53 protein-coding genes, 1 tRNA gene and 1 pseudogene (1 of these 55 running past the window's edge) are annotated in these 57671 nt (G+C 60.5%); 32 read left to right on the plus strand and 23 right to left on the minus strand.

All coding sequences use genetic code 11. The annotated features are described in order from the left end of the window. Positions 1-110 precede the first annotated feature (110 nt). Complete coding sequence (locus A7K61_RS11385) at positions 111-326, minus strand: FliM/FliN family flagellar motor switch protein (RefSeq protein WP_003193267.1); 216 nt, start codon at positions 324-326, stop codon at positions 111-113. 15 nt (positions 327-341) lie between these two features. Then, entirely contained in the window at positions 342-1073 is a 732-nt protein-coding gene (locus A7K61_RS11390; RefSeq protein ID WP_069557558.1) for a secretin N-terminal domain-containing protein, read from the minus strand. 246 nt (positions 1074-1319) lie between these two features. Here A7K61_RS11390 and A7K61_RS11395 point away from each other — a divergent pair, with 246 nt between their 5' ends. From A7K61_RS11395 to cobA, 8 genes are all read left to right on the plus strand, one after another. Beyond that, complete coding sequence (locus A7K61_RS11395) at positions 1320-2519, plus strand: CmpA/NrtA family ABC transporter substrate-binding protein (protein WP_069557559.1); 1200 nt, start codon at positions 1320-1322, stop codon at positions 2517-2519. Between the two features lie 13 nt (positions 2520-2532). Beyond that, the gene (locus tag A7K61_RS11400; RefSeq protein WP_003193274.1) at positions 2533-3108 is read left to right on the plus strand and encodes an ANTAR domain-containing response regulator; all 576 of its coding nucleotides are present in this window, start codon (positions 2533-2535) and stop codon (positions 3106-3108) included. 147 nt (positions 3109-3255) lie between these two features. Continuing rightward, positions 3256-4467 carry a NarK/NasA family nitrate transporter gene (locus A7K61_RS11405; RefSeq protein ID WP_069557560.1) on the plus strand — a complete coding sequence of 404 codons (1212 nt, stop codon included), beginning with the start codon at positions 3256-3258 and terminating at the stop codon, positions 4465-4467. Further along, a complete protein-coding gene (locus A7K61_RS11410; RefSeq protein WP_069557561.1) occupies positions 4467-6134 on the plus strand; it encodes a bifunctional protein-serine/threonine kinase/phosphatase in 1668 nt (555 codons plus the stop codon). The genes A7K61_RS11405 and A7K61_RS11410 overlap by 1 nt, the downstream gene beginning before the upstream one ends. Before the next feature lie 233 nt (positions 6135-6367). Beyond that, positions 6368-8821, plus strand: coding sequence for a nitrite reductase large subunit NirB (nirB, locus tag A7K61_RS11415; RefSeq protein ID WP_044275100.1), 2454 nt, complete (start codon positions 6368-6370; stop codon positions 8819-8821). Continuing rightward, the gene (gene nirD / locus A7K61_RS11420) at positions 8818-9135 is read left to right on the plus strand and encodes a nitrite reductase small subunit NirD (RefSeq protein ID WP_003193279.1); all 318 of its coding nucleotides are present in this window, start codon (positions 8818-8820) and stop codon (positions 9133-9135) included. The genes nirB and nirD overlap by 4 nt, the downstream gene beginning before the upstream one ends. Then, on the plus strand, positions 9135-11843 hold the full coding sequence (locus A7K61_RS11425) for a nitrate reductase (RefSeq protein ID WP_069557562.1): 2709 nt from the start codon (positions 9135-9137) through the stop codon (positions 11841-11843). Before nirD ends, A7K61_RS11425 begins: the two co-directional genes overlap by 1 nt. A gap of 10 nt (positions 11844-11853) precedes the next feature. Further along, complete coding sequence (gene cobA / locus A7K61_RS11430; RefSeq protein WP_032895801.1) at positions 11854-12597, plus strand: uroporphyrinogen-III C-methyltransferase; 744 nt, start codon at positions 11854-11856, stop codon at positions 12595-12597. Between the two features lie 57 nt (positions 12598-12654). Here cobA and A7K61_RS11435 read toward each other — a convergent pair whose 3' ends face one another. The 8 genes from A7K61_RS11435 to ppsA all read right to left on the minus strand — a co-directional run bounded on the left by A7K61_RS11435 (position 12655) and on the right by ppsA (position 20793). Beyond that, positions 12655-13635 carry an OmpA family protein gene (locus A7K61_RS11435; RefSeq protein WP_044275104.1) on the minus strand — a complete coding sequence of 327 codons (981 nt, stop codon included), beginning with the start codon at positions 13633-13635 and terminating at the stop codon, positions 12655-12657. Positions 13636-13742: 107 nt separating this feature from the next. Beyond that, the gene (gene sigX, locus A7K61_RS11440; protein WP_003193286.1) at positions 13743-14333 is read right to left on the minus strand and encodes an RNA polymerase sigma factor SigX; all 591 of its coding nucleotides are present in this window, start codon (positions 14331-14333) and stop codon (positions 13743-13745) included. Between the two features lie 87 nt (positions 14334-14420). Further along, complete coding sequence (locus tag A7K61_RS11445) at positions 14421-15245, minus strand: mechanosensitive ion channel domain-containing protein (RefSeq protein ID WP_003193288.1); 825 nt, start codon at positions 15243-15245, stop codon at positions 14421-14423. A gap of 2 nt (positions 15246-15247) precedes the next feature. Beyond that, a complete protein-coding gene (locus A7K61_RS11450; protein WP_003193290.1) occupies positions 15248-15493 on the minus strand; it encodes a hypothetical protein in 246 nt (81 codons plus the stop codon). Positions 15494-15579: 86 nt separating this feature from the next. Further along, positions 15580-16575 (minus strand): zinc transporter ZntB, encoded by a 996-nt coding sequence (locus A7K61_RS11455; protein WP_014719487.1) that lies wholly within the window; start codon positions 16573-16575, stop codon positions 15580-15582. Between the two features lie 25 nt (positions 16576-16600). Continuing rightward, positions 16601-17092, minus strand: a complete 492-nt coding sequence (rraA, locus tag A7K61_RS11460; protein WP_003193293.1) for a ribonuclease E activity regulator RraA — start codon at positions 17090-17092, stop codon at positions 16601-16603. A gap of 229 nt (positions 17093-17321) precedes the next feature. Beyond that, positions 17322-18311 carry an alpha/beta fold hydrolase gene (locus tag A7K61_RS11465; RefSeq protein ID WP_069557563.1) on the minus strand — a complete coding sequence of 330 codons (990 nt, stop codon included), beginning with the start codon at positions 18309-18311 and terminating at the stop codon, positions 17322-17324. Between the two features lie 106 nt (positions 18312-18417). Next, a complete protein-coding gene (gene ppsA / locus A7K61_RS11470) occupies positions 18418-20793 on the minus strand; it encodes a phosphoenolpyruvate synthase (RefSeq protein ID WP_069557564.1) in 2376 nt (791 codons plus the stop codon). 178 nt (positions 20794-20971) lie between these two features. Between ppsA and A7K61_RS11475 the strand changes: the two genes are divergently transcribed. Continuing rightward, on the plus strand, positions 20972-21790 hold the full coding sequence (locus A7K61_RS11475; RefSeq protein WP_003193298.1) for a pyruvate, water dikinase regulatory protein: 819 nt from the start codon (positions 20972-20974) through the stop codon (positions 21788-21790). Positions 21791-21911: 121 nt separating this feature from the next. On the opposite strand, the gene A7K61_RS11480 is transcribed toward A7K61_RS11475, so the two are convergent. Further along, positions 21912-23336 (minus strand): PLP-dependent aminotransferase family protein, encoded by a 1425-nt coding sequence (locus A7K61_RS11480; protein ID WP_003193301.1) that lies wholly within the window; start codon positions 23334-23336, stop codon positions 21912-21914. Between the two features lie 109 nt (positions 23337-23445). On the opposite strand from A7K61_RS11480, the gene A7K61_RS11485 reads away from it, so the two are divergent. Genes A7K61_RS11485 through A7K61_RS11505 form a run of 5 tightly spaced genes read left to right on the plus strand, consistent with a single transcriptional unit; the run spans position 23446 to position 28986 of the window. Then, positions 23446-24390 carry a DMT family transporter gene (locus A7K61_RS11485; RefSeq protein ID WP_032897827.1) on the plus strand — a complete coding sequence of 315 codons (945 nt, stop codon included), beginning with the start codon at positions 23446-23448 and terminating at the stop codon, positions 24388-24390. A gap of 23 nt (positions 24391-24413) precedes the next feature. After that, complete coding sequence (gene moeB, locus A7K61_RS11490) at positions 24414-26276, plus strand: molybdopterin-synthase adenylyltransferase MoeB (RefSeq protein ID WP_069557565.1); 1863 nt, start codon at positions 24414-24416, stop codon at positions 26274-26276. A 16-nt stretch (positions 26277-26292) separates the two neighbouring features. Then, positions 26293-27207, plus strand: a complete 915-nt coding sequence (locus A7K61_RS11495; protein ID WP_032895794.1) for a PLP-dependent cysteine synthase family protein — start codon at positions 26293-26295, stop codon at positions 27205-27207. Positions 27208-27244: 37 nt separating this feature from the next. Next, entirely contained in the window at positions 27245-28237 is a 993-nt protein-coding gene (locus A7K61_RS11500) for a serine O-acetyltransferase (protein WP_047711573.1), read from the plus strand. A gap of 2 nt (positions 28238-28239) precedes the next feature. After that, positions 28240-28986 (plus strand): alanyl-tRNA editing protein, encoded by a 747-nt coding sequence (locus A7K61_RS11505; RefSeq protein WP_032895793.1) that lies wholly within the window; start codon positions 28240-28242, stop codon positions 28984-28986. Between the two features lie 137 nt (positions 28987-29123). Here the strand turns inward: A7K61_RS11505 and prpD are convergent, their stop codons facing one another. The 6 genes from prpD to A7K61_RS11535 form a co-directional block, all read right to left on the minus strand. Next, on the minus strand, positions 29124-30608 hold the full coding sequence (gene prpD / locus A7K61_RS11510) for a 2-methylcitrate dehydratase (protein ID WP_069557566.1): 1485 nt from the start codon (positions 30606-30608) through the stop codon (positions 29124-29126). A 200-nt stretch (positions 30609-30808) separates the two neighbouring features. Next, complete coding sequence (prpF, locus tag A7K61_RS11515; RefSeq protein WP_047711575.1) at positions 30809-31999, minus strand: 2-methylaconitate cis-trans isomerase PrpF; 1191 nt, start codon at positions 31997-31999, stop codon at positions 30809-30811. A gap of 11 nt (positions 32000-32010) precedes the next feature. Then, on the minus strand, positions 32011-34605 hold the full coding sequence (acnD, locus tag A7K61_RS11520; protein WP_069557567.1) for a Fe/S-dependent 2-methylisocitrate dehydratase AcnD: 2595 nt from the start codon (positions 34603-34605) through the stop codon (positions 32011-32013). Positions 34606-34793: 188 nt separating this feature from the next. Next, complete coding sequence (gene prpC / locus A7K61_RS11525) at positions 34794-35921, minus strand: 2-methylcitrate synthase (RefSeq protein ID WP_003193317.1); 1128 nt, start codon at positions 35919-35921, stop codon at positions 34794-34796. Positions 35922-35963: 42 nt separating this feature from the next. Then, positions 35964-36857 carry a methylisocitrate lyase gene (gene prpB, locus A7K61_RS11530; RefSeq protein ID WP_003193320.1) on the minus strand — a complete coding sequence of 298 codons (894 nt, stop codon included), beginning with the start codon at positions 36855-36857 and terminating at the stop codon, positions 35964-35966. Beyond that, positions 36854-37567, minus strand: a complete 714-nt coding sequence (locus A7K61_RS11535; RefSeq protein WP_003193321.1) for a GntR family transcriptional regulator — start codon at positions 37565-37567, stop codon at positions 36854-36856. The genes prpB and A7K61_RS11535 overlap by 4 nt, the downstream gene beginning before the upstream one ends. Positions 37568-37837: 270 nt before the next feature. Between A7K61_RS11535 and A7K61_RS11540 the strand changes: the two genes are divergently transcribed. The 6 genes from A7K61_RS11540 (at position 37838) to A7K61_RS11565 (ending at position 43229) form a co-directional block, all read left to right on the plus strand. Further along, a complete protein-coding gene (locus A7K61_RS11540) occupies positions 37838-38362 on the plus strand; it encodes an ATP-dependent zinc protease (RefSeq protein ID WP_014719501.1) in 525 nt (174 codons plus the stop codon). Positions 38363-38380: 18 nt separating this feature from the next. Further along, a complete protein-coding gene (locus tag A7K61_RS11545; RefSeq protein ID WP_003193324.1) occupies positions 38381-39913 on the plus strand; it encodes an inactive transglutaminase family protein in 1533 nt (510 codons plus the stop codon). Beyond that, on the plus strand, positions 39913-40899 hold the full coding sequence (locus tag A7K61_RS11550; RefSeq protein WP_069557568.1) for an alpha-L-glutamate ligase-like protein: 987 nt from the start codon (positions 39913-39915) through the stop codon (positions 40897-40899). The genes A7K61_RS11545 and A7K61_RS11550 overlap by 1 nt, the downstream gene beginning before the upstream one ends. A 99-nt stretch (positions 40900-40998) precedes the next feature. Beyond that, positions 40999-42342, plus strand: coding sequence for an aminodeoxychorismate synthase component I (gene pabB, locus A7K61_RS11555; protein ID WP_069557569.1), 1344 nt, complete (start codon positions 40999-41001; stop codon positions 42340-42342). Positions 42343-42570: 228 nt separating this feature from the next. Continuing rightward, a complete protein-coding gene (locus A7K61_RS11560) occupies positions 42571-42873 on the plus strand; it encodes a type II toxin-antitoxin system HigB family toxin (protein WP_047711577.1) in 303 nt (100 codons plus the stop codon). Further along, positions 42873-43229: a type II toxin-antitoxin system HigA family antitoxin gene (locus A7K61_RS11565; protein WP_047711578.1), complete on the plus strand. Its 357-nt coding sequence runs from the start codon at positions 42873-42875 to the stop codon at positions 43227-43229. The genes A7K61_RS11560 and A7K61_RS11565 overlap by 1 nt, the downstream gene beginning before the upstream one ends. A gap of 123 nt (positions 43230-43352) precedes the next feature. On the opposite strand, the gene thrH is transcribed toward A7K61_RS11565, so the two are convergent. After that, positions 43353-43970 carry a bifunctional phosphoserine phosphatase/homoserine phosphotransferase ThrH gene (gene thrH / locus A7K61_RS11570; protein WP_069557570.1) on the minus strand — a complete coding sequence of 206 codons (618 nt, stop codon included), beginning with the start codon at positions 43968-43970 and terminating at the stop codon, positions 43353-43355. Positions 43971-44121: 151 nt separating this feature from the next. Here thrH and A7K61_RS11575 point away from each other — a divergent pair, with 151 nt between their 5' ends. The 3 genes from A7K61_RS11575 (at position 44122) to A7K61_RS11585 (ending at position 47621) form a co-directional block, all read left to right on the plus strand. Next, positions 44122-44856 (plus strand): phosphoadenylyl-sulfate reductase, encoded by a 735-nt coding sequence (locus A7K61_RS11575; RefSeq protein ID WP_014719506.1) that lies wholly within the window; start codon positions 44122-44124, stop codon positions 44854-44856. A 493-nt stretch (positions 44857-45349) separates the two neighbouring features. Beyond that, a complete protein-coding gene (locus tag A7K61_RS11580; protein WP_069557571.1) occupies positions 45350-46879 on the plus strand; it encodes an NCS1 family nucleobase:cation symporter-1 in 1530 nt (509 codons plus the stop codon). Between the two features lie 13 nt (positions 46880-46892). Then, the gene (locus A7K61_RS11585; RefSeq protein WP_069557572.1) at positions 46893-47621 is read left to right on the plus strand and encodes an aspartate/glutamate racemase family protein; all 729 of its coding nucleotides are present in this window, start codon (positions 46893-46895) and stop codon (positions 47619-47621) included. 105 nt (positions 47622-47726) lie between these two features. On the opposite strand, the gene A7K61_RS11590 is transcribed toward A7K61_RS11585, so the two are convergent. Then, positions 47727-48650: a LysR family transcriptional regulator gene (locus A7K61_RS11590; protein ID WP_069557573.1), complete on the minus strand. Its 924-nt coding sequence runs from the start codon at positions 48648-48650 to the stop codon at positions 47727-47729. A gap of 107 nt (positions 48651-48757) precedes the next feature. Between A7K61_RS11590 and A7K61_RS11595 the strand changes: the two genes are divergently transcribed. Continuing rightward, entirely contained in the window at positions 48758-49504 is a 747-nt protein-coding gene (locus A7K61_RS11595) for a 3-oxoacyl-ACP reductase family protein (RefSeq protein WP_047711580.1), read from the plus strand. 131 nt (positions 49505-49635) lie between these two features. Here A7K61_RS11595 and A7K61_RS11600 read toward each other — a convergent pair whose 3' ends face one another. Continuing rightward, the gene (locus tag A7K61_RS11600; protein ID WP_047711581.1) at positions 49636-50322 is read right to left on the minus strand and encodes an HAD-IA family hydrolase; all 687 of its coding nucleotides are present in this window, start codon (positions 50320-50322) and stop codon (positions 49636-49638) included. A gap of 230 nt (positions 50323-50552) precedes the next feature. On the opposite strand from A7K61_RS11600, the pseudogene A7K61_RS34205 reads away from it, so the two are divergent. The 5 genes and pseudogenes from A7K61_RS34205 to A7K61_RS11620 all read left to right on the plus strand — a co-directional run. After that, a pseudogene (locus A7K61_RS34205) lies at positions 50553-50622 on the plus strand (type II toxin-antitoxin system RelE/ParE family toxin); the annotation flags it as partial. Further along, entirely contained in the window at positions 50606-50932 is a 327-nt protein-coding gene (locus tag A7K61_RS11605) for a helix-turn-helix domain-containing protein (protein ID WP_003193344.1), read from the plus strand. The pseudogene A7K61_RS34205 and the gene A7K61_RS11605, both read left to right, overlap by 17 nt. Before the next feature lie 50 nt (positions 50933-50982). Further along, complete coding sequence (locus A7K61_RS11610) at positions 50983-51348, plus strand: DUF2784 domain-containing protein (protein ID WP_069557574.1); 366 nt, start codon at positions 50983-50985, stop codon at positions 51346-51348. A 225-nt stretch (positions 51349-51573) separates the two neighbouring features. Continuing rightward, a complete protein-coding gene (locus A7K61_RS11615; protein WP_032895768.1) occupies positions 51574-51909 on the plus strand; it encodes a hypothetical protein in 336 nt (111 codons plus the stop codon). A gap of 68 nt (positions 51910-51977) precedes the next feature. Continuing rightward, positions 51978-53018 carry a DMT family transporter gene (locus A7K61_RS11620; RefSeq protein WP_044275130.1) on the plus strand — a complete coding sequence of 347 codons (1041 nt, stop codon included), beginning with the start codon at positions 51978-51980 and terminating at the stop codon, positions 53016-53018. Positions 53019-53165: 147 nt separating this feature from the next. Here the strand turns inward: A7K61_RS11620 and A7K61_RS11625 are convergent. Next, a tRNA-Ser gene (locus A7K61_RS11625) sits at positions 53166-53255 on the minus strand. A 321-nt stretch (positions 53256-53576) separates the two neighbouring features. Between A7K61_RS11625 and A7K61_RS11630 the strand changes: the two genes are divergently transcribed. The 3 genes from A7K61_RS11630 (at position 53577) to A7K61_RS11640 (ending at position 56355) form a co-directional block, all read left to right on the plus strand. Further along, positions 53577-54269 (plus strand): crotonase/enoyl-CoA hydratase family protein, encoded by a 693-nt coding sequence (locus A7K61_RS11630; RefSeq protein WP_069557575.1) that lies wholly within the window; start codon positions 53577-53579, stop codon positions 54267-54269. Between the two features lie 212 nt (positions 54270-54481). Then, on the plus strand, positions 54482-55225 hold the full coding sequence (locus tag A7K61_RS11635; RefSeq protein ID WP_069557576.1) for a 1-acylglycerol-3-phosphate O-acyltransferase: 744 nt from the start codon (positions 54482-54484) through the stop codon (positions 55223-55225). 158 nt (positions 55226-55383) lie between these two features. After that, positions 55384-56355 carry a magnesium and cobalt transport protein CorA gene (locus tag A7K61_RS11640; RefSeq protein ID WP_003193449.1) on the plus strand — a complete coding sequence of 324 codons (972 nt, stop codon included), beginning with the start codon at positions 55384-55386 and terminating at the stop codon, positions 56353-56355. Here A7K61_RS11640 and A7K61_RS11645 read toward each other — a convergent pair. Both A7K61_RS11645 and A7K61_RS11650 read right to left on the minus strand, forming a co-directional pair. Further along, positions 56352-57077, minus strand: coding sequence for an amidotransferase (locus tag A7K61_RS11645; protein ID WP_032895712.1), 726 nt, complete (start codon positions 57075-57077; stop codon positions 56352-56354). The genes A7K61_RS11640 and A7K61_RS11645 overlap by 4 nt on opposite strands. Positions 57078-57282: 205 nt before the next feature. After that, positions 57283-57671, minus strand: the 3' portion of a protein-coding gene (locus A7K61_RS11650; protein ID WP_069557577.1) for a 3-hydroxyacyl-CoA dehydrogenase NAD-binding domain-containing protein. 1756 nt of this gene lie beyond the right edge of the window; the window shows 389 of its 2145 coding nt (coding positions 1757-2145); its start codon lies beyond the right edge, outside the window; it ends in the stop codon at positions 57283-57285.

Consider the following 57671-nt stretch of genomic DNA (forward strand, 5'->3'; position numbering starts at 1 on the left):
CGGGGCGCCTAAGATCAAAAGCAGATCAAGAGCAAGATCAAGAGCGACTCGCTTCGCATCGTGGTTACCGTCTGCTGTTACAACACACAAAGTTGTGTAGATACCTATGCTTATCGCGGCAACCACTCCTGAAACGTCTCCTGCAATTCAACCCCTAGCCGATCCTCCAACTGCACCAACTCTCCCACTGCCATCAGTTGTCCATTGACCCGCACCTCCACACAGCGGGTGACGCCTGGGTCCAAGGGCAGCACCTTCCCCGGTGCGAATGCGGCCAAACGCTTGCGGCTGATCAGTTGCTCCTGCAGCAATATTTCCAGGTGCATGGACAAACGCCTTTTTCAGGGGGAAAACTCAGGGTCCGCTCCCAGGAACGCACGTCGCACACGCTCGTGTTGCGCGGCGCTCAACTGAGGTGGGCCAATCCAGGGCAGTACGTCGCCATCTAGGCCAGCCTGCCCTGGCGATGCATCATCCAGCGGCTGGGCGACATCCAGCTCGGCCACCAGTTTTTCGATAACCTTCACCTGGGCGGGTGGGCCCTTGACCAACAGACTGTTGGTATCCGGATAGGCCATCACCGCAAGGCGGCCATCGGCCAGTTGATCCTTCTGCGCCTGGGATAGCCGAGCTTCGAGCATGGAGGCCATGCCCGGTACCTGGACCTTGTTGGCGCCCGCACCTTGCAGGTGATCGTCCACGAGGACATTGATCACTTTCACCACGCCGAATACCGGGGCGCGCTCTGGCACCTTGCGAGGGGGTCGGTCCATCCGTTGGGCAAGACGCAACACCTGATCGACATAACTGGAAGGGCCGGTTACATAGAACGTACGCCCGCCGTGTTCACGCAGTGGGTAACGCGGCTCATCCAGCCCCGCACGGCGCATGATGCCGCGCAGCTTACTGACGGAAATATGCCGCAGCACCACCGCCGAGCTTCTCGTGTCGTCGGCAGCGTAGAGCTGCAACACCTCGCCACAGGCCGGGCGACTGCCCAGCAACAGCGCGGCGCACAGCAGCGCGCTGAACAGCCAGCGGCAATTGAGGGTTGCGAGTAAATCAGCGTGCACCGTGGGTATGCCTGGCGGTCTGGCCTGAAGAAGCGGCCATACTGCGAGGCACACGAGGTTCAATCATGATCGAAAGCTGACGGCCAGTTGCACCGCCCCACCCATGGCATGTGCCTTGCTTTGCACTCTGTATCAGGCTCGCACCAACGGCGGCACGGGCCTACGGACAAAGGCGTCGTTCCCCTGCAATGGCCTATACGCCAACCTGGGAAACGGCGCTTTTTTTTCAGAAAAAGGCAGGTATTGATGAACGATCCGCTGGCTTGGGTAAACGGCAGCGATGCCCCGGAAAAGAGCAGCCTGGACCTGGGGTTCATGGCCCTGACCGATTGCGCCTCGCTGGTGGTCGCCGCCACCCAGGGCTTCGCCCAACCCTACGGCCTCACCCTCAACCTCAAGCGCCAGGCGTCCTGGGCCAACCTGCGCGACAAGCTGGTCAGCGGTGAACTGGACGCCGCCCACAGTCTCTACGGGCTGCTCTATGCCGTACACCTGGGCATCGGCGGCGTCGCCCCCAGCCCCATGGCGGTGCTGATGGGGCTGAACCAGAATGGCCAGGGCATCAACCTGTCCCATGGCCTACAACAGCAAGGGGTGATCACTCCTGAAGCATTGAAACGCCACGTGCACCAAAGCCGGACAAAACTGACCTTCGCCCAGACGTTTCCCACCGGCACCCACGCCATGTGGTTGTATTACTGGCTGGCGAGCCAAGGCATTCATCCCTTGCAGGATGTGAACAGCGTAGTAGTGCCGCCGCCGCAAATGGTGGCGCACCTGCAAGCCGGCCGCATCGACGGCCTTTGCGTGGGTGAACCCTGGTGCGCCAGCGCAGTGCAACAGAACCAGGGCTTTACCCTGGCGACCAGCCAGGCGATCTGGCCGGACCATCCGGAAAAAGTCCTGGGCTGCACCCAAGCCTTCGTTGACGCCTACCCCAATACCGCACGCGTGCTGGTCATGGCGATCCTGGAGGCCAGCCGGTTTATCGAGCAGAGCCTTGAAAACCGCCGCTCTACCGCCCAGTTGCTCAGTGCCCCTGAATACCTCGATGCGCCTGTGGCTTGCATCGAACCACGCCTGCTGGGGCACTATGACGACGGCCTGGGCAACCAGTGGCAGGATCCCCATGCGCTGCGCTTTTTCGCCGACGGCGAGGTGAACCTGCCCTACCTCAGCGATGGCATGTGGTTCATGACCCAGTTCCGGCGCTGGGGCTTGCTGCGTGAAGACCCGGACTACCTGGGCGTCGCCCGGCAGGTGCAGCAACTGGCGCTGTACCGCCAGGCGGCTGAGGCGCTGGGCATTGCCGAAGGCAACTCGGACATGCGCCGTAGCCAGTTGCTCGACGGCAAGACCTGGGACGGCAGCGACCCCGCCGGCTATGCGCGCAGCTTCCACCTCCACGCCTTGGCCGATAACGCCAACCGCCAAGCGCTGCGCTGACAGGAGCCCGACGATGCTGCGAATCCTGTTGATCAACGACACCCCGCGCAAGGTCGGGCGCCTCAAGGCCGCATTGACCGAGGCCGGCTTTGAGGTGATCGATGAGTCCGGCTTGACCATTGACCTGCCCGCACGCGTCGAAACAGTGCGCCCGGATGTGATCCTGATCGATACCGAGTCACCTGGGCGCGATGTGATGGAGCAAGTGGTGCTGGTCAGCCGCGATCAGCCCCGGCCCATCGTGATGTTCACCGACGAGCACGACCCAAATGTGATGCGCCAGGCCATCAAGTCCGGCGTCAGTGCCTATATCGTCGAAGGCATCCAGGCCCAGCGCCTGCAACCGATCCTCGATGTGGCCATGGCGCGCTTCGAGAGTGACCAGGCCCTGCGCGCCCAGCTGCATGCACGCGACCAGCAACTGGCCGAACGCAAGCGCATCGAATTGGCCAAGGGCCTGTTGATGAAGATGAAGAGCTGTAACGAAGAAGAGGCCTACACCCTGATGCGCCGCCAGGCCATGAGCCGTCAACAGAAACTGATCCAGGTGGCAGAGCAGATTATTGCCATGAGCGAGTTGCTCGGCTGATGTGGCTCAGCTCTTGCTAAAGAATTATCACAGGTAGCCAACGGCGGTTGCCCCCTCCACGACAAAGACGTCGCCCACCCGGTTTGCCCTCGCGAACCCGGTGGCGGCGTTTTTTCGTTTCTAGACCCCCAACCGTTGAGGTGCGTGATGAAATCAAGCTTCTGGAAATCCGGGCACACCCCGACCCTGTTTGCCGCGTTCCTGTATTTCGACCTGAGCTTCATGGTCTGGTACCTGTTGGGCCCCCTGGCGGTGCAGATTGCCGCTGACTTGCACCTGACCACCCAACAACGTGGCCTGGTGGTGGCCACACCGATCCTGGCGGGCGCGGTGCTGCGCTTCTTGATGGGGATGCTGGCCGACAAGCTGTCGCCCAAGACCGCCGGGCTGATTGGCCAGGTAATTGTGATCGTGGCACTGTTCTGCGCCTGGAAACTGGGGATCCACAGCTACGAACAAGCGTTGCTGCTGGGCATGTTCCTGGGCATGGCCGGCGCGTCCTTTGCGGTCGCCCTGCCCTTGGCGTCCCAGTGGTACCCGGCGGAGCACCAGGGCAAAGCCATGGGCATCGCCGGCGCCGGCAACTCCGGTACCGTGTTTGCCGCGCTGCTGGCGCCCGTGCTGGCTGCCGCGTTTGGTTGGAGCAACGTGTTCGGTTTTGCGCTGATCCCACTGGTGCTGACCCTGATCGTGTTCGCCTGGCTGGCGCGCAATGCCCCTCAGCGGCCAAAAGCCAAAGCCATGGCCGACTACTTCAAGGCCCTGGGCGACCGTGACAGCTGGTGGTTCATGTTCTTCTACAGCGTGACCTTCGGCGGGTTTATCGGCCTGGCCAGCGCCCTGCCCGGCTACTTCAACGACCAGTACGGCCTGAGCCCGGTGACCGCCGGCTACTACACCGCCGCCTGTGTGTTCGGCGGCAGCCTGATGCGCCCCTTGGGCGGCGCCCTGGCAGACCGGTTCGGCGGGATCAAGACTCTGCTCGGCATGTACAGCGTGGCGGTGATCTGCATTGCGGCAGTGGGGTTCAACCTGCCCAGTTCCTACGCGGCGTTGGCGCTTTTCGTCTGCACCATGCTCGGCCTGGGCGCCGGCAATGGCGCGGTATTCCAACTGGTGCCGCAGCGTTTTCGCAGTGAGATCGGCGTCATGACCGGCCTGATCGGCATGGCCGGTGGCATTGGTGGCTTCGCCCTCGCGGCGGGCATGGGCGCTATCAAGCAGAGCACCGGCAGCTATCAACTGGCCCTGTGGTTGTTCGCCAGCCTCGGTGTGCTGGCCTGGTTCGGCCTGCATGGGGTGAAACGGCGCTGGAGAACCACCTGGGGTTCGGCCGCCGTGACCGCCGCCCGCATCTGATGAGCCTACGACTGAGCGTCGCCCAGGCCAGTGCCATCGGCCCGCGCAGCGAGAACCAGGATGCCCTGCGGGTGGTCACGCCCATGGCGGAACTGGCCGCCAGCAAAGGCTACCTGTGCGCACTGGCCGATGGCGTCAGCCAATGCGCCGACGGTGGCCTGGCCGCACGCTCGACCGTGCAGGCCCTGGCCCTGGACTACTACGCCACGCCACAGACCTGGAGCGTGGCCCAGGCGCTGGAGCGTCTGTTACTGGCGCAGAATCGCTGGTTGCAAGCCAACGGCGGCGGGCAACCGTTGCTCACCACCCTCAGCGCCCTGGTGTTTCGCGGCCAACGTTTCACCCTGGCCCATGTCGGTGATTGCCGGGCGTATCGTTGGCTTGACGGCGAGTTGCAACGCATCAGCGAAGACCATGTGTGGGAACAGCCGGGCATGCAGCATGTGCTCAAGCGCGCCCTCGGCCTGGATCAGCACCTGGTGCTGGACTTCCTTGATGGCCAACTGCGCGAGGGCGAAAGTTTCCTGCTGCTCAGCGATGGGGTGTGGGCCACGCTGGGCGATCACAGCATCGGCGCGATCCTGCGCGAACAAAGCGACCTCGATCTGGCCGTCAACACACTGGTCAACGCCGCCCACCTGGCGGGTAGCCAAGACAACGCCAGCGCCTTGCTGGTGCGCATCGATCAACTCGGCGCCGCCACCCTCGGCGACGCCCTGGTGCAGTTGCAGCAATGGCCACTGCCGCCACCGCTGAAAGTCGGGCAAACCTTTGAAGGCTGGGAGGTGCAAAGCGTGCTGGCGCAGAGTCGCCAGTCATTGCTGTACCGCGTGCACGACGCCCAGGGGCAACCCTGGCTGCTCAAGACCTTGCCGTTGCGTTGCGAGGATACCGATGCGGCCCAGGCCTTGTTATCGGAGGAATGGTTTCTGCGCCGGGTCGCCGGCCGCGCCTTTCCCGAAGTGCATGCCGCCAGCGGTCGTCAGCATTTATACTACGTGATGCGCGAATACGCCGGACAAACCCTGGCCCAACTGTTCCAACAACAGGGCCCGCTGCCACTGGCGCAATGGCAGTCGGTTGCCGAACGCTTGCTGCGCGCCGTGGGCCTGCTGCATCGCCGGCAGATCCTGCACCGCGACATCAAGCCGGAAAACCTGCTGCTGGGAGAAGATGGCGAACTGCGGGTGCTGGACTTCGGCCTGGCCTATTGCCCCGGGCTCTCCGAAGACCGTGCCCACCTGCTGCCCGGCACCCCGAGTTTTATCGCGCCCGAGGCGTTCGCTGGCGAGCAGCCTACGGCGCAACAGGATTTGTATAGCGTCGGCGTGACCTTGTATTACCTGCTGACCGGGCATTACCCCTACGGTGAAATCGAGGCCTTCCAACGGCCCAGGTTTAACCAGCCCGTCAGCGCCAGCCGTTATCGCCCCGACTTGCCGGAGTGGTTGCCACACAGCCTGGAACGGGCGGTGACCGCAGCCCCGGCCCAACGTTATGAAACCGCCGAAGAATGGCTGTTGGTGCTGGAGCAGGCCGACCGCCGCGAATTGAGCCTACGCCCACGGCCTTTGCTCGAACGCGAACCCTTGAAGGTCTGGCAAACCCTGGCGGTGGCTTCGCTGCTGCTCAATCTGGTGCTGCTGTACTGGCTGCTGCACCACTAACGGGCAGAATCCGCCGGTTCTGCGTGTAAACGCCCAGTAAAACTGGGGCTATAGGGACTTGGCACAGCTGCTGCATTAGCTTTCCCAACAACCCACATATAGCCGTCCCTTCAACGTCGAAGGGTCGAGCTTCCCGAGAGAACGGGACCAGGACAAAGGCGTCCTCGCTAGCTGACTAGCGGGGACGCCTTTTTTGTTTGCGCACGATTTGTCGAGCCATTGCGGAGAACGACATGAAAAAACTCAAACTGGTGATGATCGGCAACGGCATGGCCGGGGTTCGCACCCTGGAAGAGCTGCTCAAGCTGAGCAACGAGCTGTACGACATCACCGTGTTCGGCGCCGAGCCTCACACCAACTACAACCGCATCCTGCTGTCGCCAGTACTGGCCGGTGAGCAAACCTTCGAAGAGATCGTGCTCAACGACCTGGATTGGTACCTGAACAACAACGTCAAGCTGCTGCTCAACCGCAAGGTGGTGCAGATCGACCGGGTCAAACGCAAAGTCATCGCCGAAGACGGCACCGAGGCCGAGTATGATCGCCTGCTGATCGCCACCGGTTCCACGCCGTTTATCCTGCCGATTCCCGGCAATACCCTGCAGGGCGTAATTGGCTACCGCGACATCGCCGACACCCAAGCGATGATCGACACCGCCAAGACTCACAAGCATGCAGTGGTGATCGGCGGCGGCCTGCTCGGCCTGGAAGCGGCCAACGGCCTGATGCTGCGCGGCATGCACGTGACGGTGGTGCACATCGGTGAATGGCTGCTGGAGCGGCAACTGGACAAGACCAGCGGCCAGCTACTGCAAACCGAACTGGAAAGTCGCGGCCTGGTGTTCCGCCTGTGCGAGCAGACCCAGGCCCTGCACGATGCCGGCAACGGCCGCGTCGGCTCGGTGCAGTTCAAAAATGGCGACATCATCCCCGCCGACCTGGTGGTGATGGCTGCCGGCATCCGCCCCAACACCGAACTCGCGGAAAAGTCCGGCATCCCCTGCAACCGTGGGATCCTGGTCAACGACACCATGCAAACCTACGATCCGCGCATCTATGCGATCGGTGAATGCGCCAGCCATCGCGGCATCGCCTATGGCTTGGTGGCGCCGTTGTTCGAACAGGCCAAGGTCTGCGCCAACCACCTGGCCCAACTGGGGTTTGCCACTTACAAGGGCTCGGTGACCTCGACAAAACTTAAAGTCACCGGCATCGACCTGTTCTCCGCTGGCGACTTCATGGGCGGCGAAGGCACCGAGACCATCACCCTCTCCGACCCGATTGGTGGCGTGTACAAAAAGCTGGTGATCAAGGACGACATCCTGGTCGGCGCCTGCCTGTACGGCGATACCGCCGATGGCGGCTGGTATTTCCGCCAGATCCGTGAGAATCACGCCATCGGTGAAATCCGCGATCACCTGATGTTCGGTGAAAATGCACTCGGCGATGTCGGCCACCAAGGCCAGGACAAAGCCATGAGCATGGCCGACAGCGCCGAAGTCTGCGGCTGCAACGGCGTGTGCAAGGGCACCATCGTCAAGGCGATCCAGGAACAAGGGTTGTTCAGTGTCGATGAGGTGAAAAAACACACCAAGGCCGCCAGTTCCTGCGGTTCCTGTGCCGGGCTGGTTGAGCAGATCCTGATCAACACCGTGGGCGGCGCGGCGGACGTCAAACCCAAAAGCGAAAAAGCCATCTGCGGCTGCAGCGACCTCAACCACGGGCAGATCCGCCAAGCCATTCGCGAGCAGCACCTGCTGACCATCGACAGCACCATGCGCTACCTGAACTGGCGCACCCCCAATGGCTGCGCCACCTGCCGCCCGGCCCTCAACTATTACCTGATCTCCACCTGGCCCGGCGAAGCCAAGGACGACCCACAATCGCGGCTGATCAACGAACGGGCCCACGCCAATATTCAAAAAGACGGCACCTACTCCGTGGTGCCACGGATGTGGGGCGGTGTGACCAACCCTTCGGAGCTGCGCCGCATCGCCGATGTGGCCGACAAGTACAACGTGCCGATGGTCAAGGTCACCGGCGGCCAGCGCATCGACTTGCTCGGTATCAAGAAGCAGGACTTGCCAGGGGTGTGGAAAGACCTGGATATGCCGTCCGGGCATGCCTACGGCAAGTCCATCCGCACCGTCAAAACCTGTGTGGGCAGCGAGTTCTGCCGCTTCGGCACGCAGAACTCCACACAACTGGGCATCGAGCTGGAGCATGACCTGTTCAATATGTGGTCGCCCCATAAGGTCAAGTTGGCGGTCTCCGGTTGCCCACGCAACTGCTCGGAAGCGGGCATCAAGGATGTGGGCATTATCGGCGTCGACTCGGGCTGGGAGATGTACATCGGCGGCAACGGCGGGATCAAGACTGAAGTCGCGGAGTTCTTCGTCAAGGTGAAAACCGCCGAAGAAGTGCGCGAATACAACGGCGCGTTCCTGCAGTTGTACCGCGAAGAAGCCTTCTACCTGGAGCGCACCGTGCACTACCTGCAGCGGGTGGGCATGGAGCATATCAAGAAGGCCGTATTGGAAGACCCGGCGCGCCGCCAGGCCCTGAATGAGCGTTTGCAGTTCTCGTTGTCATTCGAGCAGGACCCGTGGAAGGAACGCCTGGAACAGCCGCTGCTGAAAAAGGAATTCGACGTGATCCCTGTCAAACACCTGGAGGTCTCGCTATGAACTGGCTGGATATCTGCGCCCTCGACGAAATCAACGCCTTGGGCTCGCGCATCATCAGCGGGCCCAAAGGTGACATTGCGATTTTTCGCACCAGTGACGATGAAGTCTTTGCCCTCGACGACCGCTGCCCGCACAAGGGCGGGCCGCTATCCCAAGGCTTGATCTACGGCAAGCGGGTGGCCTGCCCGCTGCACAACTGGCAGATCGACCTTGAGTCCGGCCAAGCCCAGGCCCCGGATATCGGCTGTGCCCACCATCATCAGGCCCGGGTCGAAAACGGCCGGGTGATGCTGGCCCTGCGGGACGCGGGTTGATGAACCGTCAGACCACCGCGTCCACCTGCTGTTATTGCGGGGTGGGCTGCGGCGTGCTGATCGAGCATGACGGCGAACAGATCCTGGGGGTGCAAGGCGACCCCAGCCATCCGGCCAACTTCGGCAAGTTGTGCAGCAAAGGCGCGAGCCTGCACCTGACCGGCGACTTGAGCGCCCGTGCGCTTTACCCGCAATTGCGCTTGGGCAAAGCACTGGCACGCACTCGCACCAACTGGGACACCGCCCTGGAGCACGCGGCCAACGTGTTCGCCGATACCATTGCCGAACACGGGCCCGACAGTGTGGCGTTCTATATCTCCGGGCAACTGCTGACCGAGGACTACTACAGCTTCAACAAGTTGGCGCGGGCGTTGGTGGGCACCAACAATATCGACAGCAACTCCCGGCTGTGCATGTCTTCGGCGGTGGTCGGCTACAAGCGCAGCCTGGGCGCCGATGCACCGCCGTGCAGTTATGAAGACCTGGAAAACAGCGACTGCGTGATGATCGTCGGCAGCAATATGGCCTACGCCCACCCGGTATTGTTCCGACGCCTGGAGCAAGCCAAGGCGCAGCGCCCGCAGATGAAAGTGCTGGTGATTGACCCTCGCCGTACCGACACCTGCGACTTGGCCGACCTGCACCTGGCGATTTTGCCGGGCACGGATGTGGCGTTGTTCCACGGGATTTTGCATCTGTTGCTGTGGGAAGACTGGGTCGACCGCGCGTTTATCCAGGCCCACACCGACGGCCTGGCCGAACTCAAGCGCCTGGTGCATGACTACACGCCGCAGATGGTCACGCAGCTGTGCGGCATCAGTGTCGAACAGTTGCGCCTGTGCGCGCAGTGGGTCGGCACCTCCAGCAGCTTTTTGTCGCTGTGGTGCATGGGGCTTAACCAATCCACCGCTGGCAGCGCCAAAAACAGTGCACTGATCAACCTGCATTTAGCCACGGGGACCATTGGTCGGCCGGGCTGCGGGCCGTTTTCCCTGACCGGCCAACCGAACGCCATGGGTGGGCGGGAAACCGGCAGCCTGTCCAACTTGCTGCCGGGCCACCGCGACGCGGCCAACCCTGAACACCGCGCTGAAGTGGCGGCCTATTGGGGCGTGGAACAACTGCCCGCGAACACCGGCCTTACCGCCATCGAACTGTTTGAACAGGTGCAGGCTGGCAAGATCAAGGCGTTGTGGATCGCCTGTACCAACCCAGCCCAATCGCTGCCCGACCAGAACGCGGTGCGCGCCGCCTTGGCCGCTTGCCCGTTCGTGGTGTTGCAGGAAGCGTTTCGTACCACCGAAACCGCGGCCTATGCCGACCTGCTACTGCCCGCCGCCAGTTGGGGTGAAAAAGACGGCACGGTGACCAACTCCGAGCGGCGTATTTCCCACGTGCGCCGCGCCATCAACCCACCGGGTGAAGCACGCGCGGACTGGGCGATCACGGTGGATTTCGCCCAGCGCCTGGAGCGCCGTCTACGTCCGGGGTTGCCGAGCCTGTTCGCCTTTGAACAAGCGGCGCAGTTGTTTGATGAATTCAAGCCACTGACTCAAGGCCGTGACCTGGATATGTCCGGCATCAGCCATGCCCTGCTCGACCGGCTCGGCCCGCAGCAGTGGCCGTTTCCCGAGGGTGCGCAGGCGGGTACGTCGCGCTTGTACACCGACGGTATTTTCCCCACTAACAGTGGGCGGGCGCGGTTTGTCGCCGAGCCTTATCGCGCCGCCAAGGAACAGCGCGATGCGCGATTCCCGTTGACCCTGATCACTGGTCGCCTGCGTGATCAGTGGCACGGCATGAGCCGCACCGGCACCGCCGCCCAGCTGTTCGGGCACGTCAATGAGGCGCTGTTGAGCCTGCACCCGGACGAGCTGCGCCGTCACCGTTTCAAAGAGGGTGACCTGGTCAGCCTGAAAAGCCGTCGCGGCAGCGTGATCGTCGCCGTCGGCAGCGATGACAGTGTGCGCCCCGGCCAAGCGTTCCTGCCCATGCACTGGGGCGACCGTTTTCTCAAGGGCGGCGTCAATACCCTCACGCAACCGGCGTTCGACCCTTTTTCCAAGCAGCCGGAGCTCAAGCACAGCGGCGTGCGCCTGGAAGCAGTGCAACTGCCGTGGCAGCTGTTTGCGCTGATCGAAGGCGATGTGCAGCAGCACTTCGAAGCCTTGCGCCCACTGTGTGAAACCTTCGCCTACGTCAGCCTGAGCCTGGCTGGCCGTGAACGCCCCGCGCTGCTGGTGCGCGCCGCGCATACCGAGGCGCCCGACCTGCAACTGTTGACCCGCATTGACCACCTGCTGGGCCTCAACGACGGCCCGGTAATGGCCTATGACGACCCGCGCCGCTCAATCGGCAAGCGCGTGAAAATCGAGAAAGGCCGCATCACCGCCCTGCGCCTGGCCGGCGAAACCCTGGCCCGTCACTGGCTGCAAAGCCTGTGGCTGGAAGGCCGGGCCGACGAGCAACTGCGGCGCTGGTTGCTGGCGCCCTTGAGCGCGCCACCGGGCGGTACCACGGCCAGCAACAAGATTGTGTGCAACTGCAAGAACGTCAGCGAAAACGCCGTGTGTGCCGGCATCGGCAGCGGCCTGGACCTGGATGGCCTCAAACAGGCACTGGGCTGCGGCACCCAATGCGGCTCCTGCGTGCCGGAAATCAAACGTCTTTTGGCCAGCAACCCGCAGCCAATCGCCATCAGTGTGTAAGGGGAACAACATGAGCGCAAAAGTATGGCTGGTAGGCGCAGGGCCGGGTGATCCGGAGTTGCTGACCCTCAAAGCGGTCCGGGCTCTGCATGCAGCGGATATTGTGCTGATTGATGACTTGGTCAACCCGGCAGTACTGGAACACTGCGCCAGCGCCCGGGTGATTACCGTCGGCAAGCGCGGCGGCTGCCGCTCTACCCCGCAGGAGTTTATTCACCGCCTGATGCTGCGTTATGCGCGCCAGGGCAAGTGCGTGGTACGCCTTAAAGGCGGTGACCCGTGTATTTTTGGCCGCGGTGGCGAAGAGGCGACCTGGCTGCGCGAGCGTGGCGTCGAGGTGGAATTGGTCAATGGCATCACCTCGGGGCTGGCGGGAGCGACCCAGTGCGATATCCCGTTGACCTTGCGTGGCGTGAGCCGTGGAGTGACCTTGGTCACCGCGCATACCCAGGATGACAGCAGCCTGAACTGGCGTGCGCTGGCGGAGGGAGGCACCACGCTGGTGGTGTATATGGGCGTGGCCAAGCTAGAAGAAATCCGCGAGCAGTTACTCAACGGTGGCATGGCTGCGGATATGCCGGTGGCAATGATCGAAAACGCTTCGTTGCCCCAGCAACGCGAATGCCGCAGCTCGCTTGCGGCCATGCATGAAGCTGCAAAAGCCTTTGCGCTCAAGAGCCCGGCCATCCTGGTGATTGGCCAGGTTGCCGGCGCCGCACAGATGGATGGCATCGCCGCTGCGGCAAGCGCCTGAGGCAAATCGCAGGCGAAAAAAAGCCCGGCCTGAGCCGGGCTTTTCTTTACTCAGTAATTACTGAGCTTGAGCTTCAACCGACGCTTCTACGCGACGGTTAACAGCGCGACCAGCTTCAGTTGCGTTGTCAGCAACTGGGCGGGATTCGCCGTAACCAACAGCAGTTACACGGTTAGGAGCAACGCCGTCTTTAACCAGGACTTGCTTAACAGCGTCAGCACGACGCTGGGACAGCTTCTGGTTGTAAGCGTCTGGACCTACGGAGTCAGTGTGACCAGCAACTTCTACGTTGGTAGCTGGGTACTGAGCCATGAAGTCGGCCAGGTTTTTAACGTCGCCGTAGCTGTTAGGCTTAACAACGGCCTTGTCGAAGTCGAACTTAACGTCCAGCTCAACACGAACAACCTGAGCAACCGGAGCTTCTGGCTCTGGAACTGGCTCTGGAGCTGGTGCTGGGGTAGGAGCTGGAGCAGCTGCGCCAGCGTTACCGCCGAAGTTCACGCCCAGGCCAACCAGTGCGGAGTAGTCCCACTTGCCGTTGTCCAGACCGTAGTCAGCTTCAACACCAGCACGAGCGTACAGGTTGTTGGTGAAGTAGTACTTCACGCCGGTACCGATGGTAGCGAAAGTGGTCTGGTCGCGACCGGTGTGGCCGTCAGCGCGCACGTTGCCACGGCTCTGGTGGCCGAAACCGCCTTCAACGTATGGACGCAGGCTATCAACGCCAGCCTGACCGAAGTGGTACTGAGCAACGAGGCTGCCAGTGTCACCTTTGATCTTCTGGTTGCCAGTGCCGTCGTTCGAACGGGTGTGGTTGGTCTTGTCGTACGACAGATTCAACGACAGATCGTCGGTCAGGAAGTAACCAATGCGAGCGCCTGGGTTGAAGCCGTCTTCGATGTGCTTAACGCTATCGTTGTACTGCTTCTTGTAGAACAGCTCGCCTTCAACTGCGCCTTGGCCTTGTGCCAGAACGCCGAAAGAAGTAGCGGCAATAAGAGAACCAATGGCCAAGCCCAAGGTGTTTTTCAGTTTCATCCGTTAAATCCCCATCTGGTGATTGTAAAGCAGTCCCACAAACCGGGGGACAACTCGGCGACAAGTCTAACAGAACTTGCCTACACGTAAGAGATATTTGCTACGCACTAAGTTTCAGTCTCGCCCGCAAATTTCTCACGTAATTTATCAAGAGCACGTTTGTACCGCATTTTTGTAGCACTCAAGCCCATATGCATGATGTCAGCGATTTCCTGGAATTCCAGCTCTGCGACAAAGCGAAGCACCAGAATTTCCCGGTCAATCGGGTTCACATGCACCAACCAGCGATCAAGTCCGCCCTTCTCCTCGGGTGCCGGCGCCTTCTCTTCAGACGCCTCCTCAAGGGGGTCCAGACTCAAAGCGTCCATCAAGCGACGCTTTCGCCGTTCCTTACGATACTGCGTGATGCACTCGTTGTACGTGATGCTGTACAGCCAGGTCTTGAACTTCGATTTGCCCTCGAAGTTCTTCAGGCCGTATAGCACCTTGAGCATCACTTCCTGACAGACATCATCCGCGTCTCTATCGTTCCCCAAATACCTTGAACAAACGTTGAACAGAGTGCGTTGATACCTGCGCATCAATTCTTCGTACGCGCGTGTTACGTGAAACAGCTCCGTGTGCGAGCGCGCGACCAACTCCTCATCAGAGAGCTCACGGGGGTCATAGCGCGTGGACAGCGTTTGGGCTTTATTCAAAACAAGTCGTGCCGACAGTCAGGTCAATGTCCGCTGCAACCCGGTCACCCGGGTTTGCGGCGGCGTACATTAGCAGGATTTGCCGGATTAGCGGCTACTGACCTGCTGCTCCAGGAGAATCCGGTTAGACAGCGACACCAGTTCCCCGTCATCGGTCAGCACGGTCGTCTTGACTGTGCCGATCTCCTCGATTTGCCCTTCGACCTCGCCCACACGCACCTGTTGCCCAACTTGGTACAGCTCACGCACATAGATTCCCGCAAGAATCTGACCGGCAATTTCCCGGCTTCCCAACCCCATGGCCAGCGCAACTGCCAGACCAACGGTAATCAAAACAATCACAATCACGTGGTTGAGCAGGTCAGTTTTGACCTCCAACTGGCTGATCGCGACAGAAATACTGATGATGATCACCAGCCCCTGGGCGATTCGCCCCAAGCCCGCCGCGTAGTCCAAGCCCACGCCTTCGGCGGCCCCGCGCACCAGCCCGTTGGCCAATTGCGCGAGTAAAACCCCCACCAGCAGCACCAGCGCGCCGCCGAACACTTTCGGCAAATACAGTGCCAGCATGTCGAGCGTAGCTGAAACTCGCTCAAGTCCAAGGGACTGCGCCGCAGAAACCAGAAAAATAAGTAGAACGAACCAATAGACGATCTTGCCGATCAGGGTGGAAATCGGTACTTGCAACCCCGCGCGGCCGAGCAATTTGGTCAGGCCAGTGCCGGCCATCAGGCGATCGAGGCCCAGTTTGGCGAGCAATTTGGACAGCAGGGTATCGAGCAGCTTGGCGACGACAAAACCCAGCAATACCAGGACCAGGGCACCAAACAGGTTGGGAATGAAATTCGCCACCTTGGTCCACAATGCGGTCATCGCGGTGACCAGGCTCTGGGTCCAGAGATCAAGTTCCATATTCAATCAGCCTTATCAGCAGTGCTAGCAAGAGGTTTACGACGGGAAACCGGTGACACATGGGCCGAACCGTTGTTCAGGGCCATCATCAATGCCGGCACCCAACGCCCGAGCAGACCGAACAGGTCACCCGCCCCTACCTGACGGTTGGCGGTTTTCAGTACGCGGCCCAGGCAAGCATCGTCATCACGGTTGGATGGCGAAGCATTGAGCATGTCACGCAAAGACTGTTCGAACGGATCGTGCATAGAGACCTCTCGCAAGTGATTTAAAAGACGAGGGTAAAATTCATCGGGTCACATCGGCCCTTTCTTACGTTCAGGTCATATTCAGGTCAAACCCAGCGCAATCGTCGAAATAACCACCATTGCCCCAATGCCACAGACACCATCAACAGGCACGCAATCATGAATCCATAAGGGCTGGCAGAGAACGGAATACCACCCACATTTATACCGAGCAGACCGGTGAGAAAACTCATCGGCAAGAAGATCCCGGTGATGATCCCGAAGCGGTACATGGTGCGGTTCATGCGCAGGCTCAAACGCCGGTCTTCGGCCTCAAGCACAAGCCCCACGCGCTCTCTGGCCAATTCCAGCTCTTCCAGGTAACGGGTCAGACTGTTGTGCAATTCATTCCAATAGTCGGCATCGTCGTCGCAGAACCACGCCAATTTGATCCGCGTGAGCTGGGCAAAAATATCCCGCTGGGGGGCCAGGAAGCGCTTAAGTCCGGCGGCTCTTCGACGGATCTGCAGAACGCTGCCATGCTCCGGGGTATACCGTTCGTCGGCATCGAGTTTTTCTTCCTCGGAATCGACGATTTCAGACAAGCCAGCGACCAGATCCTGCACTTTATTGGTCAGGTACTGAGCCATATAAAGGATGAGCTCGGATGCCGTCTTGGGGCCTTTACCGTCTGCCAGTTGCACCAGCAACTCATCGGTGGCGCGCAAGGGGCGCAAACGCAACGAGATCACTCGGTTGGCAGCGGCGAAGATGCGCACCGACACCATGTCTTCGGGCTCGGCGCCTGGGTTGAGATTGATCCCGCGCAGAAACAGCAGCAATTCGGCGTCCGGCAGCGGCAACAGGCGTGGGCGAGTGTTCTCCTCCAGCAGCAGGTCACAGGCAAACTCGCTCAGGCCGCTGGATTTACGCAGCCAGGTCTGGGTTTGAGGATGGCTGCGATCCCAGTGCAGCCACAGGCTTTCCTGGGGCTGCAACTGCAGATCGTCGAGCTCAGTCCGGGCAATCGAACGCGCACCGCCTTTACCGTCCAGCACCAGGGCATGCACCAGGCCCCATTGCGCGTTTTCTTCTTCGAACATCCTCACCCCAATCGGTTACGGCAGTTTATTCAGGCATTTTCAGTGGGCTGGGCGACACGATCACCCCGTTGTTGTCGGCGTAAATGTACTCACCGGGGCGGAACGTCACGCCCCCGAATGTCACCGCCACGTTCAGGTCGCCAAGGCCGCGCTTGTCGGTTTTTTTCGGATGCGAGGCCAGGGCCTGCACACCCAGGTCGGTCTGGGCAATGACGTCGACGTCACGGATACACCCGTAGATCACCAGCCCTTCCCAACCGTTTTTCGCGGCTTTCTCGGCAATCATGTCACCCAGCAGCGCGCAGCGCAGGGAACCGCCACCGTCGACCACCAGCACTTTGCCAGCGCCCGGCAGGTCAGCCTGCGCCTTGACCAGGGAGTTATCCTCGAAGCATTTGAGGGTGACAATTTCGCCGCCAAAGGAGTCTCGTCCGCCGAAGTTGCTGAACATCGGCTCCACTACCTGCACCAGCTCCGGGTAGGCGTCACACAGGTCGGGGGTCACGTAATGGTTCATCGAGAAACTCCTGTCATCAAAGAAGAGGTCGAACATCCACGGTGTACATCAAGAAAACGCCCCGCGACAGGCATTCTTTAAGTGCCTGCGCCTTGGCGGCGGCCATGATCAAACCCCGATCAGCGCAACGCAATACACGTTACGCGACTGAATATGACCAGAAGCGCCTGGCGCGTCATATCTTAGCCGCAACCCTTCAAGAGTGAAACGCCCCTGGCAGAGCGTTTCGTCAAACCGTTGCAGCCACCTCAGGCTGCGTGCCGAATAAAGGTGTCAGCGGGTCGTTCAACCAACGCTCGACCAAAGGCCACACTTGGGCCTGGGCGGCTTTGCTGACCAGCATCTGCACATGCCCGAAATCCTCGCTGAAACCTTGCTGACGCCCCAGGCACAGGTACTGGCGATGCTCGCTGCCCACTTGCTCGAAGAGCTTGCGGCAGGCCCAGTCCGGGTCTTGCCGGTCGCCCGCTGCGCTCACTGCCAACAGTGGCACATCGACCTGCGCCAAGCCTTTCCACCAGTCATGCTCGGCATCGCCAAACCGGCCGAACAGGCCGTTCCAACGCATCGCCTCGATCATCACCCCGGCCGGTTCGTCCTCGGGCCCACGCTTGAAGCGCGGGCCCGACAGGTGGCCAAGGCGCTTGAGAATAAAGCGCCCACCCCACTGCACCGGTGGGATTTTCAACGGCCAATGGTTACGACTGACCTGGCAGCCGAACAACGCCACCGATGCCACCGCAGATGCATCCAAGTGCTGCCCGCCCAAGGCCGCAGCCAAGGTGGTGGCGCCGAGGGAATGCCCGAGCCAGTGCGGAACCTGCCCGCTTTGCTCAGACACAAACGCCCCCACAGCCGGCAAATCGTAGCGCGCGTAATCGGCGACACGGTTTCTGGCGTAGTCGTGATTGCGCTTGGACAAGCCATGGCCGCGCATTTCCGGGATCCACACATCAAATCCGCGACGCGCCAGGTAGGCCCCCAGGCCGATGCCCTTGGGCGAATACCAGAAACGCCGATTGGAAAAACTGCCATGCAATAAAATAATCGGCGTGCCCCGGTTTTCCGGGACATCGGCCAGGCCCAAACGGGTCACCGCCAGCTCGACGGTGCCGTCCGGGCTGTTACCGGGTTTGAGCCGATAGACATCTTCACTCAGGTCGCCACGACGTTCAGCGCTGATCAGGGCGACAGGAAATAGATTGCTGCTGCTTTGCATAATGCTCTTGCACAAAAAAGGGCGGCGTCCGCAAGGATTCCCGCCCTGTACAGATAAGAATGCCGGTCACCCGCAACGAGTGACCGGCACTTTTGACCAGGCGATCTTAGGCGGACGCTTGGCCTTCAGCCAGGAAGAACCAGGTTTCCAGCACGGAATCGGGATTCAGCGAAACGCTCTCGATTCCCTGTTCCATCAGCCATTTGGCCAGGTCAGGGTGGTCCGAAGGGCCTTGGCCGCATATGCCGATGTACTTGCCAGCCTTGTTGCAGGCCTGGATGGCGTTGGCCAACAGCTTCTTGACCGCCGGGTTACGCTCGTCGAACAGGTGGGCGATGATCCCCGAGTCGCGGTCCAGGCCCAGGGTCAACTGGGTCAGGTCGTTGGAGCCGATGGAGAAACCGTCGAAGAACTCCAGGAACTCTTCAGCCAGGATGGCGTTGGACGGCAATTCGCACATCATGATCACGCGCAGGCCGTTCTCGCCACGGGTCAGGCCGTTTTCGGCCAGCAGGTCCACCACCTGGCTCGCTTCGCCCAGGGTGCGCACGAACGGCACCATGATCTCGACGTTGGTCAGGCCCATCTCGTTGCGCACGCGCTTGAGCGCACGGCATTCGAGCTCGAAGCAGTCACGGAAGGCTTCGCTGATGTAACGCGAGGCACCGCGGAAGCCCAGCATCGGGTTTTCTTCTTCTGGCTCGTAGAGCTTGCCGCCGATCAGGTTCGCGTATTCATTGGACTTGAAGTCCGACAGACGCACGATGACCTTTTTCGGGTAGAACGCCGCAGCCAGGGTGCTGATGCCTTCGACCAGCTTCTCGACGTAGAACCCTACCGGGTCGTTGTAGCCGGCGATGCGCTTTTCGACGCTTTCCTTGATGTCCAGCGGCAGACCGTCATAGTTCAGCAGTGCCTTGGGGTGCACGCCGATCATGCGGTTGATGATGAATTCCAGACGGGCCAGGCCCACACCGGCGTTCGGCAACTGCGCGAAATCAAAGGCGCGGTCCGGGTTGCCGACGTTCATCATGATCTTGAAGGGCAGGTCGGGCATGGCGTCGATGGAGTTTTGCTTGATATCGAAGCCCAGCTCACCTTCGAAGATAAAGCCGGTATCGCCTTCGGCGCAGGACACGGTCACGCCCTGGCCATCCTTGAGCAGTTGGGTGGCGTTGCCACAACCCACGACCGCCGGAATCCCCAGTTCACGAGCGATGATCGCCGCGTGGCAGGTACGCCCGCCACGGTTGGTGACAATGGCACTGGCGCGCTTCATCACCGGTTCCCAGTCCGGGTCGGTCATGTCGGAAACCAGTACGTCACCCGGCTGGACCTTGTCCATCTCGGACACGTCCTTGATGATCCGCACCTTGCCTGCGCCAATGCGCTGGCCAATGGCACGACCTTCCACCAGCACGGTGCCGGTTTCCTTGAGCAGGTAGCGTTCCATGACGTTGGCCGAGGTGCGGCTCTTCACGGTTTCCGGGCGCGCCTGCACGATGTACAGCTTGCCGTCGTCACCGTCCTTGGCCCACTCGATGTCCATCGGGCACTTGTAGTGCTTTTCGATGATCATCGCTTGTTTGGCCAACTCGCTGACTTCAGCGTCGGTGAGGCAGAAACGCGCGCGCTCGGCCTTGTCGACGTCAACGGTTTTAACCGAGCGACCGGCCTTGGCCTCGTCGCCGTAGATCATCTTGATGGCCTTGCTGCCCAGGTTACGGCGCAGGATGGCCGGGCGACCCGCTTCGAGGGTGCCCTTGTGTACGTAGAATTCGTCCGGGTTGACCGCGCCTTGTACCACTGTTTCGCCCAGGCCGTAGGCGCCGGTGATAAACACCACGTCACGGAAACCGGATTCGGTATCGAGGGTGAACATCACGCCGGCCGTGCCGGTTTCCGAACGCACCATGCGCTGCACGCCGGCAGACAGGGCCACCAGCTTGTGGTCGAAACCCTGGTGTACGCGGTAGGAAATCGCACGGTCATTAAAGAGGGAGGCAAACACTTCCTTGGCCGCGCGGATCACGTTTTCGACGCCGCGAATGTTGAGGAAGGTTTCCTGCTGGCCGGCAAAGGAGGCGTCCGGCAAGTCTTCGGCGGTGGCCGAGGAGCGCACGGCAACGGCCATGTCCGGGTTACCGGCGGACAGGGTGGCGAAGGCGGTGCGAATTTCTTCGTTGAGCTTCTCGGGGAACTCGGCTTCCATGATCCACTGGCGGATCTGGGCGCCGGTCTTGGCCAGGGCGTTGACGTCATCGACGTCCAGGGCGTCCAGCGCGGCGTGGATCTGGGCGTTGAGGCCGCTCAGCTCGAGGAAGTCGCGGTAAGCCTGGGCCGTGGTGGCGAAACCACCGGGCACCGAGACACCAGCGCCTGCAAGATTACTGATCATCTCGCCGAGGGATGCGTTCTTGCCCCCCACATGCTCTACATCATGGACGCCGAGCTTATCGAGGGAAACTACGTACTCTACCAAGGTGATCTCTCCACTTTCTGTGTTGGAAAAGCTCAGGACGCGGGTTGCTCAGTAGGAGCTAACGCCAGCGCTTGTGGCCTGGACCTGGAAAATAAGTGAGAATGCAGCCCACTGCGGGACGGCAAAATCGCGCCTATCATATCCAAGATTCGCCATCAGCTTAAGGCCCAGGGCTCAAATGAAACGATCTGCTTTCTTTATTTCCGACGGCACCGGCATTACAGCCGAAACATTGGGTCAGAGCCTGCTCGCGCAGTTCGAAAACATTACCTTCGCCAAATTCACCCGGCCTTATATAGACAGCGTGGATAAAGCGCGGGCCATGGTACAACAAATCAATCTGGCGGCTGAAAAAGACGGTTTTCGCCCGATCATTTTCGACACCATCGTCAATCAAGACATTCGTGAGATTCTCGCAACGTCGAATGGTTTCATGATCGACATTTTCTCTACCTTCCTGGCGCCACTGGAACAGGAGTTGAGTGAACATTCGTCCTATTCCGTCGGAAAGTCCCACTCCATCGGGCATAACTCCAACTATATGGAGCGTATCGAGGCGGTGAACTTCGCCCTCGACAACGACGACGGCGCCCGCACCCACTACTACGACAAGGCCGACCTGATCCTGGTGGGCGTATCGCGTTGCGGCAAGACCCCGACCTGCCTGTACATGGCCATGCAATTCGGTATCCGTGCGGCCAACTACCCGCTGACCGAAGACGACATGGAACACCTGACCTTGCCCGCCGCTTTGCGCGCGCATTCACACAAGCTGTTCGGCCTGACCATCGACCCGGACCGGCTGACCGCCATCCGCAACGAACGCAAGCCCAACAGCCGCTACTCCAGCTATGCCCAGTGTGAATTTGAAGTGCGTGAAGTAGAAAATCTGTTCCGCCGCGAGAATATTGCGCACATCAATTCCACGCATTTTTCGGTGGAAGAGATTTCGGCGAAGATTTTGGTGGAGAAGGGTGTGGAGCGCAGATTCAAATAGTTGTATTGCCTGAACTGGCGCTTTCGCGAGCAAGCCCGCTCCCACATTTTGACCGTATTCCAAAGCAGGATCTCGGTCTAATGTGGGAGCGGGCTTGCTCGCGAAGAACGATAACGCGGTCTCACAGATGAAACCGCCCGCCCCCCTGCCCCAGCGCCGTCGCCAGCGCATCAAAACCCTCGCGCAATAACTGATCATCGCCCGACGTGTTGCAGATACTCGCCCGAATAAACTGCGGCACCGCCGTCTGCCCCACGGCAAACGCCTCGGCGGTGGCGATCAGGTAATTGTTCTGCTTGAGCTCTGCCTCGATTTCCGACGCCCGCCAGGGCTCGGGGACTTCGATCCAGAAGTGCGGGCTGTTGAGGTGAGTGCGATAGGCCAGGCCCGTCAATAAATCTTCGACCAGCGTCTTGCGCCGACTGATCTCGTTGATCTGCTGACGCAACAAATATTCCGCCGTGCCGTTTTCGATCCACTGGGTCGCCAGTTCCAAGGTCACAGGTGTGGCCATCCAGCAGGTCGAACGGATCGCCGCCGAGATGCGGCTGACCAGCGCCGGTGGCGCATGCACGTAGCCCACCCGCAAACCGGCCGACACCGCCTTGCTCAGGCTGCTGATCAAAATCGTACGTTCAGGCGCGAAATAGCTGAGGGGCGGCGGACGGTCCTCCACCAGCACACCGTGGGCTTCGTCCTCCAGAATCAGCAGGTTATGTTCGCGACACACCCTGGCCAAGGCTTCTCGGCGCGCAACCGATAACACGGCGGTCGTCGGATTCTGGATAGTCGGCGTGCAATACAACGCCGAAATCCGGTGATTACGACAGACCTCATCCAGGGCCGTGGGCAGCACACCCTCCTCGTCCATCTCCAGGCCGATCAGCCGCACCCCCAGCATACGCGCAGCGGTAATCAGCCCGGGGTAAGTCAACTGCTCGGTGACCACCGTATCGCCAGCGCGCAGCAACGCCATCATGGCGCACAGCAAGCCGTGCTGGCCGCCGTTGACGCAGATGACCTGCTCCGGAATCGGATGAAACTCGCGCTGCACCAGCCATTGCGCGCCCGCTTCACGGTAACGCGGCAGGCCGGCGTCGGGGGTGTAGGCGCTGATGTCCTGGAGGAACTTGGCGTTGGTCGACAGGGTTTGGAAGCTCTGGGCGAGAAACACCGTCTCTTGCCCGGGAATGTGCATGTTGCGGCTCATGTCGAAGTACTGGCGCGGCTCCTCGCTGAAATTGCGAAAGCCCTCATCACGCTGGCGCTCCATCCCACGCTTGCGCACGAAAGTGCCGTCACCGACTCGTGCAACCACCAGGCCCAGGCGTTCCAGCTCACCGTAGGCCCGGCTGATGGTGCCGATGGTCACGCCTAAATTGTCGGAAAGCACCCGATGGGGCGGCAGTTTTCGTCCCGGTTCAATCAAGCCTTCGAGGATGCCCCGTTCCATCACATCGGACAGGCGCTTGTACTTCACGCCCTGCCCGTTGGACAAGCCCTCACGCATAATTGACACCATGTCAATATTTGTTTTGACAGCCATCTTTCGCCCTAATAGTGTGCTTTTACGGGTTCAATCGCCGATAAACATAACTCATTACAAGTTCAATATAGAGTTCAATTCCGGCTCAGGGAAGCAATAAACGATGCCAATGTCCGCCGTTCTCGAAAACACTGCAAAAACAAAAACACAAAAACAGTGGCTCGCCGGGCTGGTGACCAGCGTGATGTTCCTTATCGTGTGCCTGAGTTGGGGCACCACCTGGCTGGGCATCAAGATCGCCGTCGAGAGCGTGCCGCCGCTGACATCCGCCGGCCTGCGCTTTCTCATCGCGTTTCCGCTGTTCCTGTGTTTTGCCATGGTGCGCCGTGAGCCGATCCTGTTTCCCCGGGAAAGCCGCTGGTTCTTCGTATTCGTGACCCTGTCCTACTTCAGCGTTCCCTACTATTTGCTCAACTACGGCGAAATGCATGTGTCGTCGGGCCTCACCGCCCTGCTGTTCAGCTGCATGCCGGTGTTCATCCTGATCTTCTCCGCGCTGTTCCTGCGCGAACGTATCTATTTTTCTCAGGTGGTCGGCATCGGCATCGGTTTCGGCAGCCTCTACATGATCATCAAGAGCCAGGGCCTGCACCTGGACCACGCCGAGTTCCTCGGGGTGCTGGCCATTCTGAGCGCCGCGATCATGCACGCCTTGTGCTATGTCATTACCAAGCAAAAAGGCAGCGCCATCAGCGTCATCACTTACAACACCCTGCCCATCGGCATTGCCGGGCTGATGCTGTTCCTGGCCGGCCTGTGGTTTGAAACGCCGACGTTCGACGCCATCACCCTGCGTTCCTGGAGCGCGCTGTTCTACCTGGGCCTGGTGGCCTCGGTGGGCGGGTTCATTGTGTATTTCATGCTGCTCAAGCGCCTGAGCCCGATCATCCTGTCGTTCGTCTTCATCATCTTCCCGGTGTTCGCGGTCATCATCGGTGCCTGGTACGAAGGCGTGGAAATTTCCCGCGACCTGATGCTGTACTCGGCAATCCTGCTGGCCGGCTTTGCGATCACCAAATTGCCGATTGAAAAACTCATGGCCAAGAAAAAGTGACCCTCAACCAACGCGAGAGAAACATGGACGTCCTCCGCCCCACCGCCCTGGAACAGATCTACGCCCACGCCAGCCGCAGCTACCCCGAGGAGTGCTGTGGTTTTGTCTTCGCCGACGGCAGCGTGTACCTGGGCAGCAATATCCAGAATGAGCTGCACCGCAAGAACCCCCAGATGTACCCACGCAGCGCGGCCAATGGCTACACCTTTTCGGTGGCCGACACCCTGCTGATGAACAAGGCGTTTCGCAGCGACAACCCGGTGGTGGTGATCTACCACTCACACCCGGATGTGGGCGCCTATTTCAGTGACGAAGACCAGGACAAGGCGCTGTTCCTGGGCGAGCCGATCTTCCCCGTCAGTTACCTGGTGGTGGATGTTCGTCAGGGCCAGGCCCTGGGCTCCAAGCTGTTTGCCTGGGATGGCAAGCATTTCTCCCTTCAACCTTTCAACGACCTGCACACGGAGTTGTCCATGAACGCTGTCTCTTTCCCCGACATTCTGGTTCGCGTGGCCAAGCTGCCGGAATCGACCCTTGAGGGCGCCGGATCGACATTGCGCGAAGTCATTGAAAATCTCTGCACCGATCACCCCCAATTGCGTCAGCACCTGTTCCATGAAAAGAACGACCAGCTCAAGGAACACTTCCTGTTTACCGCCGAGGAGGAGTTGATCGACGCCGATGAACCGCTGCCAGCAAAAGCCCGGATCGAAGTATTGCTCGCCACCTCCGGCGGCATGGACATCGACACACTGAGCAACGAAGAAGTACAGCGCTACGTGCGCCACATCACCCTGCCGGGCGTCGGCCGCGAGGGCCAATTGAACCTGAAGAAAGCCAAGGTGCTGGTCATCGGTACCGGCGGCCTGGGCTCGCCCATCAGCCTGTACCTGGCGGCGGCCGGCATCGGCACCCTGGGCCTGGTGGACTTTGACGTGGTGGAAAGCAGCAACCTGCAACGCCAGATTGTGCATGGCAACAGCACCCTGGGCATGCCCAAGGTCGAGTCCGCCAAGCAACGCCTGCTGGACCTCAACCCCTATATCCAGATCAACGCGCACAACACCGCGCTTGACACTGACAACGCCCTGGAACTGGTGGGCGCCTATGACCTGGTGATCGACGGCACCGACAATTTCGACACCCGCTACCTGGTCAACGACGCCTGTGTGCAGTTGGGCAAACCTTTGGTGTACGGCGCCATCTACCGTTTCGACGGGCAGATCAGCGTGCTCAACTATAAAGGTGGGCCGTGCTATCGCTGCCTGTTCCCCAAGGCCCCGCCCGCTGAGCTGGCGCCCAATTGCAGCGCGGGCGGTGTGATCGGCGTGTTGCCGGGCGTGGTCGGTATGATCCAGGCCACCGAGGCGATCAAACTGCTGATCGGCATTGGCGAACCTTTGTCCGGCCGCTTGATGCGCTTCGACGCACTGGCGATGAAGTTCAGCGAGATCCGCTTCAAGCGCCGCGCCGACTGCCCCTGCTGTTCAGACCTGCGCCACAGCGAAACCGTCGCGCCGGCCACCTGCGCCGATGCCGTACCGAACCAGCCCTCCCTGGCCGCAGAACGCTACATCAAGCCCCAGGTGCTCAAGCAAGTGCTCGAACACCCCAGCAGCGCCGATGTATTGCTGGACGTGCGTGACGCCAGCGAACTGGAAGTGTGCAAATTACCCGGCGTGGTGCATATCCCGCTGGCAGAACTGGATGGGCAGCTCGCCAGCCTGAGCCGCGACAATACCCACTACCTGATCTGCTACGCAGGCACTCGCGCCGAGCAAGCCGCCAGCACCCTGTTGGCAGCCGGCTTTGCCAATACCAAAGTCTTGCAGGGCGGCATGAAACATTGGGTTCGCGACGTCGAACCTGACATGCCGTTGTACTGAGGGTGGGGGCGTACTGATGCTGCATAACTCCATCCTCGACGTGATCGGCCAAACGCCGATCGTGCGTCTGGCCCAGTTTTCCGAAGACCTCGGCATCGAGGTCTACGCCAAGCTGGAGTCCCTCAACCCCGGCGGCAGCCACAAGGCGCGCATCGCCTTGGGCATGATCCTGGATGCCGAGCGCCGCGGTGTGCTGATCCGTGATTCCGGGCAGACCATCATCGAACCCAGTGGCGGCAACACCGGCATTGGCCTGGTGATGGCCGGCAATGTGCTGGGCTACAAAGTGGTGCTGGTGATCCCCGACAACTACAGCCCGGAAAAACAGAAGCTGCTGCGCCTGTACGGCGCCCGGGTCGTGCTGTCCGACAGTCGCCTGGGCAATAACTCCCACGGTGAAAAGTGCATGGAGCTGCAGTTGGAGAACCCCAACTACGTGATGCTCAACCAGCAACGCAACGGCGCCAACCCCCAAACCCACCGTGACACCACCGCCCCGGAAATCCTGCGCGCCTTCGGTGAACAGCGCGTGGACTACTTCGTCAGCGGCATAGGCACCGGGGGCCACATCACCGGTATCGGCGAAACCCTCAAGGCCGCCTGGCCGGCGCTGCGGGTGATGGGCGTAGAACCGGAGGAATGCGACTTGCTGAAAGACCAGCATGCCGCGCACGCGATTCAGGGCCTGTCGATTGGCCTGATCCCCAGCATCCTCAACCTGGATGTGATCGACGGCATGCTCAAGGTGTCGCACGCCGATTGCCTGGACATGATCAAACGCATCATGCGCACCGATGCCATCAGCCTGGGGCTGTCTTCGGCCGCCAACATGGTCGCCATCGCCCAACTTGCCCCCGAACTGCCGCCCGAAACGGTGGTGTTGACCATGGTCTACGACAATGCCGACAGCTACCTGCCCAGCTTCGAATAACCGGGCTTTTAACCATTCAACATACGGGGGTGTCTCCATGGGGGGCTTTATCGACATGCAACAGCTGCACGATGAGTTGCTGACCCACCTCATCACCACCCTGACGCCCGGGCAGATGAAGCAGCTGGAACCGCACCTGGCGCCGTTGATCCAGAACGCCGCCCAGGCAGTGGCCGAAGACCTGATCGCCTATGCCTATCGCGACCCGGCGTCCCGTGGCCGCGGTGAGTTGATCCTGGAGTCCTACGCCTCGTTCAAGGCCGTGCTGTTCTACCGCCTTGCGCACCTGGTGTGGCATTTCCAGGCCGCTGACAACGGCGATTTTTCGCGCATGGCCCTCAAGCTGAGCAACCAGGGCAAAATCCTCTCCGGCGCCGAGATTCACCCGGCAGCGCGTATTGGCCGGCGCTTTGTGCTGGACCATGGCTACGGCACCGTCATCGGCGAAACCTGCGTGATCGGCAACGACTGCTACATCCTCTGCGGCGTAACCCTGGGCGCGCGGGGTATCGCCAACAACCCGGACGGCAAGCGCCACCCGCGCCTGGGCAATAACGTCGAAGTCGGCGCCGGCGCCCGGGTGCTGGGCTATGTTTCGATCGGCGACAACGTATTTATCAGCCCCTCCTGCGTGATTACCCAGGACGTGCCGGCAGGCACCAAGGTCAAGGTGGTCAACCAGATCCAACTGCAAAAAAACGATGAATCGGACCACAGCAACTACCTCGGCGCCTTTGCCCTGGATGAGCGCTTGCACGTGGTGGGCGAAGTGAGTGTCGGCCACAAGGTCACCGTGCTGGACGCCGACTTTCATCCCCTGCAAGGGCTGATGCTCGAACCCACGGTGAAAGAGCGCCACCACCTGCAGTTTCGTCTGCGTCGCCTCGACAACGATGAACAACTGCCTCGCCTGCCGCTGAACCTGAAGGTGTGCGGGCCGGAATTTGAAATCACCCTGCTCTCTCCCCCTGGCTTGAGCGCACTGGTGCGCCACCTCTTGCAAGCCACCCCATTGATCGTCGGAGGTTGAACATGTCCGTGCATACCATGGAAACCCTGGCGCTGTTCGACAGCGCGCCCTACCAGAACGCCTTCAGCGCCCGGGTGATTGCCGTCAGCGAACAGGGTATCGCCCTGGAGCACACCCTGTTCTACCCCACCGGCGGCGGGCAACCGGGCGATACCGGCCACCTCACCCTGGCCGACGGCACACGGGTGCAAGTGACCGGCACGGTGCGCGACCCGGTGTTGCGCTCGATCATCTGGCATCAGGTGGACCACTGCCCCGAACAGTTGGCCGCTGGCGTCCAGGTTGACGCCGGGCTGGATTGGGAACGGCGCTACCAGCACATGAAGATGCACACCTGCCTGCACTTGCTGTGCTCTCTTATCGACGCGCCCGTGACCGGTTGCAGCATCAGCGCGGATAAAGGCCGCCTGGATTTCGACCTGCCGGAAATGACCCTGGACAAAGACCGCCTCACCCACGACCTCAACGCCCTGATCGAGCAGGCCCACGCGGTCAAGACCCTGTCGATGCCCGCCACCGAGTACGCGACGCTGCTGCAGATCACCCGCACCCAGGCGGTTGCGCCGCCGGTGGTCTCGGGCTCGGTGCGAGTGATAGAAATCCCCGGCATCGATATCCAGCCCTGCGGCGGTACCCATGTGCTCAATACCGAGGAAATTGGCCGGGTGTTCTGCGAGAAGATCGAGAAGAAAAGCAAGCATAACCGCCGGGTGATACTGCGGTTTGAACCTGCGTCATTGCCTTTGTAGGAGCGAGCTTGCTCGCGAAAAACGTCAACGACAACGCGTGCTTCCTGAATAAGCGCGGCGCCTATGGGTTTTTCGCGAGCAAGCTCGCTCCTACAGGTGTTAGGGCAAACCAGGTCCCACAGTGACCGTGTTGTTTTTCAGATGGTGAGCAGGTCCATGAAACGGTTCACAGGCGTCGCCTCAAGCCGTGCCTGATCCTTGCACAACGCAAAAATCTGCGCGCTGCGTTGCGCGGTAAACCGCGTGGCCAGGTTGGCCTTGAACTTGTCTTCCAGCAATGGAATGCCATTCACCCGACGGCGACGATGGCCAATCGGGTACTCCACCGCTACCTGCTCGGTGCAGGTGCCGTCCGTGAAAAACACCTGCACCGCGTTGGCAATCGAGCGTTTGTCGGCCTCCAGGTATTCGCGGCTGTAGCGCGGGTCTTCGACGATGACCATCTTGTCGCGCAGCTCATCGATGATCGGGTGGGCCGCGTGGAAATCGTCTTCATACTGCTCGGCCACCAGGTTGCCGAACGCCAAGGGCACGGCGGTCATATACTGCAGACAGTGGTCGCGATCAGCGGCGTTGGCCAATGGGCCGACCTTGGAAATAATGCGAATCGCCGACTCGTGGGTAGTGATCACGATGCGCTCGATTTCATGCAGGCGATGCTTGACCTGCGGGTGCAGGGCGACTGCCGCTTCACAGGCGGTTTGCGCGTGGAACTCAGCCGGGAAGCTGATCTTGAACAGCACGTTTTCCATCACGTAGGTGCCGTAGGGTTGGGGCAGGCTGAAGGCGCGCTTGTCCTCGGGCTTGAGCGCCAGGTCCTTGTTGGTGTGGCTGAACAGCACGTCGTAGAAGCCCCATTGCGGCGCACTCAGCACGCCGGGGATGCCCATTTCACCACGCAAGGCGATGTCTGCCAGGCGCACGCCGCGGCTCGATGCATCGCCTGCCGCCCAGGATTTGCGCGAGCCGGCATTCGGCGCATGGCGATAGGTGCGCAGCGCCTGGCCATCGACAAACGCGTGGGACAACGCCGATAGCAGTTGCTCGCGGTTGGCCCCCATCAGCTTGGCGGTGACCGCCGTGGTAGCGACTTTCACCAGCAACACATGGTCGAGGCCTACCCGGTTGAAGGAGTTTTCCAGGGCAATCACACCTTGGATTTCGTGGGCCATGATCATCGCTTCCAGCACCGCACGCACAGTGAGCGGCGCGTCGCCATTGGCCAGGCGCTTTTGCGACAGGTGATCGGCCACGGCGAGGATGCCGCCAAGGTTGTCCGAAGGGTGGCCCCATTCAGCGGCGAGCCAGGTGTCGTTGTAGTCGAGCCAGCGCACGATGCAACCGATGTCCCAAGCGGCCTTGACCGGGTCCAGGCGATACGAAGTGCCCGGCACCCGTGCGCCGAACGGCACCACGGTGCCCTCCACCATCGGCCCCAGGTGCTTGGTGCATTCGGGGAAGCGCAGGGCCAGCAGGCCACAGCCGAGGGTGTCCATCAGGCAGTTGCGGGCTGTATCCAGGGCGTCCTGGGAGTCGATGCGGTAGTTGAGGACGTAGTCGGCGATGTCCTGCAACACCGGGTCGTAGTCGGGGCGGTTGTTCTGGTCGACGTTGGCGCTCATGGCAGTTCTCCAAAATAGGTGGGTGATAATCCTCGGGCTTACGATTAATGGTGTGATGGCCGGTCTGATTGCCAGCCTTGAAATAGCGCCCCTCTGTGGGAGCGGGCTTGCTCGCGAATGCGGTGGTTCAGTAGCATTTCAGTGCCTGACACACCGCCTTCGCGAGCAAGCCCGCTCCCACAGGGGCGCTGCGTAGACCTTTAGAAGGCGTCGCCGGGGATGCGCACGTAGCCTTCCATCAACACCCGCGCACTGCGGCTCATGATGGCTTTTTTCACCACCCATTCACCGTCCACCTGGCTCGCCTCGGCGCCGACGCGCAAGGTGCCGGACGGGTGCCCGAAGCGCACGGCATTGCGTTCCACGCCGCCTGCCGCGAGGTTGACCAAGGTGCCGGAAATCGCCGCGGCGGTGCCAATCGCCACCGCCGCGGTGCCCATCATCGCGTGGTGCAGTTTGCCCATGGACAAGGCGCGCACCAGCAGATCCACATCGCCGGCCTTGATCGCCTTGCCACTGGAGGCCACGTAATCGGCAGGCTTGGCCACGAACGCCACCTTGGGCGTGTGCTGGCGCTGGGCGGCTTCGTCCAGGTGTTTGATCAAGCCCATGCGCAACGCGCCATACGCCCGCACAGTCTCGAACATCGCCAGGGCCTTGGGGTCGCTGTTGATCGCGCCTTGCAGCTCGGTACCGGTGTAGCCCAGGTCTTGGGCATTGATGAAAATCGTCGGGATACCGGCGTTGATCAACGTGGCCTTGAAGGTACCGACGCCGGGCACCTCCAGGTCGTCGACGAGGTTGCCGGTGGGGAACATCGAGCCACCACCGCCCTCTTCTTCCGCCGCCGGGTCCATGAATTCCAGCTGCACTTCGGCGGCCGGGAAGGTCACGCCGTCCAGTTCAAAGTCGCCGGTTTCCTGCACCGCGCCGTCAGTGATCGGCACGTGGGCAATGATGGTCTTGCCGATGTTGGCCTGCCACACCCGCACCACGGCCACGCCGTTATGGGGTACGCGGGCCGCATCGACCAGGCCGGCGCTGATGGCGAACGAGCCCACCGCCGCCGACAGGTTGCCGCAGTTGCCACTCCAATCGACAAATGGCTTGTCGATGGAGACCTGGCCGAACAGGTAATCCACGTCGTGATCGGCGCGGCTGCTTTTGGCCAGGATCACGGTCTTGCTGGTGCTCGAGGTGGCCCCACCCATGCCGTCGATCTGCTTGTCATAGGGGTCGGGGCTGCCAATCACCCGCAGCAACAAGGCGTCACGTGCAGGGCCCGGCACCTGCGCCGCTGTGGGCAGGTCCTGTAGGCTGAAGAACACGCCCTTGCTGGTGCCGCCACGCATGTAAGTGGCGGGGATTCTGATTTGCGCTACGTGTGCCATGGTTATCCTCTTCAGGCGGTCGCCTTTGATTCCAGGAAGTCCTGGGCGAAACGTTGCAACACGCCACCCGCCTCGTAGATCGACACTTCTTCAGCGGTGTCCAGGCGACACGTCACCGGCACCTCGACACGTTCGCCATTCTTGCGGTTGATCACCAGAGTCAGTTGCGCACGCGGGGTGCGCTCGCCGACCACATCATAGGTTTCACTGCCGTCGATCTTGAGGGTGTGGCGGTCGGTGCCTGGCAGGAATTCCAGGGGCAGCACGCCCATGCCCACCAGGTTGGTGCGGTGGATGCGCTCGAAGCCTTCGGCGGCAATCGCTTCCACACCGGCCAGGCGTACGCCCTTGGCCGCCCAGTCACGGGACGAGCCCTGTCCATAGTCGGCGCCGGCGATGATGATCAGCGGTTGCTTGCGCTCCATGTAAGTCTCGATGGCTTCCCACATCCGCGTGACCTTGCCTTCCGGCTCGATACGCGCAAGAGAGCCCTGCTTGACCTTGCCGTTTTCCTGCACCATTTCGTTGAACAGTTTCGGGTTGGCGAAGGTGGCGCGCTGCGCCGTCAAATGGTCGCCCCTGTGGGTGGCGTAGGAGTTGAAGTCGACCTCGGGCAAGCCCATTTTCGCCAGGTATTCACCGGCGGCGCTGTCCAGCATGATCGCGTTGGACGGCGACAAGTGGTCGGTGGTGATGTTGTCGGGCAGCACCGCCAGCGGGCGCATGCCCTTGAGCGGCCGTGCTCCGGCCAGCGCGCCTTCCCAGTAAGGCGGGCGGCGGATATAGGTGCTTTGTGGGCGCCAGTCGTACAGCGGCGTGACCTTGGGCCCGGTGTCTTCGTGGATGGCGAACATCGGGATATACACCGCACGGAATTGCTCGGGTTTTACCGAAGCCTTGACCACCGCGTCGATCTCTTCATCGCTCGGCCAGATGTCTTGCAGGCGGATTTCCTTGCCGTCGGCGTCCAGGCCGAGCACGTCCTTCTCGATGTCGAAACGGATGGTACCGGCAATCGCATAGGCCACCACCAGCGGCGGCGACGCCAGGAAGGCTTGCTTGGCGTAAGGGTGAATGCGCCCGTCAAAGTTGCGGTTACCTGACAACACTGCGGTGGCGTACAGGTCGCGGTCGATGATCTCTTGCTGGATCACCGGGTCGAGCGCGCCCGACATGCCGTTGCAGGTGGTGCAGGCAAAGGCCACCACGCCGAAGCCGAGTTTTTCCAGCTCATGGCCAAGTCCCGCTTCTTCCAGGTACATGGCCACGGTTTTCGAGCCCGGCGCCAACGACGACTTGACCCACGGCTTGCGGGTCAGCCCCAGCTTGTTGGCGTTGCGTGCCAACAGGCCGGCGGCGATCACGTTGCGCGGGTTGCTGGTGTTGGTGCAACTGGTGATGGCAGCGATGATCACCGCGCCGTCGGGCATTTGCCCCGGCACGTCATCCCATTGGCCAGCGATGCCTTTCGACGCCAGGTCGCGGGTGGCCAGGCGGGCATGGGGGTTGCTCGGGCCGGCCATGTTGCGCACGACGCTGGAGAGGTCAAAGCTCAGGCTGCGCTCGTACCGCGCGCCTTTCAGGTCGTCGGCCCACAGGCCGGTGTGACGTGCGTATTGCTCGACCAGAGCGACCTGCTCGTCTTCGCGGCCGGTGAGTTTGAGGTAAGCGATGGTTTGCGCGTCGATGTAGAACATCGCGGCGGTGGCGCCGTACTCCGGGGCCATGTTGGAGATAGTCGCACGGTCACCCAAGGTGAGTGCCGCAGCCCCTTCGCCGAAGAACTCCAGCCAGGCGCCAACAACTTTCTGCTGACGCAGGAACTCGGTGAGCGCCAGCACCATATCAGTGGCGGTGATGCCCGGTTGCAGCTTGCCGGTCAGTTCCACGCCCACGCTTTCCGGCAAGCGCATCCACGACGCGCGGCCGAGCATCACGCTCTCGGCTTCCAGGCCACCGACGCCGATGGCGATCACGCCCAGGGCATCCACGTGGGGCGTGTGGCTGTCGGTGCCAACACAGGTATCCGGGAAGGCCACACCGTCACGCACCTGAATCACCGGAGACATTTTCTCCAGGTTGATCTGGTGCATGATGCCGTTGCCCGGCGGGATCACATCGACGTTCTTGAAGGCCTTTTTGGTCCACTCGATAAAGTGGAAACGGTCTTCGTTGCGACGGTCTTCAATGGCGCGGTTCTTTTCGAATGCCTGCGGATCAAAACCGCCCGCTTCGACGGCCAGGGAGTGGTCGACGATCAATTGGGTGGGCACCACCGGGTTGACCTGCGCCGGGTCGCCGCCTTGCAGGGCGATGGCATCGCGCAGGCCGGCGAGGTCGACCAGGGCGGTCTGGCCGAGGATGTCATGGCACACCACGCGGGCCGGGAACCAGGGGAAGTCGAGGTCGCGCTTGCGCTCGATCAGTTGGCTCAGGGACGCGTCGAGGGTGGCGGGGTCACAACGGCGCACCAGGTTTTCGGCGAGAACGCGCGAGGTGTAAGGCAAGGTGGCGTAGGCGCCGGGGGTGATTGCTTCGACAGCCGCACGGGCGTCGAAGAAATCCAGGCGGCTGCCGGGGAGCGGTTTGCGAAATTCAGTGTTCATCGTCAGGACTCGGTCACGGTAAGTGCAAAAGAAGCCGGATCCAGAGTTGGAATGAGACCTAAATGTGGGAGCGGGCTTGCTCGCGAAAGCGGCGTGTCATTCAACACACTCGGCGACTGTTACACCGCATTCGCGAGCAAGCCCGCTCCCACACTTTGATCGGGTTTCCAGCCCGAGATAGTAGTTTTTCAGCGACGTTCGATTGGCACGAACTTGCGCTGCTCAACGCCGGTGTACTCGGCGCTTGGACGGATGATGCGGTTGTTGGCGCGCTGCTCGAACACATGCGCAGCCCAGCCGGTCAGGCGCGAGCACACGAAGATCGGCGTGAACAGCTTGGTCGGAATGCCCATGAAGTGGTACGCCGAGGCATGGTAGAAATCGGCGTTGGGAAACAGCTTTTTCTGTTCCCACATGGTCTTGTCGATGGCTTCGGAGACCGGGAACAATACGGTGTCGCCCACTTCGTCAGCGAGTTTTTTCGACCAGCCCTTGATCACCTCATTGCGCGGATCGCTGTCTTTATAGATCGCGTGGCCAAAGCCCATGATCTTGTCTTTGCGCGCCAACATGCCAAGGGTGCCTTCAACCGCTTCCTGGGCCGAGGAGAAACGCTCGATCATTTCCATCGCCGCTTCGTTGGCACCGCCGTGCAGCGGGCCGCGCAGGGAGCCGATGGCAGCGGTGACGCAGGAATACAGGTCGGACAGGGTCGATGCACACACCCGTGCGGTGAAGGTCGAAGCGTTGAATTCGTGTTCGGCGTAGAGGATCAGCGACACGTTCATCACTTTGACGTGCAGCTCGCTTGGTTTCTTGCCGTGCAGCAGGTGCAGGAAGTGGCCGCCGATGCTCGGCTCGTCGGTCACGCAGTCGATGCGCTGGCCGTCGTGGCTGAAGCGATACCAGTAGCACATGATCGCTGGGAACGCGGCGAGCAGGCGGTCGGTGACATCGCGCTGCACGCTGAAATCTTTCTCGGGCTCGATATTGCCCAGGAACGAGCAACCGGTGCGCATCACGTCCATCGGGTGGGCGTCGGCGGGGATGCGTTCGAGCACTTCTTTCAGGGCTTGGGGCAGGTCACGCAGTTTGCTCAGCTTGTTGCTGTAGGCGTCCAGTTCTGCCTGGGTTGGCAATTCACCGTACAGCAGCAGGTAGGCGACTTCTTCAAACTGGGCGTCGGCGGCCAGTTCGCGCACGTCGTAGCCACGGTAGGTCAGGCCGGCGCCGGCCTGGCCCACGGTGGACAGTGCAGTCTGCCCGGCGACCTGGCCACGCAGGCCAGCACCACTCAATACTTTAGCTTCAGCCATGTTCGTTCTCCAATTTTGTAGTTGTTCAGGGAACCACAGGGTTTATTTTTTCGCGGCGAACAGCGCGTCGAGCTTCTGCTCGAAGGTGTGGTAGTCGATGCGATCGTAAAGCTCCATGCGCGTTTGCATGGTGTCGATCACGTTCTGCTGGGTACCGTCGCGACGAATCGCGGTGTAGACATTCTCGGCGGCCTTGTTCATGGCACGGAAGGCCGAGAGCGGGTACAGCACAATGGAAACATCCGCAGATTTCAACTGTTCGGTGGTGTACAGCGGTGTCGCGCCGAACTCGGTGATGTTCGCCAGGATCGGCGCCTTCACGCGGGAGGCGAACAGCTTGTACATCTCCAGTTCAGTGATGGCTTCCGGGAACACCATGTCGGCACCGGCCTCGATGCACGCGGCGGCACGTTCCAGGGCAGACTCCAGGCCCTCGACCGCCAGGGCATCGGTGCGCGCCATGATCACGAAGCTGTCATCGGTACGCGCATCCACGGCGGCCTTGATGCGGTCGACCATTTCCTGCTGGGACACGATTTCTTTGTTCGGGCGGTGACCGCAGCGCTTGGCGCCGACCTGGTCTTCGATATGGATGGCGGCGGCGCCGAACTTGATCATCGACTTGACGGTACGCGCCACGTTGAACGCCGAGGAGCCGAAACCGGTGTCCACGTCCACCAGCAGCGGCAGGTCGCACACGTCGGTAATGCGGCGCACGTCGGTGAGCACGTCATCCAAGCCGGTGATGCCCAGGTCTGGCACGCCGAGGGAGCCGGCGGCTACACCGCCGCCTGACAGGTAAATCGCCTTGAAACCAGCGCGCTTGGCCAAGAGCGCGTGGTTGGCGTTGATGGCGCCCACCACTTGCAAGGGCTGTTCGCTGGCGACGGCGTCACGGAAACGCTGGCCGGGAGTGCTGTTGTTGTTGGAACTCATGACTCACCTCGTGATGAAGGCGCACCGTCCGGGAAGTGACGGGCAATGTTGCGTTTGGAGGCGCCGATATGCCGGCGCATCAACAGTTCGGCCAGTTCACCGTCGCGATCGGCAATCGCGTCCAGAATGCGGTGATGCTCGGCAAAGGCCTGGCGTGGACGATTGGGGGTGGCGGAGAACTGGATGCGATACATGCGCACCAATTGGTACAGCTCGCCGCAGAGCATTTGGGTGAGGGTGCGGTTACCGGCGCCTTGAATGATGCGGTAGTGAAAATCGAAGTCGCCTTCCTGCTGGTAATAGCCGACACCGGCCTGGAACGCGGCATCCCGTTCATGGGTGTGCAATACCTGGCGCAGTTCTTCGATTTCCGCGTCGGTCATGCGCTCGGCGGCCAGGCGACAGGCCATGCCCTCCAGGGACTCGCGAATTTCGTACAGTTCGACCAACTCGGCGTGGCTCAAAGACACCACGCGCGCGCCGACGTGAGGCACCCGCACCAGCAGGCGCTGGCCTTCCAGGCGATGGATCGCTTCGCGCAGCGGGCCGCGGCTGATGCCGTAGGTGCGCGCCAGCTCCGGCTCGGAAATCTTGCTGCCGGGGGCGATTTCGCCTTTGACGATGGCGGCCTGGATACGCCGGAAGACGTTCTCCGACATGGTCTGGGAATCGTCTGGTGCCACGGCTGGTTTTTCGAGTTGCTCCAACATATTGTCGACACCTTTAAAAGCAATGCCACAAAAACTAGTCAATTAGCCCAGCATAGTCAAAGAATAAATACACATTGTCGACAATCGTCTAATAACCGCCTCATTCGCTTGCCAAGGCATGGCCGCCTGCCAGCGCTGGCGCCAAAAAAGCATCATGTTAGAATGCCCGCCGCTTTTGCCTGACATCAGATGATGAAAGGGCGCACCCGAGATTGCGCAGCAATGCCAGTCGCCTTGAAATGAACAGTGCACTGCCCTGCCTCAGGATTTATGAGACTCAAGCCTTACCTACTAGTGATGTGCCTGCTGTGCATACCGAGCCTTGGCGCTGGCGCCGAGAAGACCGTGTACGGCCTGAATGAATACGCCAAGCTTGCAGGTATCGACCTGGAAGTGGCGGCCAAACTCGACACCGGCGCCAAGACCGCCTCGTTGAGTGCCCGCGATATCAAGCGCTTCAAGCGCAATGGCGAATCCTGGGTCCGCTTCTACCTGGCCATCGACACCGCCCATTCCCACCCCATCGAACTGCCCCTGGCGCGTGTCAGCAAGATCAAGCGCCGCGCCGGCGACTACGACCCCGATGAGGACAAGAACTACACCGCCCGCCCAGTGATTGCGCTGGATATCTGCATGGGCAGTGCTTTACGCAGCATCGAAGTGAACTTGACTGACCGCAGCGCATTCCAATACCCGCTGCTGATTGGCTCCGAAGCCTTGAAACGCTTTGATGCGCTGGTCGACCCCAGTCTTAAATATGCAGCAGGCAAACCCGCCTGCGCCGCCGACGCTTAATACCGCCGAGTAAACCGAATGCGCTCTCTGACCCTGCACCTGAAAATCCTGATCACCTTGCTGGTGGTGCTGGGCATTTCGGTCACCGCCTATCAGATCTTCGTGCTGGGGATTCCCGTCACCGAAGATGCCACCGACGACTTGTGGAACATCGACGCCAAGGTCGAGTTCGTCGCCAACCCGAAAGACCCGGTCAAGATCCAGATGTTCGTGCCGCCCCTGAGCCGCGACTTCGTCAGCCTCAATGAAAGCTTTATCTCCAACAACTATGGGGTGAGCGTCAACCGTATCGACGGCAACCGCAAGGTCACCTGGTCGGCGCGCCGGGCCAAGGGCAACCAGACCCTCTATTACCGCCTGGTGCTGACCAAGCGCTACAGCGGCGAGAAGGTCAAGATCAAAGGCCCGACCTTCCGCGACAGCATCGCCGTGGAAGGCCCCGAGAAGATCGCCGCCGAAGCCCTGCTGGCCCCGATCCGCCAGCACTCGGCCGACGTCGAGACCTTTATCAGCGAAGCCATCAAGCGCACCAACAACCTCAACGACGACAATGTGAAGTTGCTGCTGGCCGGCGACCCCTCGACGCCGCACAAAGCCAAGATCGTCGAACTGCTGCTGTCCATCGCCCACGTGCCAGTAGAGAAAGTCCACACCATCCGCCTGGTGGCCGACCAGCCGCAAACCCCGGAGCTGTGGCTGCGCAGTTTCAACGGCAACGACTGGCTGTACTTCAACCCGGAGACCGGCGAACAGGGCCTGCCCGCCGACCGCCTGCTGTGGTGGACCGGCGATGAAAACCTGATTACGGTCGATGGCGGCAAGAAGGCCATGGTGACCTTCAGCCTCAACAACAGCGAAATGAACGCGATTCGCCTGGCCAAGCTGACCGACGAAAACACCGACGCCAACTTCCTCGAATACTCGCTGTACGGCCTGCCGCTGCAAACCCAACAGACCTTCATGATCATGGTGATGATCCCGATTGGCGTGCTGGTGATCCTGATCCTGCGTAACCTCATCGGCCTGCAGACCCTGGGCACCTTCACCCCCGTGCTGATCGCCCTGGCGTTCCGCGAGACCCAGTTGGGCTTCGGGATTGTGCTGTTCACGATCATCACGGCCCTGGGCCTGTCGCTCAGGTCGTACCTTGAACACCTGAAACTGCAAATGCTGCCGAGGCTGTCGGTGGTGCTGACCTTCGTGGTGGTGTTGATTGCCGCCATCAGCCTGTTCAGCCACAAGCTGGGGCTGGAGCGTGGCTTGTCGGTGGCGCTGTTCCCGATGGTGATCCTGACCATGACCATTGAACGCCTGTCGATCACCTGGGAGGAACGTGGTGCCAACCATGCGCTGAAAGTCGCGATTGGCACGCTGTTCGCCGCCTCCCTGGCGCACCTGATCATGAGCGTGCCGGAGCTGGTGTACTTCGTGTTCACCTTCCCGGCGATCCTGTTGATTCTGGTGGGCTTCATGCTGGCCATGGGTCGCTATCGCGGCTATCGCCTCACCGAGCTGGTGCGCTTCAAGGCGTTCCTGAAGGCTGACTCTTGATGTTCGGCTTCTGGAAGACCTGGAAGGCCCTGGAAGCGCGGGGGATCATGGGCATCAATCGGCGTAATGCCGACTACGTGCTCAAGTACAACAAGCGCAGCCTGTACCCTATCGTGGATGACAAGATCATCACCAAGGAACGGGCCCTGGCGGCCGGCATCCACGTGCCGGAAATGTACGGGGTGATCTCCACCGAAAAGGAAATCGACAAGCTCGACGAGATTATCGGTGGGCGCAGCGACTTCGTGATCAAGCCCGCCCAGGGCGCCGGCGGTGACGGCATCCTGGTGGTGGCCGACCGGTTTGAAGGGCGCTATCGCACGGTGTCCGGCAAAATCATCAGCCATGAGGAGATCGAGCACCAGATTTCCAGCATCCTCACCGGCCTGTATTCCCTGGGCGGCCACCGCGACCGCGCATTGATCGAGTACCGCGTGGTGCCCGACCAGATCTTCAAGAGCATCAGCTACGAAGGCGTGCCAGACATTCGCATCATCGTGCTGATGGGCTACCCGGTGATGGCGATGCTGCGCTTGCCCACCCGCCAGTCCGGCGGCAAGGCCAACCTGCACCAGGGCGCGATCGGCGTGGGTGTAGACCTGGCCACCGGCCTGACCCTGCGCGGCACCTGGCTGAACAACATCATCACCAAGCACCCCGACACCACCAACGCGGTAGATGGCGTGCAACTGCCCAACTGGGACGGTTTCATGAAGCTCGCCGCCGGCTGCTACGAGCTGTGCGGGCTGGGTTATATCGGCGTGGACATGGTGCTGGACCAGGAAAAAGGCCCGCTGATCCTTGAGCTGAACGCACGGCCTGGGCTGAACATCCAGATTGCCAACGACTGCGGCCTGACTCTGCGCACCCATGCGGTGGAGGCACGACTGGAAGAACTCAAGGCGGCCGGCGTGATAGAAACGCCGGAAGAGCGTGTGAAGTTCGTGCAGGAAATGTTCGGCCATATACCGCCCGTGGAAGGCTGATCCGGTCTTCGAACTGTCTATCCCCGACATCCCCTCTAGGAGCAAATCCTACAGGGGACTACAATCCCTCCCCCGCGCCACTGGCTGATCCACCCCCGCATGTCGACCTGTTCCGTATACCCGTTGCCCTACCGGGCCAATCCCACCGAGTTCTTTGCGGTCATTCGCCACGCCCCTGGTGCGGTGCTGCTCGACAGCGGCCGCCCGATGGCTGTTCGCGGCCGGTATGACCTGCTCAGTGCCTGGCCCGAAGCGACCCTGACGGTTGGGCCGGACGAAAGTGGCGGTGATTTCCTGCAACGCTTGCGCAAGAACCTGACGCAGTTGGGTCAAGCGACATTGCCTGACGGCTATGACTTACCGTTTGCCGGTGGTTTGATCGGTTACCTGAGCTATGACTTTGGTCGGCACTTGGAGCAGGTTTCACACCTGGCCGTGGACGATTTGCATCTGCCCGATGCGCGTTTCGGGCTCTATGCCTGGGCGCTGGTCAGCGATCACCAGGTGCAAACCAGCCAGTTGGTCTTTCACCCTGCGCTGGCCGACAGCGAGCGGCAACGCTTGATCAACGTGTTCAGTCAGGCACAAAACGATGCGCCGACGACCTTCAAGCTTCACGGCCCCATGGTCCCGGACCTCAGCGCCGAGGCTTATCACCAGGCCATCATTCGCATCCAGGATTACATCCAGGCCGGCGACTGCTACCAGGTCAACTTTGCCCAACGCTTTCGTGCGCCGTGCATCGGCGATCCATGGGCAGCCTACTGCGCGCTGCGCGAAGCCTGCCCGACGCCGTTTTCCGGGTTCCAGAGTTTGCCCGATGACAGCGCGGTGCTGAGCCTGTCGCCGGAACGCTTTGTGCGCATCAGCGAGCGTCAGGTGGAAACCCGCCCGATCAAGGGCACCCGCCCTCGCGGTTTAACCTCCGAAGAGGATGCCGCCAACGCCGCTGAGTTGCTCGCCAGCCCCAAGGACCGTGCAGAAAACCTGATGATCGTTGACCTGCTGCGCAACGACCTCGGCCGCAGTTGCCGCATAGGCTCAGTGAAAGTGCCGGAGCTGTTCAGCCTGGAAAGCTACCCCAACGTGCACCACCTGGTGAGCAGCGTCACCGGCGTATTGGCCGACGACAAAGACGCCCTCGACCTGATCGCCGGCAGCTTCCCCGGCGGCTCCATCACCGGCGCACCGAAGATTCGTGCGATGCAGATTATCGACGAACTTGAACCCACCCGCCGCGGGCTCTATTGCGGCTCGCTGGTGTACCTGGACGTGCGCGGCGAGATGGACAGCTCCATTGCCATCCGCAGCTTGCTGGTCAAGGACGGGCAGGTGTGTTGCTGGGGTGGCGGTGGGATTGTGGCGGATTCAGAGTGGCAGGCGGAGTATCAGGAGTCGCTGACGAAGGTGCGGGTGTTGTTACAGACATTGGAAAATCTGTAGGGCACAGCCCCTGCCTAGCGTTCGAGTAGAACGCCATGCGATAGAAAAAGCCTGAATCAGAACCGCTGTGGACGGGATAGACGCTTGCAGATAGCGTCCGGATCGACCTCCCACCCGCCACCCTGTGAAGGATCACATGAAGCGACTACCTCCTCGTCTGGAAATATTTCCGAGATTGCCTATCCATGCAATCGCACCTATGATCTCCCGAAATGGGAGGTTGAAGCGATGCGGATAATCGCTCTATCTACCCTACGAATATTCTGGGAAAGCCATTCAGCTTATAGCGACGCCAGAACACCGCTGGTCGAGTTGTATCGGCACATGGAAAAGGCCAATTATCCAACGCCGCAAGCACTCAAGGCCCAGCTCAGAACAGCGAGCATTCTTAAGGGCGGCAGGGTCGTGCTCAACGTCGGCGGCAACAAGTATCGAGTGATCATGGCGATCGATTACGCGCGGCAGCTTGGGTTCATACGTTTCGTAGGGACCCACGCGCAATACGATCAAATCAACGCGGAGACCGTGTGATGAACATCAAACCTATTCGTTCCGATGAGGATTTGACCGCGGCACTTGCTCGCGTGGAGCAGCTTTGGAACGCACAAGCCGGCTTGCCAGAGGGTGACGAGCTGGAGATTCTCGCAATCCTCATCGAGAAGTACGAGGCGGAGCATTACCCAATGCCACCTTCAGACCCAGTGGAAGCAATCCGATTTCGAATGGAACAACTGGGCATGACCCCACGCGACCTGGAGCCCTTTATCGGCACCAGCGGGCGCGTGTCGGAAGTATTGAATCACAAGCGCAAGCTGAGCCTGGCGATGATCAAACGCCTGCATGAAGGCTTGAGTATTCCTTATGAGCGCTTGCTGGCCGAGGGTTAGGCGGTGACGGAGCCGGCGCCATCGCGGGCAAGCCCGGCTCCCACAGTTGACCGCGTCGTTTGACGTTACGTGGTCGAAGGTGGGAGCTTGCCTGCGATGGGGCAATCAGCCTCGCAGAAACACTTACAGGCTCAACTGCCGATTCGACGCCTTGATAAACTCTTTCTTCAGGTCTTCAAACGTATGCACCGCCGGGAACTGCGGGAATTCGCGAATCACATTGTCCGGCGCATGGAACAGAATCCCGCGGTCAGCTTCACCCAGCATGCTGGTGTCGTTGTAGGAATCACCGGCAGCGATCACGCGGTAGTAGAGGGTTTTGAATGCCAGCACCGATTGGCGCTTGGGGTCTTTCTGGCGCAGTTGGTAGCTGACCACCCGGTCGGTTTCATCGGTGATCAAGCGGTGGCAAAGCAAAGTCGGGAAACCCAGCTGACGCATCAGCGGTTGGGAGAATTCGTAGAAGGTGTCGGACAGGATCACCACCTGGAAACGCTCACGCAGCCAGTTGACGAACTCGATGGCGCCGTCCAGCGGCTTGAGTGTGGCGATCACGGCCTGGATATCGGCCAGCTTGAGCCCATGCTCGTCGAGGATGCGCAGGCGTTGCTGCATCAGCACGTCGTAGTCGGGGATGTCACGGGTGGTGGCGCGCAGGGATTCAATACCGGTTTTTTCGGCGAAGGCGATCCAGATTTCCGGAACCAGCACCCCTTCCAGGTCAAGGCAGGCAATTTCCACACGACACTCCTATTAGATGTTGTTAGTTGAGCGAGCAAAAGGACTGCCGAACTCTAGCGACTCAAGCCCGCCGCCGCAACGCGGGACAGATTTTGATACCATCGCCCTCCTAGAGAGCGCTCAGCGCCACTGACCTGTAGGAACCGTCCTGATGAACCAAGCCTTCGACGTCGTTGAACTCGCCACGACTTATGCCAACAAGTCTGCCCAGGACATTCTCAAGCTGGCGTTCAGCCAGTTCGGCGATGACCTGTGGATTTCCTTCAGCGGTGCCGAGGATGTGGTGCTGGTGGACATGGCCTGGAAGCTGAACAAGAACGTCAAGGTGTTCAGCCTCGACACTGGCCGCCTGCACCCCGAGACCTACCGGTTTATCGAGCAGGTGCGTGAGTTCTACAAGATCGACATCGAACTGATCTCGCCGGACCCGAGCAAGCTGGAGCCCTTCGTCAAAGAGAAAGGCCTGTTCAGTTTCTATAAGGACGGCCATGGCGAATGCTGCGGCATCCGCAAGATCGAACCGCTGCGCCGCAAACTCGCAGGTGTGAGCGCCTGGGCCACCGGCCAGCGCCGCGACCAGAGCCCCGGCACCCGCAGCCAGGTGGCGGCGCTGGAAATCGACACGGCGTTCTCCACGCCGGAACGCACCCTGTACAAGTTCAACCCGCTGGCGCAGATGACCAGCGAGGAGGTGTGGGGTTATATCCGCATGCTGGAGCTGCCGTACAACAGCCTGCATGAGCGCGGTTTTATCAGCATCGGCTGCGAGCCCTGCACCCGGCCGGTATTGCCCCGCCAGCATGAACGTGAAGGCCGCTGGTGGTGGGAAGAAGCCACGCAGAAGGAATGCGGGCTGCATGCGGGGAATATCATCAGCAAGGCTTGAGCCTCTGACGCGGTCAAAAACCCTGTAGGAGCGAGCTTGCTCGCGAAAAACGTCAACGATAACGCGTGCTTCCTGAATAAACGCGGGGTCGTTAAGTTTTTGGCGAGCAAGCTCGCTCCTACAGAAAGCGAGATTTGCTTTGTGGCCGGGCAAATCTTGTACACAACCCTGTAACCATAAGTGCCATTTTTGTGTGCAACTTAATATACAACGCACCAAAACGTAACATCTCCCTGCGCCAAAGGCGCCGTCTATAAATAGCCCTCCAATTAACAAAAAAATAAATACCTGTTCAAACGGTCAACTTATAGTGCCCGTAATTCAGTAAGTTATTCTCAACCTATATAAAAACGAAATTAGCCAATATTTTCATATATCGAGAATTGGCACGCATATGGCTTAGGCAGAAGTACGCTTTGTATACAATCAATACAGAACCTACATACACTTTGCCATCCGCCGCTTTGCTGCAGATGCGCTGGAGCCTGCCGGAATGCGTACAAGTCTCTCAAACACCCTCGCACTGGATCTGCCCTCCTCCCCATTAAATCCTGCAGCCACAGGCCCCGGCCCGCTGGTGCTCAGCCCACGCCTGCACAACAAGGACCTGGCGCCCACCAAGGTCGAAGGACGACGCTGGGGGCGCTATAGCATCTTCGCGTTGTGGACCAATGACGTGCACAACATCGCCAACTACTCATTCGCCATCGGCTTATATGCATTAGGCCTGGGCGGCTGGCAAATATTGCTGTCCCTGGGGATCGGCGCGGCGCTGGTGTACTTCTTTATGAACTTGTCGGGCTACATGGGGCAGAAGACCGGTGTGCCGTTTCCGGTTATCAGCCGCATCAGTTTTGGCATCTACGGGGCGCAGATTCCGGCATTGATCAGGGCGGTAATTGCGATTGCCTGGTTTGGGATCCAGACCTACCTGGCCTCGGTGGTTTTCCGCGTACTGCTGACAGCCATTCATCCAGGGTTTGCCGATTATGACCACGACTCGGTTCTCGGCCTGTCGACCTTAGGTTGGGCGTGCTTTGTGGCGATCTGGCTGGTGCAGTTGGTGATTCTCGCCTATGGCATGGAAATGGTACGTCGCTATGAAGGCTTCGCCGGGCCGGTGATTCTGCTGACCGTGGCTGCGCTGGCCGGCTGGATGTACTACCAGGCGAACGGGCAAATTGCCTGGTCGATCCGCGAGCCCCTGAGTGGCGGCGAGATGTGGCGCAATATCTTTGCCGGCGGCGCGCTGTGGCTGGCCATCTACGGCACCCTGATCCTCAACTTCTGCGACTTCGCGCGTTCGTCGCCGTGCCGCAAGACCATCCAGGTCGGCAACTTCTGGGGCCTGCCGGTGAATATCCTGGTGTTCGCCGCCATCACCGTGCTGCTGTGCGGCGGGCAGTTCCAGCTCAATGGCCGCGTGATCGAAAGCCCGACCGAAATCATCGCGGCGATCCCTAACACCTTCTTTCTTGTGCTCGGCTGCCTGGCTTTCCTGATCGTCACCGTGGCGGTAAACATCATGGCCAACTTCGTCGCCCCGGCCTTCGTACTGAGCAACCTGGCGCCCAAGTACCTGAACTTCCGTCGCGCCGGGCTGATCAGCGCCTTCGTTGCCGTGCTGATCCTGCCGTGGAACCTCTACAACAGCCCACTGGTGATCGTGTATTTCCTCTCTGGCCTGGGCGCGCTGCTGGGGCCGCTGTACGGGGTGATCATGGTCGATTACTGGCTGATCCGTAAAAGCCAGGTGGACGTGCCGCAGCTGTACAGCGAAGACCCCCAAGGCATTTATTACTACAACCGGGGGGTGAATATGCGTGCGGTGGCGGCGTTCATACCGGCGGCGGTGATCGCCATCCTGCTGGCGCTGCTGCCGGGGTTTGCCAGCGTCTCGCCGTTTTCCTGGTTGTTTGGCGCCGGCATTGCCGGGTTGCTGTACCTGCTGATTGCCAAGCGTCAACCGCACTACGCCGATGTCAGCGGCGAAAGCATTGCCGTCGATAACGTCAGTCATTAAACAAGGACTTTCCATGCGTATCCTCGTGGTCAACGTCAACACCACCGAATCCATCACCGAGACCATCGCCCAACAAGCACGGGCGGTGGCTTCACCGGGCACCGAGATTGTCGGGCTCACCCCGTACTTCGGCGCCGAATCGGTGGAAGGCAATTTTGAGAGCTACCTGGCGGCCATCGCCGTGATGGACCGGGTGATGACCTACGACCAGCCCTTTGATGCGGTGATCCAGGCCGGCTATGGCGAACATGGCCGTGAAGGCCTGCAGGAACTGCTCAATGTGCCGGTGGTGGATATCACCGAAGCGGCGGCCAGCACCGCAATGTTCCTGGGGCACGCCTACTCGGTGGTGACCACCCTGGACCGCACGGTGCCGCTGATTGAAGACCGGCTGAAACTCGCCGGCCTCTACCAGCGTTGTGCTTCGGTGCGCGCCAGCGGCATGGCGGTGCTGGAACTGGAAGAAGACCCGCTGGGCGCCATGGAGGCCATCGTGCGCCAGGCCGAACTGGCCATCCGCGACGACAAGGCCGAGGTGATCTGCCTGGGCTGCGGCGGCATGGCCGGGCTGGATGAGCAGATTCGCCAGCGCACCGGGGTGCCGGTGGTGGATGGAGTGACGGCGGCGGTGATGGTGGCCGAGTCGTTGGTGCGGTTGGGGTTGTCGACGTCGAAGGTCAGGACGTACGCCACGCCGCGACCAAAGAAGGTCATCGGCTGGCCGGGTAAGTTCGGGCGGTAGACCGATGCGCCTGCATCGCGGGCAAGCCCGGCTCCCACATTGGATCGCGATCACTGTGGGAGCCGGGCTTGCCCGCGATGGCCACGACTCGATGTAAGGCCGTGCTCAGATAGCACTGAACCGTTGAGCCAGTTTTTGCTCGGCAAACTGCTCAATAACGAAATCCACAAACGCCCGCGTCTTGCCCGGCAGCAATTTATGCTCGGCGTAGTAGATGGAAATATTGCCGTCGTCCACATACCAATCGGGTAACACCCGCACCAACGCACCGCTGTCCAGGAACGGCACCGCCATCGGCATGCTCACCAGCGCGATGCCAAGGCCCTGGGCACTGGCGCAGCACGCGGCTTCGGAGTCGCTCATGGTCATCGCCGGTTTCAGCACTAAAGGGCTGTGCTCGCGCTCACGGTGGGTCAGTTGCCATGAGCGCACCCGGCCAGTCTGCGGCGAGCGAATCAAGATGCCGAGGCAGTGCGACAGGTCGTCGGGCGCCAGCACCAGCGAGCGCCGCGCCAGGTAATCCGGCGACGCCACCAGCACCCGGTGCGCCGGGGTCAACTTGCGCGCCACCACGCCTTGGGGCAGCTCAAAACCACCGCCGATAGCGGCATCGAAGCCTTGGCCGATCAGGTCGACCTGGCGGTTATCGAAGTGCCAGTCCGGACTGATATCCGGAAAGCGCCGCATAAATTCGCCCAACAAAGGCACCACATACCGATTGCCGAACACCGGCCCCATACTGACCTTGAGTGTACCCACCGGCCGCCCTTCGGCACTGGCCAGGTTGGCGACCGCATTCTGGATGGTGGTGAGGCTGCCGCTGACTTCCGCCAGGAACATCTTGCCGGCTTCGGTCAGCGCCAGGCGCCGAGTGCTGCGCTGAAACAGCCGCACACCGAGGCGCGCCTCCAGCTTGGCGACGCTTTTACCCACCGCAGCAGGCGTGAGGCTCAGGTGCCGTGCAGCCTCGGCAAAGCTGCCACCCTCGGCGCTGCGCACAAAGCATTCGATACTGCCAAAGCTTTCCATATCGCCCCACTCTAAACTTTTGGTTTACACAGACTATAGCAACCACGGGCTACCGAGCTGCGCGGGTGAGGTCGATACTCGCCCCATCAACTACCTCGGAGATCGACATGACCACACACAACCTCACCGGCAAAGTCGCCTTGATTCAAGGCGGTTCCCGCGGCATCGGCGCCGCCATCGTCAAGCGCCTCGCCGCCCAGGGCGCAGCGGTTGCCTTTACCTACGTCAGTTCGGCCGCCAAGGCCCAAGCGTTGCAGAACGAAGTGATCAGCGAAGGCGGCAAAGCCCTGGCGATACAGGCCGACAGCGCCGATGCCACGGCGATTCGCGCTGCGGTGAAGGCTACAGTCGAGGCGTTTGGACGCCTGGATATCCTGGTGAATAACGCTGGCGTGCTGGCCATCGCGCCGCTGGACGAATTCAAGCTGGAAGACTTCGACCAGACCTTGGCGATCAACGTACGCAGCGTATTTATCGCCACCCAGGAAGCCGCCAAGCACATGGGCGAAGGTGGCCGGGTGATCAATATCGGCAGCACCAACGCCGAACGCATGCCCTTTGGCGGTGGCGGGCCCTACGCCATGAGCAAAGCGGCGCTGGTGGGGTTGACCAAGGGGTTGGCACGGGACCTGGGGCCACGGGGCATTACCATCAACAACGTGCAGCCTGGGCCGGTGGACACCGATATGAACCCGGCGAACAGTGATTTTGCCGAAAGCCTGATCGGGTTGATGGCGGTAGGTCGGTATGGGCATGTGGAGGAGATCGCCAGTTTTGTGGCATATCTGGCTGGGCCGGAAGCGGGCTACATCACCGGCGCCAGCCTGACCATCGATGGTGGGTTCAGCGCCTGATTCTTTGCAGAACCGCAACCCAAATGTGGGAGCGGGCTTGCTCGCGAAGGCGGTGGGTCAGTTGATAAATCTACTGACTGACACCCTGCATTCGCGAGCAAGCCCGCTCCCACATTTTTGACCGCGCGGGGTCAGGCCATGGGAGGCAAGCCGTAGGCGGCCAGGTCAAAGTCGGCGAGTTTGCGAATAATCAGGTCAGCATGCTGGTACTTGCTGTCCGCCATGGCCTCATCGGGCACCGCAATGGCGGTCATGTTGGCAGCCTTCGCCGCCGTCACGCCAAACGGCGAGTCTTCGAACACCAGGCAATCCTCAGGTGCTACACCCAACCGACGCGCGGCGGTGAGGAAGATATCCGGCGCGGGCTTGGCGGCGCCGACTTCCGGGTCGTCGGCGGTGACGATGGTGTCGAACAGGCCAAACCATTCACGGTGCAGGGTGGTCTTGTGGCCAAACGAATTACGCGATGAACTGGTGCCCACCGCAATCGGAATATTGTGCGCCTTCAAATGCCGCACCAACGCCTCGGCGCCGGGCATGCCCAGGGCCTTGGGAAAACGCTCGCTCATCAGCGGTTCACGAATTTCCAGAAACTCGGCGGGCGTGATCGGCAGGTCCAGCGCCTTGACCACATAGTCGGCCAAATCCTGGGCCCCCCGCCCGATGATGTGCTGTTTGATGCTCCAGTCGTAGGTACGGCCATAGCGTTCGGCAATGATCTGTGTGACTTCGGTGTAGATGCCTTCGGTATCCAGCAACAACCCGTCCATATCGAAAATCACGGCCTTGATCGGGACAGCGGTACGCGGTGCATTCATCACAACACAACCTTGGGGCGAGGACTAAAAGGATTCAGCACAATAACGGCCCTCGTTGCCTGCAAGCAACCTTCGTGGACCACGACCGCTGATTCATGACCCGTTGACGCGGTTCTGAAAATATCGATTGAAAACCTTATAAAAGACTTATTAGACTTCCATGAACTCAATCCAATGGGCGCGAAAAGCCGTCAAACAATTGCTTCGGTTGCATTCGTACCATCAGCATTTTCGACTGGGACGGCAGCATCCAGGTCGTCAGCATCCAAGATGGTTAAAAAACGTGACGAGCGAACCTACTGCCGTACAGATCATCCACAATACGCAGGGCAAGCCAGCCTATGTGGTGATTCCCTATGAACACTATGTGGCGCAGCAAAACGATCCAAACCTGATCCCCCATGCGGTAGTCAGCCGCCTGGTGGATGGCGCAACACCTATCCGCGCGTGGCGCGAGCACCTGAGCTTGACCCAGGAAGAAGTCGCCCAACGCCTGGGTATTTCACAATCGGCATTTGCCCAGCAGGAAGCGGTCAGCAAACCTCGCCGCACCACGCGGGAAAAGATAGCCAAGGCGTTCGGTATCAATGCCAGTCAACTGGAGCTATAACGTCACCCGGCAAGAATTCACGTATTCCTTTACTCAGATCGAGCTCAAACATGCTCTACCGCCTAGCCGCCGACGGCCTCGTGCTGTTCCACCTGGCCTTTATCCTGTTCGTGCTGTTCGGTGGCCTGCTCACCCTGAAGTGGCCCAGGGTAATGTGGCTGCACTTGCCCGCCGTTGCCTGGGGCATCTCGGTGGAGGTGCTGCACCTGCCCTGCCCGCTCACCCGTTGGGAAAACCTGTTTCGCCACCTGGCCGGGCAGGACGGTTATGGCGGCGGGTTTATCGAGCACTACATCCTCACGCTGATCTACCCCGCCGGGCTGACTGCCAATATCCAATTGCTGTTGGGAGCCGTGGTGGTGGTGATCAACCTCGCGGTGTATGGGCGGGTTATTCGCCGTTACGTACAGGCTTGAGACAGCGGCGCTGGTGAAAAATCAGCGCACCTCAATCCGTCGTGGTTGCATCTATATGTGGGAGCTGTCGAGCCCCAGCGAGGCTGCGATGGGATCACCGCAGAGCACGCGCCAAACTGAGCCATCTGCATCCCAGCCTCGCTGATCGATTTCAATCTGCCATCTGAGCGCTTAAAGTGTCGCCCCCGAGAATTGAATCTCGAGCTTGAATCTATGGAGTTATAAGTGAAATACCTCAGTAAAGTCGTAGCAGCAGCCGTACTTGGTTTCACCCTGGCAGGTTGCACCGGCACCGCCATGAAAACCCAGCAATACGACGCCAGCCAATACACCGTGCTGGGCCACAGCGAAGCCAGCGCCACCGGCATCATGCTGCTGGGCGTCATCCCCATTGGCCAGAACAACCGCTTCGTGCGCGCCCAGGATGCAGCCATCAAGGCCAAGGGCGGCGACGCGCTGATCAACACCCAAGTGCAGGAAAAGTGGTTCTGGGCCTGGGTATTGAACGGCTACACCACCAAGATCTCCGGTGATGTGATCAAGCTGAAAACCGCGCAGTAAGTATGAAACTGCCAGGGCGCTGACCCCGGCAAGCGACGTATCATGGGCCTGACCTTCGAGGATGGCCCATGAATCTCAGTATCGCTTACGCACTCGCCGCCGCCGCCCTGTTCGGGGCCAGCACCCCGCTGGCCAAAAGCCTTGGCCTGGGCCTCTCTCCCATCCTGCTCGCCGGCCTGCTCTACCTCGGCAGCGGCATCGGCCTTGCCGGTGTGCGCTTGATCCGTGATCGCGGCTGGAAACCTACCGGGCTAACCCCATCGGAATGGCCCTGGCTACTCGGCGCCATAGCCTTCGGCGGCATCCTCGGCCCCGTTGCATTGATGTTCGGCCTGACCCGCACCACCAGCGCTAGCGCCTCGCTAATGCTCAACCTTGAGTCGGTACTGACCGCCGTGATCGCCTGGGTCGTGTTCCGCGAAAACGCCGACCGACGCATCGTCCTCGGCATGCTCGCCATTGTGCTGGGCGGCGTGGTGTTGTCAGGGTCCGGTGCTGACGGCAGCCGCCAGGACTGGACCGGACCGCTTGCCGTTGCGCTGGCGTGTTTGTGCTGGGGGATCGATAACAACCTCACGCGCAAAGTGTCCGCGTCTGACGCATTGTTTATCGCAGGTGCCAAAGGCTTGATTGCGGGGCTGGTCAATTGCAGCCTGGCACTTTACCTCGGGGCGCAGATTCCCGGCATGGCGCAACTGGCGCCGATTCTACTGGTAGGTTTCCTCGGCTATGGCATCAGCCTGGTGATGTTCGTGCTGGCCCTCCGCGGGCTGGGCAGCGCGCGCACCGGCGCCTACTTCTCCACGGCACCCTTTCTCGGTGCTGCAGTGGCGTTGCTGGTGTTTGGCGAGTCGGTGACCGTGGCCTTCTGGATTGCCTCGGCGCTGATGGCCGTGGGCGTGTGGCTGCACCTGACGGAGCGGCATGCCCATGAGCATCTGCATGAGGCAACGCAACATGGGCATTGGCATGTGCATGATGAGCATCATCAACATGAGCATGGGTTTGAGTGGGACTCGAAGGTGCCTCATAGCCATGTGCATGCACATGGGGTGATGAGGCATAGCCATGCGCATTTTCCGGATGTGCATCATCGGCATAGGCATTGAGGGCGGGCTTAGGCATAGGGTGTGACGTCATGCGGCCGCAGACTGAAAGGCCAGACAACTGAGCTGATAAAAGTTGTACTTTTCAAACCCAGAAATCACAAAACCCCTGGTTTCTTTCGAAACCAGGGGTTTTGTTTACATCGAATTTGGCGGTGAAGGAGAGATTCGAACTCTCGATACAATTTCTTGTATACACACTTTCCAGGCGTGCTCCTTAAGCCACTCGGACACTTCACCGTATCTCGTCAAACCAGTTCAGTCTGTCGAGGCGCGCTAATGTAGTCGAAAGCCTTTCTGATGGCAAAGGTTTTTTTCAGAATTTTCATGCGCTTAGACGGTTATGCCATTCCCCTCCCGGCGAGGGGTGGTGATTGTGCCATTCTCGGGCATCGGCGGCAGGCGTCTGGAGCGCTTGCTGCGCCCTGCTGCGGGGTGTCTACCCATGGGGACGCGGGAAAAGCCTGACTGGGTAGTCAGTCACGGCGCTTTACCCGCGGGGGCGTGGTGAGTAACGTCTGTGCATCTATCTCTATAACAAGCCCTACAAGGAACCGCGTCATGAGTGAGTTGATTGCCTACCACTTCGAAGACGGTATCGCGACCCTGACCCTGAGCAACGGCAAGGTGAATGCCATTTCTCCGGCGGTGGTCAGTGAGTTTAATGCGGCGCTGGATCAGGCCGAGAAGGATCGGGCGGTGGTGATCATCACGGGCACGCCGGGGATTTTGTCGGGCGGTTATGATTTGAAGGTGATGACCGCCGGCCCGAAAGAGGCGATCAGCCTGGTGACTTCAGGTTCAACCCTGGCGCGGCGGATGTTGGCGCATCCGTTCCCGGTAATCGTGGCCTGCCCAGGCCATGCGGTGGCCAAGGGCGCGTTCCTGTTGTTGTCGGCCGATTATCGGATTGGCGTCGAAGGCCCGTTCAGCATTGGCCTCAATGAAGTGGCGATTGGCATGACCATGCACCATGCCGGTATCGAGTTGGCGCGGGATCGCCTGCGTAAGTCGGCGTTTCAGCGTTCGGTGATCAATGCCGAGATGTTTGATCCACAAGGCGCCCTGCACGCCGGTTTCCTTGACAAGGTGGTGGCACCGGAAGAACTGCACGCGGCTGCACTGGAAGCGGCACGGCAGTTGAAGACGATCAATATGAACGCGCACAAACACACTAAGTTGAAAGTACGCCGCACACTGCTCGAAGCCCTGGACGATGCAATTATCCAGGATCAGGGCCATAGCCTGAGCTAAGTCCTACACCTTTCGTGCCTGAGCCCGACCTTGAGTCGGGCTTTTTCTTACCTATGAATGTGAAACCTCCATAACCGCTCTAGTTAGCCGTTATCGGCCAATGTGGACACATGCGCTTAAACATCGGCTATCTCCTACGTCTGTAGGGGCAATTGCCGAATACAGTGCACATCCGTACACTGCGCCACCTTTTGTCCCGATGGGCCGTGTCGATGCTTTTTCTGTTGCGTATGTTGTTGATGGGCCTGCATTTTATGATCGCCGGCGTGCTGGGTGTGCTGGTCGGTGTGTGCCGGCCGTTCAATCCGGACAACAGCCGTCTCTGCGCTCGCCTCTATGCGTTGCCAGCCATGCGGATCCTGGGCTTGAACGTGAAGGCCGACGTCGACTCGCTGCGCAACAAGCCCGGTACCTGCGTGGTGATCGCCAACCATCAGTCCAACTACGATCTGTTTGTGCTCGGCAATGTAGTGCCGCATCGCACGGTCTGCATCGCCAAGAAAAGCCTGAAATGGGTACCGCTGTTCGGCCAGCTGTTCTGGCTGGCGGGCAATGTGCTGATTGACCGTGGCAATGCACACAAGGCGCGGCGTGCGATGCTGACCACCACGCATACCTTGCAGCATGAGGACACGTCGATCTGGGTGTTCCCGGAGGGCACGCGCAACCTGGGCAAAGGGTTGTTGCCGTTCAAGAAAGGCGCGTTTCATATGGCGATTGCGGCCGGTGTGCCTATTGTGCAGGTGTGTGTCAGCAATTACGTGACGCAGATGAAGCTCAATCGCTGGGCCAGCGGCAGTGTGCTGATACGCTCGTTGCCGCCGATTCCTACCTGTGGGTTGACGGTGGATGACATCCCTCATTTGCTGCTGACGTGTCAAACGCAGATGGATGAGTGCATCGCGCAGATGGACCGTGAGCTTGTAGGAGCGAGCTTGCTCGCGAAAAACGTATAAGCGACGCGGGTCACCTGATGGCGCTGCGTTATCGGTGACGATTTTCGCGAGCAAGCTCGCTCCTATAGGGGAGTGGGCAATGTCGGTGAGCAACAACGGAACGCCATTCAGGCTAAGCTGCCCAACATCTGTCCTCTTGATAAGAAGTGATCAGCACCATGGGTAGAGTTGTTGCGGCTGCCGTCTACAGCGCCGGTAAGAAAGTCTCGGATATTACTCTCGATGAAGGCGCGGCCTGGGCCGCCAAACCTGGGCACTTTGTGTGGATCGGCTTGGAAGAGCCCAGTGCCCAGGAATTGAACAACCTGCAACGCCAGTTCAACCTGCACGAGCTGGCGATCGAAGACGCCATGGAAAAACACAGCCGTCCGAAGCTGGAAACCTTCGGCGATGCGCTGTTTATCGTCACCTACTCACCGGTGCGCGAGAACGGCAAGCTGGAGTTTATCGAGACCCATATCTTTGCCGGCAACGGCTACATCATCACCGCCCGCAATGGCCACTCGGCGTCCTACGGTTTTGTGCGCCAGCGTTGTGAGGCGCGCCCGTTGTTGCTGGAGCATGGGGAAGATTTCGTACTCTACGCGTTGCTGGATTTTGTCACCGAAAACTATCAGCCGGTGAGCGAGGCGATCCACGCCGAGATCGATGAGCTGGAGCGTAACGTGCTGTGCAGTTCACTCAACGAGCGTGATATCCAGCACCTCCACGGCCTGCGCCGCGATGTGTTGCGGCTCAAGCGGCACGTGGCGCCCATGGTCGAGATCAGCCAGGAGTTGCAGAAGCTCAGCTTCCCGTTTATTGACAAGAACATGCGCCCGTATTTTCGTGATGTGCAAATCCACGTTACGCGGCAGATGGAAGACCTCACCACCTTGCGCGACATCGCCAGCCAGACCATCGAGATCGGTGTGCTGCTGGAAGCCTCGCGCCAGAGCGTGGTGCAGCGCAAGTTCGCCGCGTGGGCGGCGATCCTGGCGTTCCCCACGGCGGTGGCGGGGATTTATGGGATGAACTTCCAGAACATGCCCGAACTGCAATGGCACTACGGCTATTTTGCGGTGCTCGGGTTTATTACCCTGGGCTGTACCGGGCTATGGGCCAGCTTCAAACGTTCGGGCTGGCTTTAAGCCTTGGCTTCAGGCTGATGCGCAACGAAGCGCATCATCCATTCCGCCACGGTGACGCCGTGGTGGTCGCGTTCCAGGCTGGCCACGCCGTTGCTGTAGACCTTTTCACCCAGGGTTGTCTGAAGTATTTCCAGCAACTCGCGGGAATAGTCGTGAACAAACTCCGGATGGCCCTGGAAGCACAGCACCTGGTCGCCGATGTGATACGCGGCAAACGGGCAGAATTCGCTGGAAGCGATGACCGTGGCATTGTCCGGCAATGTAGTGACTTGGTCCTGGTGGCTGATCAACATCCTCAGCTCAGGCACCTCGGGGCTCATCCACGGGGCCTTGGCGTCCAGCTTGTAGTCGTGGGTGCCCATGCCCCAGCCCTGGCTGGCACGCTCGGCCTTGCCGCCCAGCAGCAGCGCGAGCAATTGATGGCCGAAGCACACACCCAGCAGCTTGTCGCCACGCTCATAGCGCGTGAGCAGGTAGGTCTTGAGGGTCTGGATCCAAGGGTCGGTCCCGAACGAATCGGCCTTGCTGCCGGTGATCAGGTACGCGTCAAACACCTCGTCATCCGGCGGGTATTCGCCCTGCACCACGTTGTAGACGACAAACTCGGCGGCAATCGGTTGCTTGGCGAACAGGCGCTTGAACATCTGCCCATAGCCTTGGTACTCATCGATCAAAGCGGGACGCAGAATATCGGTTTCCAGGATGCAGACGCGTAGCGACATAAAAAATACCTGACACGGCGATGGGAATATTGCACACCCAGAGCCTGCCTTGAAATACCCCCCCAAAGCAAGCCCCCAATGGGCACCCACACACACTGTAGGAGCGAGCTTGCTCGCGAAAAACGTCAACGATAACGCAGGTAGCCTGGATAAAAGCGTTGCCAGTGCGTTCTTCGCGAGCAAGCTCGCTCCTACAGTGGAACGTCTAAAACAGTGCGCCTTTTGCGGCTTTTTCCAGCAACAACGCCGGCGGCGAGAAGCGCTCCCCGTACTCCTCGGCGAGGTAGCGGGCGCGGGCGATGAAGTCGTTCAGCCCGTACTGGTTGATAAACTGCAACGCGCCGCCACTCCATGCGGCAAAGCCGATGCCGAAGATGGAACCGACGTTGGCGTCCGCCGTGGACATCAACACGCCCTCCTCCACGCAGCGTACGGTTTCGATGGCTTGGATAAACAGCAAGCGGTCACGCACGTCCTGGGGTGAGATTTGCTTACCGGGCTGTTCAAAGCGGGTTTTCAGCTCAGGCCACAGATGCTTCTGACCGCCAGCGGGATAATCGTAAAAACCAGCGCCGGCCGCCTTGCCCGTGCGCT

This window comes from Pseudomonas sp. AP42, assembly GCF_001728935.1.
In the GTDB taxonomy this organism is placed as follows: Bacteria; Pseudomonadota; Gammaproteobacteria; order Pseudomonadales; family Pseudomonadaceae; genus Aquipseudomonas; species Aquipseudomonas lactis.

Bases quoted from the DNA above. Each gene is read 5' to 3' on its own strand.
- A7K61_RS11575 (WP_014719506.1), top strand. From the start codon at position 44,122: ATGAACCAAGCCTTCGACGTCGTTGAACTCGCCACGACTTATGCCAAC.
- moeB (WP_069557565.1), top strand. From the start codon at position 24,414: ATGGACGTCCTCCGCCCCACCGCCCTGGAACAGATCTACGCCCACGCC.
- A7K61_RS11400 (WP_003193274.1), top strand. From the start codon at position 2,533: ATGCTGCGAATCCTGTTGATCAACGACACCCCGCGCAAGGTCGGGCGC.
- nirB (WP_044275100.1), top strand. From the start codon at position 6,368: ATGAAAAAACTCAAACTGGTGATGATCGGCAACGGCATGGCCGGGGTT.
- prpB (WP_003193320.1), bottom strand. From the start codon at position 36,857: ATGAGTTCCAACAACAACAGCACTCCCGGCCAGCGTTTCCGTGACGCC.
- A7K61_RS11540 (WP_014719501.1), top strand. From the start codon at position 37,838: ATGAGACTCAAGCCTTACCTACTAGTGATGTGCCTGCTGTGCATACCG.
- A7K61_RS11450 (WP_003193290.1), bottom strand. From the start codon at position 15,493: ATGCACGATCCGTTCGAACAGTCTTTGCGTGACATGCTCAATGCTTCG.
- A7K61_RS11475 (WP_003193298.1), top strand. From the start codon at position 20,972: ATGAAACGATCTGCTTTCTTTATTTCCGACGGCACCGGCATTACAGCC.
- A7K61_RS11640 (WP_003193449.1), top strand. From the start codon at position 55,384: ATGGGTAGAGTTGTTGCGGCTGCCGTCTACAGCGCCGGTAAGAAAGTC.
- A7K61_RS11505 (WP_032895793.1), top strand. From the start codon at position 28,240: ATGTCCGTGCATACCATGGAAACCCTGGCGCTGTTCGACAGCGCGCCC.
- A7K61_RS11590 (WP_069557573.1), bottom strand. From the start codon at position 48,650: ATGGAAAGCTTTGGCAGTATCGAATGCTTTGTGCGCAGCGCCGAGGGT.
- A7K61_RS11580 (WP_069557571.1), top strand. From the start codon at position 45,350: ATGCGTACAAGTCTCTCAAACACCCTCGCACTGGATCTGCCCTCCTCC.
- A7K61_RS11595 (WP_047711580.1), top strand. From the start codon at position 48,758: ATGACCACACACAACCTCACCGGCAAAGTCGCCTTGATTCAAGGCGGT.
- A7K61_RS11560 (WP_047711577.1), top strand. From the start codon at position 42,571: ATGCGGATAATCGCTCTATCTACCCTACGAATATTCTGGGAAAGCCAT.
- A7K61_RS11445 (WP_003193288.1), bottom strand. From the start codon at position 15,245: ATGGAACTTGATCTCTGGACCCAGAGCCTGGTCACCGCGATGACCGCA.
- pabB (WP_069557569.1), top strand. From the start codon at position 40,999: ATGTCGACCTGTTCCGTATACCCGTTGCCCTACCGGGCCAATCCCACC.
- A7K61_RS11480 (WP_003193301.1), bottom strand. From the start codon at position 23,336: ATGGCTGTCAAAACAAATATTGACATGGTGTCAATTATGCGTGAGGGC.
- A7K61_RS11600 (WP_047711581.1), bottom strand. From the start codon at position 50,322: ATGAATGCACCGCGTACCGCTGTCCCGATCAAGGCCGTGATTTTCGAT.
- A7K61_RS11395 (WP_069557559.1), top strand. From the start codon at position 1,320: ATGAACGATCCGCTGGCTTGGGTAAACGGCAGCGATGCCCCGGAAAAG.
- A7K61_RS11425 (WP_069557562.1), top strand. From the start codon at position 9,135: ATGAACCGTCAGACCACCGCGTCCACCTGCTGTTATTGCGGGGTGGGC.
- A7K61_RS11545 (WP_003193324.1), top strand. From the start codon at position 38,381: ATGCGCTCTCTGACCCTGCACCTGAAAATCCTGATCACCTTGCTGGTG.
- nirD (WP_003193279.1), top strand. From the start codon at position 8,818: ATGAACTGGCTGGATATCTGCGCCCTCGACGAAATCAACGCCTTGGGC.
- acnD (WP_069557567.1), bottom strand. From the start codon at position 34,605: ATGAACACTGAATTTCGCAAACCGCTCCCCGGCAGCCGCCTGGATTTC.
- A7K61_RS11385 (WP_003193267.1), bottom strand. From the start codon at position 326: ATGCACCTGGAAATATTGCTGCAGGAGCAACTGATCAGCCGCAAGCGT.
- cobA (WP_032895801.1), top strand. From the start codon at position 11,854: ATGAGCGCAAAAGTATGGCTGGTAGGCGCAGGGCCGGGTGATCCGGAG.
- A7K61_RS11485 (WP_032897827.1), top strand. From the start codon at position 23,446: ATGTCCGCCGTTCTCGAAAACACTGCAAAAACAAAAACACAAAAACAG.
- rraA (WP_003193293.1), bottom strand. From the start codon at position 17,092: ATGAACCATTACGTGACCCCCGACCTGTGTGACGCCTACCCGGAGCTG.
- A7K61_RS11635 (WP_069557576.1), top strand. From the start codon at position 54,482: ATGCTTTTTCTGTTGCGTATGTTGTTGATGGGCCTGCATTTTATGATC.
- A7K61_RS11620 (WP_044275130.1), top strand. From the start codon at position 51,978: ATGAATCTCAGTATCGCTTACGCACTCGCCGCCGCCGCCCTGTTCGGG.
- A7K61_RS11585 (WP_069557572.1), top strand. From the start codon at position 46,893: ATGCGTATCCTCGTGGTCAACGTCAACACCACCGAATCCATCACCGAG.
- prpF (WP_047711575.1), bottom strand. From the start codon at position 31,999: ATGGCACACGTAGCGCAAATCAGAATCCCCGCCACTTACATGCGTGGC.
- A7K61_RS11645 (WP_032895712.1), bottom strand. From the start codon at position 57,077: ATGTCGCTACGCGTCTGCATCCTGGAAACCGATATTCTGCGTCCCGCT.
- A7K61_RS11465 (WP_069557563.1), bottom strand. From the start codon at position 18,311: ATGCAAAGCAGCAGCAATCTATTTCCTGTCGCCCTGATCAGCGCTGAA.
- A7K61_RS11565 (WP_047711578.1), top strand. From the start codon at position 42,873: ATGAACATCAAACCTATTCGTTCCGATGAGGATTTGACCGCGGCACTT.
- A7K61_RS11405 (WP_069557560.1), top strand. From the start codon at position 3,256: ATGAAATCAAGCTTCTGGAAATCCGGGCACACCCCGACCCTGTTTGCC.
- A7K61_RS11550 (WP_069557568.1), top strand. From the start codon at position 39,913: ATGTTCGGCTTCTGGAAGACCTGGAAGGCCCTGGAAGCGCGGGGGATC.
- A7K61_RS11435 (WP_044275104.1), bottom strand. From the start codon at position 13,635: ATGAAACTGAAAAACACCTTGGGCTTGGCCATTGGTTCTCTTATTGCC.
- A7K61_RS11410 (WP_069557561.1), top strand. From the start codon at position 4,467: ATGAGCCTACGACTGAGCGTCGCCCAGGCCAGTGCCATCGGCCCGCGC.
- A7K61_RS11495 (WP_032895794.1), top strand. From the start codon at position 26,293: ATGCTGCATAACTCCATCCTCGACGTGATCGGCCAAACGCCGATCGTG.
- prpC (WP_003193317.1), bottom strand. From the start codon at position 35,921: ATGGCTGAAGCTAAAGTATTGAGTGGTGCTGGCCTGCGTGGCCAGGTC.
- A7K61_RS11455 (WP_014719487.1), bottom strand. From the start codon at position 16,575: ATGTTCGAAGAAGAAAACGCGCAATGGGGCCTGGTGCATGCCCTGGTG.
- A7K61_RS11500 (WP_047711573.1), top strand. From the start codon at position 27,245: ATGGGGGGCTTTATCGACATGCAACAGCTGCACGATGAGTTGCTGACC.
- A7K61_RS11535 (WP_003193321.1), bottom strand. From the start codon at position 37,567: ATGTTGGAGCAACTCGAAAAACCAGCCGTGGCACCAGACGATTCCCAG.
- A7K61_RS11630 (WP_069557575.1), top strand. From the start codon at position 53,577: ATGAGTGAGTTGATTGCCTACCACTTCGAAGACGGTATCGCGACCCTG.
- prpD (WP_069557566.1), bottom strand. From the start codon at position 30,608: ATGAGCGCCAACGTCGACCAGAACAACCGCCCCGACTACGACCCGGTG.
- A7K61_RS11610 (WP_069557574.1), top strand. From the start codon at position 50,983: ATGCTCTACCGCCTAGCCGCCGACGGCCTCGTGCTGTTCCACCTGGCC.